This window comes from Aequorivita capsosiphonis DSM 23843 (genome assembly GCF_000429125.1).
Classification (GTDB): domain Bacteria; phylum Bacteroidota; class Bacteroidia; order Flavobacteriales; family Flavobacteriaceae; genus Aequorivita; species Aequorivita capsosiphonis.
The window spans coordinates 173,015-221,701 of sequence record NZ_AUBG01000012.1 but is presented as its reverse complement, the minus strand read 5'-3'; the positions used below and the strand labels follow the sequence as shown (position 1 = coordinate 221,701).

The 48,687-nt window shown below is 37.1% G+C and carries 49 protein-coding genes (1 of these 49 running past the window's edge); 27 read left to right on the top strand and 22 right to left on the bottom strand.

Annotated elements, in window-relative coordinates:
* Both G440_RS20975 and G440_RS0111370 read left to right on the top strand, forming a co-directional pair.
* Positions 1-562, top strand: a 562-nt coding sequence (locus tag G440_RS20975) for a type IX secretion system membrane protein PorP/SprF (RefSeq protein ID WP_157417946.1), incomplete at its 5' end; no start/stop codon positions are given.
* Positions 563-738: 176 nt separating this feature from the next.
* Positions 739-1,248 (top strand): gamma carbonic anhydrase family protein, encoded by a 510-nt coding sequence (locus tag G440_RS0111370; RefSeq protein WP_026451423.1) that lies wholly within the window; start codon positions 739-741, stop codon positions 1,246-1,248.
* A gap of 33 nt (positions 1,249-1,281) precedes the next feature.
* On the opposite strand, the gene murI is transcribed toward G440_RS0111370, so the two are convergent.
* From murI to G440_RS0111330, 8 genes are all read right to left on the bottom strand, one after another.
* Entirely contained in the window at positions 1,282-2,073 is a 792-nt protein-coding gene (gene murI, locus G440_RS0111365) for a glutamate racemase (protein WP_026451422.1), read from the bottom strand.
* A 90-nt stretch (positions 2,074-2,163) separates the two neighbouring features.
* Positions 2,164-2,673: an OmpH/Skp family outer membrane protein gene (locus G440_RS0111360; RefSeq protein WP_026451421.1), complete on the bottom strand. Its 510-nt coding sequence runs from the start codon at positions 2,671-2,673 to the stop codon at positions 2,164-2,166.
* Positions 2,674-2,747: 74 nt separating this feature from the next.
* Complete coding sequence (locus G440_RS0111355) at positions 2,748-3,590, bottom strand: OmpH/Skp family outer membrane protein (RefSeq protein ID WP_026451420.1); 843 nt, start codon at positions 3,588-3,590, stop codon at positions 2,748-2,750.
* A gap of 39 nt (positions 3,591-3,629) precedes the next feature.
* Positions 3,630-6,242, bottom strand: a complete 2,613-nt coding sequence (locus tag G440_RS0111350; protein WP_245574853.1) for a BamA/OMP85 family outer membrane protein — start codon at positions 6,240-6,242, stop codon at positions 3,630-3,632.
* Complete coding sequence (locus G440_RS0111345; protein ID WP_026451418.1) at positions 6,211-6,954, bottom strand: undecaprenyl pyrophosphate synthase; 744 nt, start codon at positions 6,952-6,954, stop codon at positions 6,211-6,213. Before G440_RS0111345 ends, G440_RS0111350 begins: the two co-directional genes overlap by 32 nt.
* Before the next feature lie 5 nt (positions 6,955-6,959).
* Positions 6,960-7,682: a type IX secretion system protein PorG gene (gene porG, locus G440_RS0111340; RefSeq protein ID WP_026451417.1), complete on the bottom strand. Its 723-nt coding sequence runs from the start codon at positions 7,680-7,682 to the stop codon at positions 6,960-6,962.
* 178 nt (positions 7,683-7,860) lie between these two features.
* The gene (locus tag G440_RS0111335; RefSeq protein WP_026451416.1) at positions 7,861-8,745 is read right to left on the bottom strand and encodes an NAD kinase; all 885 of its coding nucleotides are present in this window, start codon (positions 8,743-8,745) and stop codon (positions 7,861-7,863) included.
* 67 nt (positions 8,746-8,812) lie between these two features.
* Positions 8,813-9,469, bottom strand: coding sequence for a CBS domain-containing protein (locus tag G440_RS0111330; protein ID WP_026451415.1), 657 nt, complete (start codon positions 9,467-9,469; stop codon positions 8,813-8,815).
* 141 nt (positions 9,470-9,610) lie between these two features.
* Between G440_RS0111330 and G440_RS0111325 the strand changes: the two genes are divergently transcribed.
* The 10 genes from G440_RS0111325 (at position 9,611) to clpX (ending at position 18,993) form a co-directional block, all read left to right on the top strand.
* Complete coding sequence (locus tag G440_RS0111325) at positions 9,611-10,324, top strand: pyridoxine 5'-phosphate synthase (protein WP_026451414.1); 714 nt, start codon at positions 9,611-9,613, stop codon at positions 10,322-10,324.
* 57 nt (positions 10,325-10,381) lie between these two features.
* Complete coding sequence (locus G440_RS0111320) at positions 10,382-10,633, top strand: type II toxin-antitoxin system Phd/YefM family antitoxin (protein ID WP_026451413.1); 252 nt, start codon at positions 10,382-10,384, stop codon at positions 10,631-10,633.
* The gene (locus G440_RS0111315; protein ID WP_026451412.1) at positions 10,633-10,893 is read left to right on the top strand and encodes a Txe/YoeB family addiction module toxin; all 261 of its coding nucleotides are present in this window, start codon (positions 10,633-10,635) and stop codon (positions 10,891-10,893) included. The genes G440_RS0111320 and G440_RS0111315 overlap by 1 nt, the downstream gene beginning before the upstream one ends.
* 26 nt (positions 10,894-10,919) lie before the next feature.
* Positions 10,920-11,681 carry an alpha/beta fold hydrolase gene (locus G440_RS0111310; RefSeq protein ID WP_026451411.1) on the top strand — a complete coding sequence of 254 codons (762 nt, stop codon included), beginning with the start codon at positions 10,920-10,922 and terminating at the stop codon, positions 11,679-11,681.
* A gap of 103 nt (positions 11,682-11,784) precedes the next feature.
* On the top strand, positions 11,785-13,032 hold the full coding sequence (locus tag G440_RS0111305) for an OmpP1/FadL family transporter (protein ID WP_026451410.1): 1,248 nt from the start codon (positions 11,785-11,787) through the stop codon (positions 13,030-13,032).
* A gap of 19 nt (positions 13,033-13,051) precedes the next feature.
* Positions 13,052-14,584, top strand: a complete 1,533-nt coding sequence (locus G440_RS0111300; protein ID WP_026451409.1) for an SGNH/GDSL hydrolase family protein — start codon at positions 13,052-13,054, stop codon at positions 14,582-14,584.
* Positions 14,585-14,730: 146 nt separating this feature from the next.
* Positions 14,731-15,075 carry a phage holin family protein gene (locus tag G440_RS0111290; protein ID WP_026451408.1) on the top strand — a complete coding sequence of 115 codons (345 nt, stop codon included), beginning with the start codon at positions 14,731-14,733 and terminating at the stop codon, positions 15,073-15,075.
* Positions 15,076-15,440: 365 nt separating this feature from the next.
* Complete coding sequence (tig, locus tag G440_RS0111285; protein ID WP_026451407.1) at positions 15,441-16,781, top strand: trigger factor; 1,341 nt, start codon at positions 15,441-15,443, stop codon at positions 16,779-16,781.
* A 138-nt stretch (positions 16,782-16,919) separates the two neighbouring features.
* Positions 16,920-17,594: an ATP-dependent Clp endopeptidase proteolytic subunit ClpP gene (gene clpP, locus G440_RS0111280; RefSeq protein ID WP_026451406.1), complete on the top strand. Its 675-nt coding sequence runs from the start codon at positions 16,920-16,922 to the stop codon at positions 17,592-17,594.
* A 166-nt stretch (positions 17,595-17,760) separates the two neighbouring features.
* A complete protein-coding gene (gene clpX, locus G440_RS0111275; RefSeq protein ID WP_026451405.1) occupies positions 17,761-18,993 on the top strand; it encodes an ATP-dependent Clp protease ATP-binding subunit ClpX in 1,233 nt (410 codons plus the stop codon).
* 86 nt (positions 18,994-19,079) lie between these two features.
* Here clpX and G440_RS0111270 read toward each other — a convergent pair whose 3' ends face one another.
* Positions 19,080-20,033, bottom strand: a complete 954-nt coding sequence (locus G440_RS0111270) for a Fic family protein (protein ID WP_026451404.1) — start codon at positions 20,031-20,033, stop codon at positions 19,080-19,082.
* A 115-nt stretch (positions 20,034-20,148) separates the two neighbouring features.
* Complete coding sequence (locus G440_RS0111265) at positions 20,149-21,663, bottom strand: GH3 auxin-responsive promoter family protein (protein WP_026451403.1); 1,515 nt, start codon at positions 21,661-21,663, stop codon at positions 20,149-20,151.
* A gap of 145 nt (positions 21,664-21,808) precedes the next feature.
* Between G440_RS0111265 and G440_RS0111260 the strand changes: the two genes are divergently transcribed.
* A complete protein-coding gene (locus tag G440_RS0111260; RefSeq protein ID WP_026451402.1) occupies positions 21,809-22,603 on the top strand; it encodes a DUF2797 domain-containing protein in 795 nt (264 codons plus the stop codon).
* Positions 22,604-22,654: 51 nt separating this feature from the next.
* On the opposite strand, the gene G440_RS0111255 is transcribed toward G440_RS0111260, so the two are convergent.
* A complete protein-coding gene (locus G440_RS0111255) occupies positions 22,655-25,312 on the bottom strand; it encodes an AsmA family protein (protein ID WP_026451401.1) in 2,658 nt (885 codons plus the stop codon).
* Between the two features lie 139 nt (positions 25,313-25,451).
* Between G440_RS0111255 and folK the strand changes: the two genes are divergently transcribed.
* Positions 25,452-26,591, top strand: a complete 1,140-nt coding sequence (gene folK / locus G440_RS0111250; RefSeq protein ID WP_026451400.1) for a 2-amino-4-hydroxy-6-hydroxymethyldihydropteridine diphosphokinase — start codon at positions 25,452-25,454, stop codon at positions 26,589-26,591.
* A gap of 142 nt (positions 26,592-26,733) precedes the next feature.
* Here folK and G440_RS0111245 read toward each other — a convergent pair whose 3' ends face one another.
* Complete coding sequence (locus G440_RS0111245) at positions 26,734-27,270, bottom strand: lipocalin family protein (RefSeq protein WP_026451399.1); 537 nt, start codon at positions 27,268-27,270, stop codon at positions 26,734-26,736.
* A gap of 212 nt (positions 27,271-27,482) precedes the next feature.
* Between G440_RS0111245 and G440_RS0111240 the strand changes: the two genes are divergently transcribed.
* The 7 genes from G440_RS0111240 (at position 27,483) to G440_RS0111210 (ending at position 34,608) form a co-directional block, all read left to right on the top strand.
* Positions 27,483-28,424, top strand: a complete 942-nt coding sequence (locus G440_RS0111240; protein WP_026451398.1) for a pseudouridine synthase — start codon at positions 27,483-27,485, stop codon at positions 28,422-28,424.
* 304 nt (positions 28,425-28,728) lie between these two features.
* Positions 28,729-30,126 (top strand): arginine decarboxylase, encoded by a 1,398-nt coding sequence (locus G440_RS0111235; RefSeq protein WP_026451397.1) that lies wholly within the window; start codon positions 28,729-28,731, stop codon positions 30,124-30,126.
* Positions 30,116-31,069 (top strand): agmatinase, encoded by a 954-nt coding sequence (speB, locus tag G440_RS0111230; protein ID WP_026451396.1) that lies wholly within the window; start codon positions 30,116-30,118, stop codon positions 31,067-31,069. Before G440_RS0111235 ends, speB begins: the two co-directional genes overlap by 11 nt.
* Positions 31,059-32,036 carry a deoxyhypusine synthase family protein gene (locus G440_RS0111225; RefSeq protein ID WP_026451395.1) on the top strand — a complete coding sequence of 326 codons (978 nt, stop codon included), beginning with the start codon at positions 31,059-31,061 and terminating at the stop codon, positions 32,034-32,036. Before speB ends, G440_RS0111225 begins: the two co-directional genes overlap by 11 nt.
* A 46-nt stretch (positions 32,037-32,082) precedes the next feature.
* Positions 32,083-32,592 carry a type II RES/Xre toxin-antitoxin system antitoxin gene (gene parS, locus G440_RS0111220; protein WP_026451394.1) on the top strand — a complete coding sequence of 170 codons (510 nt, stop codon included), beginning with the start codon at positions 32,083-32,085 and terminating at the stop codon, positions 32,590-32,592.
* Positions 32,592-33,050 carry an RES family NAD+ phosphorylase gene (locus G440_RS0111215; RefSeq protein WP_026451393.1) on the top strand — a complete coding sequence of 153 codons (459 nt, stop codon included), beginning with the start codon at positions 32,592-32,594 and terminating at the stop codon, positions 33,048-33,050. Before parS ends, G440_RS0111215 begins: the two co-directional genes overlap by 1 nt.
* A 19-nt stretch (positions 33,051-33,069) precedes the next feature.
* Positions 33,070-34,608, top strand: a complete 1,539-nt coding sequence (locus tag G440_RS0111210; RefSeq protein WP_026451392.1) for a bifunctional GNAT family N-acetyltransferase/carbon-nitrogen hydrolase family protein — start codon at positions 33,070-33,072, stop codon at positions 34,606-34,608.
* A gap of 25 nt (positions 34,609-34,633) precedes the next feature.
* On the opposite strand, the gene G440_RS19860 is transcribed toward G440_RS0111210, so the two are convergent.
* Together G440_RS19860 and G440_RS0111200 are read right to left on the bottom strand one after the other, a co-directional pair.
* Entirely contained in the window at positions 34,634-36,097 is a 1,464-nt protein-coding gene (locus G440_RS19860) for an MptA/MptB family glycosyltransferase (protein WP_169718958.1), read from the bottom strand.
* Positions 36,085-37,209, bottom strand: coding sequence for a TolB family protein (locus G440_RS0111200; RefSeq protein WP_026451391.1), 1,125 nt, complete (start codon positions 37,207-37,209; stop codon positions 36,085-36,087). Before G440_RS0111200 ends, G440_RS19860 begins: the two co-directional genes overlap by 13 nt.
* Positions 37,210-37,240: 31 nt before the next feature.
* Between G440_RS0111200 and G440_RS0111195 the strand changes: the two genes are divergently transcribed.
* From G440_RS0111195 to G440_RS19855, 3 genes are read left to right on the top strand one after another with little or no spacing between them, the layout of a single operon-like run.
* A complete protein-coding gene (locus tag G440_RS0111195) occupies positions 37,241-38,476 on the top strand; it encodes a M20/M25/M40 family metallo-hydrolase (protein ID WP_026451390.1) in 1,236 nt (411 codons plus the stop codon).
* Between the two features lie 36 nt (positions 38,477-38,512).
* Positions 38,513-38,758: an addiction module protein gene (locus G440_RS0111190; protein WP_026451389.1), complete on the top strand. Its 246-nt coding sequence runs from the start codon at positions 38,513-38,515 to the stop codon at positions 38,756-38,758.
* Positions 38,748-38,939 (top strand): hypothetical protein, encoded by a 192-nt coding sequence (locus G440_RS19855; protein WP_051285309.1) that lies wholly within the window; start codon positions 38,748-38,750, stop codon positions 38,937-38,939. Before G440_RS0111190 ends, G440_RS19855 begins: the two co-directional genes overlap by 11 nt.
* A gap of 237 nt (positions 38,940-39,176) precedes the next feature.
* Here G440_RS19855 and groL read toward each other — a convergent pair whose 3' ends face one another.
* The gene (gene groL, locus G440_RS0111180; protein ID WP_026451388.1) at positions 39,177-40,814 is read right to left on the bottom strand and encodes a chaperonin GroEL; all 1,638 of its coding nucleotides are present in this window, start codon (positions 40,812-40,814) and stop codon (positions 39,177-39,179) included.
* Positions 40,815-40,957: 143 nt separating this feature from the next.
* Entirely contained in the window at positions 40,958-41,233 is a 276-nt protein-coding gene (locus tag G440_RS0111170; RefSeq protein WP_026451387.1) for a co-chaperone GroES, read from the bottom strand.
* 425 nt (positions 41,234-41,658) lie between these two features.
* On the opposite strand from G440_RS0111170, the gene G440_RS0111165 reads away from it, so the two are divergent.
* Entirely contained in the window at positions 41,659-42,222 is a 564-nt protein-coding gene (locus G440_RS0111165) for a Riean_0653 family protein (RefSeq protein WP_026451386.1), read from the top strand.
* A 38-nt stretch (positions 42,223-42,260) separates the two neighbouring features.
* Positions 42,261-42,422, top strand: a complete 162-nt coding sequence (locus G440_RS21230; RefSeq protein ID WP_157417943.1) for a hypothetical protein — start codon at positions 42,261-42,263, stop codon at positions 42,420-42,422.
* Between the two features lie 113 nt (positions 42,423-42,535).
* Here the strand turns inward: G440_RS21230 and secG are convergent, their stop codons facing one another.
* The 6 genes from secG to miaB all read right to left on the bottom strand — a co-directional run bounded on the left by secG (position 42,536) and on the right by miaB (position 48,242).
* Positions 42,536-42,883: a preprotein translocase subunit SecG gene (secG, locus tag G440_RS0111160; protein ID WP_026451385.1), complete on the bottom strand. Its 348-nt coding sequence runs from the start codon at positions 42,881-42,883 to the stop codon at positions 42,536-42,538.
* Entirely contained in the window at positions 42,880-43,878 is a 999-nt protein-coding gene (locus G440_RS0111155; protein WP_026451384.1) for a hypothetical protein, read from the bottom strand. Before G440_RS0111155 ends, secG begins: the two co-directional genes overlap by 4 nt.
* 111 nt (positions 43,879-43,989) lie before the next feature.
* Positions 43,990-44,502 (bottom strand): LptE family protein, encoded by a 513-nt coding sequence (locus tag G440_RS0111150; RefSeq protein WP_026451383.1) that lies wholly within the window; start codon positions 44,500-44,502, stop codon positions 43,990-43,992.
* 97 nt (positions 44,503-44,599) lie between these two features.
* Positions 44,600-45,901, bottom strand: a complete 1,302-nt coding sequence (locus tag G440_RS0111145) for a sigma-54 interaction domain-containing protein (RefSeq protein WP_026451382.1) — start codon at positions 45,899-45,901, stop codon at positions 44,600-44,602.
* A 35-nt stretch (positions 45,902-45,936) separates the two neighbouring features.
* Entirely contained in the window at positions 45,937-46,794 is an 858-nt protein-coding gene (locus tag G440_RS0111140) for a hypothetical protein (protein ID WP_026451381.1), read from the bottom strand.
* An 11-nt stretch (positions 46,795-46,805) separates the two neighbouring features.
* Entirely contained in the window at positions 46,806-48,242 is a 1,437-nt protein-coding gene (gene miaB, locus G440_RS0111135; RefSeq protein WP_026451380.1) for a tRNA (N6-isopentenyl adenosine(37)-C2)-methylthiotransferase MiaB, read from the bottom strand.
* A 352-nt stretch (positions 48,243-48,594) separates the two neighbouring features.
* Here miaB and topA point away from each other — a divergent pair, with 352 nt between their 5' ends.
* On the top strand, positions 48,595-48,687 hold the start of the coding sequence (gene topA / locus G440_RS0111125) for a type I DNA topoisomerase (RefSeq protein ID WP_026451379.1). Its footprint extends 2,442 nt past the window's final position; 93 of the gene's 2,535 nt are visible here — the first part of the coding sequence; the start codon lies at positions 48,595-48,597; its stop codon lies off the right edge, out of view.

Genomic DNA, 48,687 nt, shown 5'->3' with positions numbered 1-48,687 from the left:
GATCGCGGGGATCGTCCAGAGCACCTCTTATTTTAATGTGGATGCGGGGGTATCCTATAACTTTTTGGACTTCTCGGCCCATTTTACGGTAAAGAACATCATCTTCCAGAACCGTTCCATCTACACGGAGAAATATGAATCCAACAACCAGCGGAAGTACCTATTGTCGGCGGCCTATGCCATTGGCAGCTTTGATGCGGACTGGAGCTATGAGCCCTCCTTTCTTTTCCAGTGGAGCGAACGAATGGGGGAACAGGCGGTGGACATCAACTTTAAGGCCTATCGGAAAATGGACTTCGGAGAGCTCTGGGGCGGGCTTTCCTACCGAAGGAGCCTGGACGGCGCCGAATATCGCAGCGGGATGGAGACCAAGGGGCAGAAGCTTAATTACATTACCCCGGTGCTGGGCATCAACTACAAGAACTTTTTGTTTGCCTATACCTATTCCTACCAGAGCGGCAACGTAAGGTTCGATAACGGCGGCTACCACCAGATTACCCTGGGTTATGACTTTGGCGGAAGGGGGGAACCGTATCAATGTAACTGCCCTGGGATAAATTGATGTGTTTTTGAAAATAATATTAAAACCTGATGCAATTTAATGCTTCAGGTTTTTCGATTTAAAGACTATTTCTATACCAAATAAGCCTTTTGTTGGTATTTGTTCTTATCAAGAATCTAATGCACCTATTATTGATTAATTATTTATATTAATCTTCAAAATCTAAAAAGTAGAAAATGATAATTAAAAGTGTAAATGGCAAACAACCACAGATTCCTAAAGATTGTTTTATCGCTGAAAATGCTACCATTGTTGGTGACGTTGTTATGGGGAGTGAATGTAGTGTATGGTTCAATGCAGTAATTCGCGGGGATGTTCATTCTATAAAAATGGGAGATAAGGTGAATGTTCAGGATGGAGCGGTGATTCATGCAACTTATAAAACTTCTCCCACGACTATTGGCAATAATGTATCCATTGGGCATAACGCAATAGTTCACGGCTGCACGATTCACGATAATGTACTCATAGGAATGGGAAGTATCGTTATGGATGATTGTATCGTTGAAAGCAACACGATAATAGCAGCGGGGGCAGTGGTCTCAAAAAATACTAAAGTTGAAAGTGGTAGTATATATGCTGGGATTCCTGCAAAAAAAATAAAAGACATTAGTCCAGAACTTTCTAAAGATGAAATTGAACGTATTGCGAATAATTATGTGATGTATTCGGAATGGTTTAAATAAAAGGAAGTGATTATTGGGTAGTCAATAGTTTCATTAAAATTCAATTTTATTTACGGAAATACTTTCAGAATAATCCTTCAGAAGAAATCTTAAGGTATTCGTTTTTACATTGGTATAAAACTGAAGCCTTGGTTTTATGTTTTCTTCGCGTAGCAGGTTTAAACTTTGAAGAACAATTTTTGTCTGTCTTGCAACTGCTTCCCCAGAATCGATTATTTTTACATTTTTAGGAAGTATTTTTTGCAATTGAGGAATCAAATAAGGATAATGGCTACAGCCCAAAACCAAAAAATCAATATTTGCATCAATCATTGGTTTGGTATGTTTTTTCAGCAGAGAAATCATTTCGGGACTGTCGAGTTTTCCTGCTTCTATTAATGTTACCAGTCCTTCTCCTATAATCTCCACTACACTTATATCTTTTGTGAATGCCTGAGTTGTTCTACTAAAAAGCGCGCTACTGAGCGTTCCTTTTGTGGCTAAAATACCTATGCTCTTTGAGTTGGTTTGCAACGCGGCTGGTTTAATGGCTGGTTCGATACCAATTATTGGAATTTCATAATTTTCGCGTAAGGTTTCAATGGCATTTGTTGTGGCGGTATTGCAAGCAACTACAATAATCTTACAACCTTGTTCTAAAAGTTTCTCGGTGTTTTTAATACTAAGAGCGGTTATTTCGGCTTCAGATTTATTTCCGTACGGTGCATTTTTACTATCTGCAAGGTAGATGGAGTTTTCAAATGGTAAAAGTTTATGGATCTCTTGCCATATTGAAGAGCCACCAACTCCCGAATCAAAAACACCTATTGGACTATTTTTATCCATTTCGTAAATTTAACTAATAAGTTCAAATTATGGCAAAAAAAAACTGCCACTTAATTAAGTGACAGTTTTTAAAATAAGTTTTAAAAAGAATTACATTCCCAATTCTTTTTTAACATCAGCCATAAGGTCTTTTCCATCGGCAAGGATTACACCACTGCCTACAGTGGAATCCAATACGTATTGATATCCCTCGGCCTTGGCAACTTTTTGAATAGTACTTTGAGCTTTTTCAAGGATAGGCTTAAAGATGTCTGTTCTTTTTTTATCTAAGTCCTGAAGGGCTTGCTGTCTATAAGACTGAATATTGTTTTGCATTCCTTGAACTTCTTCTACTCTTTTTTGATTCTCTTCATCAGATTTTCCAGCCGCCTCGCCATCATATTGTTTCATTTTGGTGTCAAGTTCTTTGGCCATTGCCTTAATCTCTGTATCGTACGTTTTTTGCACTTTTTCTAACTGGCTTTGCGCTGCTTTGTATTCTGGCATAGCTTCAATTAATTCTTGTGCATTGATATGAGCAATCTTTGATTGGGCATTAACAAAACTTGTAGCTCCCACAAAAAGGACCATTGCAACTAATAACGTTTTCATTTTTTTCATTGTAAGTGTATTTAATTTAAGTGTTGTTTTAAAGGTGTAAAATTATTGATTATTAATTTAATTTATTCTTCAACCTATGGTGTGTTTTTTCGGTTTTGACGCGCATCTAGAATTGAGTCTTTTCTTTTTTCCCGCTCCTCAATTAAACGTTGACGACGTGCTTCAAATTCAGCTTTTTTCGCTGCTCTAATTGAATCACGTTCCTTTTTTCGCTGCGACATCATTTCTTCGCGCTCGTTCTTTTTAGTTTCAACTATCTCTTCACGTTCTTTTTTCTTGTCTAGAATGGCTTGTTCTCTTTCAGTAACTGCTCCTTCTTCTTCAAGTGATAGTTTTTCGCGTTGTTCTATTTCGCGTTTTTCTTTTTTATTTTCAGCTTGAACTCTTCTACCTGCGCGTTCAATACTTCTAAGAACCAAATCGCTTACGTCATTTCTTTTTGCTGCGAATAGCATCACGACATCTGCCGATTTATCAAATATGAAATCGTACTTTTTATTTTCGGCAACTTCCTGAACAATATTGAAAACCTGATCTTGGATAGGCTGAACTAACTGCCTTCTTTGAATCATCAAATCACCATTTGGACCAAAACGGTCTTGTTGATATTGAAGCATTTCGTCTTCTTTAATTTGAATTTCCTCTTCTCTTTCATCAATCAATTCCTTAGTTAATAGAACCCGTTCATTGGCAAGGTTCAATTTCATTTGATCGATTTCTTTCTGTCGTTTTTCAATGTCTTTTTTCCAACGTTGAACTTTTCCTTCCAACTGTGTGGAGGCTTCTTTGTATTCGGGAACACTTTCCAAGATATATTCCATATCAATATATCCAATTCGAACACCACGTTGTGCTTCTGCCATGAAGGTGAAGCAAAAAAGAGTAAGTGTGAGAAATAGTAATTTTTTTGTCTTCATATTATTTGGTTGTTGTTTAAGAAAATATCGTGCCAAGTTTTAAAATTGTTGTCCAATTATAAAACTTGTTTTCCATCCATGGGGTTCATTACCGCCCAAAACAGGATCAAATCCATATCCAAAATCGATACCTAATAACCCAAATGCTGGCATAAATATACGTAATCCTGCACCAGCGGAACGCTTAAGCTCAAAAGGATTGTAATCCTTAAATTTATTATAAGCTCCTCCACCCTCTACAAAACCAAGAACATATATGGATGCCATCTGCTTTAATGTTACAGGATATCTTACCTCTAACGAAAATTTATTGTAAATCGTACTTCCGTCTCCATCAGATAGTGATTGATTGGGGTAACCTCGTAATGCAATCACTTCCCTTCCATCTAAACTATAAGCTCCCATACCATCACCACCTAAAAAGAATCTTTCAAATGGAGGTACGCCACGATCATTGTTGTAGGCTCCTAAAAATCCTAGTTCAGTACTGGTTCTAAGAACGAGTTTATCAATTAGTCTTGTGTACCAAGTTCCTTTAAACTTAACCTTATAATACTCTAACCATTTGAAGCGCTCTTGATCAATTTCAGATATTCTTTTATTGGCATCTACATAATTAGGTGCATCGCTAGGAACTAATAGAAGATCTGCTCTTTCGTTCTTAAGTGATTTATAATCTACGTTATTCAATGCAGAAAAAGGGGGAGTTAACTTAGCAGTTAGACTAAATTCAGAACCTGATGTAGGGTAGATCGGGTTGGTTGCTGTATTGTTTCTACTAATACCTACGGTGTAGGCTAGGTTGTTTGAGTAACCGTCGCCAAATGTAAATAAACCTGTATTATAATTATTCAAGTTGTAATGCTGAAAGCTAATGGCATTGGACCATACGAAATAATCATCAGGCCATTTCACTTTTTTCGCTAAACCAACAGACCCACCTGTAATTGTAAAGCTTCTTGATTTGTCTGCACGTCTATTGTTGTAATCGTAAAAATTTTGAATAGTATGGGAGAACGAAGTAGATAGCTGTACTGGCTTTCTTCCCCCCAACCAAGGCTCGGTAAGTGATAGGCTATAGGTTTGGTAATATCCACTCGCTTGGGCACGTAGCGATAGCTTTTGACCGTCACCCATAGGAAGAGGTTTGTATGCCTTAAGGTTGAAAAGATTGCGAAGAGAAAAGTTGTTGAAGGAAAGACCAAGTGTTCCTACAAAACCTCCACCGCCATAACCTCCTTGAAGTTCTATTTGGCTTGAACCTTTTTCCACTACTGAATATTCAAGGTCTACAAGTCCCGCGTTTTCATCAACCTTTTTGAAGTTGGGTGAAAGTTGTTCTGGGTCAAAAAATCCTAGTTGTCCCAATTCACGAATGGTTCTTACTACATCACGCTTGCTGTATACCTGACCTGGACGCGTTCTTAATTCTCTGTAAACAACATGGTCGTTCGTGCGGTCATTTCCTACTACTGTAACATGATCAAAATGGAAAAGGTTACGCTCCATGATCCTAATTTCAAAATCGATGGTGTCATTTCTTACCGCCACTTCAACGGGGTTTATTCTTGCAGCAAGATAACCGTTGTTTTGGTAAAGATTGGTGATGTCTTCGGCATCCGGTGCAGAATCATCTTGAATACGTTCTTTGAGCATAACGCCGTTATAAACGTCTCCTTTAGTAATTCCGAGTACTTGACGCAATTGGCCATCGGTAAAAACACTATTTCCAATAAATTTAATTTCTCCGAAATAATATTTATCTCCTTCGGCAAGTGAAAGATCAAGCACTACGTTCTTTTTGTCGAGCACTTTTAGAGTATCACTAACGATTCTCGCGTCTCGGTAACCGCTGGCTTTATATTTTTTAAGAAGTGATTCTTTGTCTTCTTCAAAGCCTTCTTCGGTATATTTTGAGCGTTTCCAAACACGGAAGAAGTTTTTTTGTTTTGTTTTTTTCATAAAACGACGCAACTTGCTGTCGCTGAATTGTTCGTTTCCTTCAAAATTTATCTTTTTAACCTTTACCCGTTTTCCCTTTTCAACAGCAATTATCATGTTTTTTGAAACTTCAACACCGGTAGAATCTAGCTCTGGAGTAGTGGTAATGGTTGCTGTTGTATTATAAAAACCATTTTTCTTGTATTTGTTTTCAACATAGTTCTTTGTTGTCGTTACAAGATTTTCGGTGATTTTCTTACCTGCTTTAAGGTCATTATCCTTAATTATTTCCTTTATTTTTGATTTACGGACACCATCACCCATAATAGTTACCTCATTAAGTTTTGGTAACTCTACGATATAAAGTTCGAGATCTACATTGTCACCTTCAATATTGGTAACATAGAAAGCGATATCGCTAAATAAGTTTTGCTCCCAAAGTTTTTTGGTTACTTGGCTTAGTTTTTCACCTGGAATATAGATTCTGTCACCTTTTTTAAGGCCAGTAAATGCCACGACGGTCTGCTCGTTAAAGCTTTGCGCCCCAGTAACGGTTATTTCGTTTATGGTGTATTTTCGACCGCTGTCAAGTTCTTTTTGCTGAGCCTGTAGTGTAAAAACGGAAAGTATTGTAAATAATATAATACAATAAGATTTTCTGTAAATATGCAATAGGGAACTATTCTTTAATTTGTTCACTGGTTTTTCCAAATCTTCTTTCTCTGTTTTGATAATTTAATATTGCTTCAAAAAGATGGTCTTTAGTATAATCCGGCCAAAGTGTATCAGTAAAATACAGCTCGGCGTATGCTAATTGCCAAAGCAGAAAGTTGCTGATACGCTGTTCTCCACTGGTGCGGATCAATAAATCTACATCTGGTAAATTTTGCGTGTAAAGATGATTATTTATTACCGTTTCATCAATATCGTGCGGCGAAATTAGGTTATTTTTAACTTTAAGACTAATCTCTTTTATGGTTTTTGTTATTTCTTCCCTAGAACCATAACTTAGGGCTAGGGTGAGGGTCATTCTCTTGTTATTCTTCGTTTTAGCAATTACGTCAAGGAGTTCCTTATGTGCCTTTTTCGGCAAAGCATCGAGATTGCCAATAGCGTTGAGTTTGATGTCGTTCTTTGTTAAAGTCTTTATCTCTTTTTTTAAAGAGGATACCAAAAGTTTCATTAACAATTCAACTTCTAATTTAGGCCGATTCCAATTTTCTGTAGAGAAGGCGTAAAGCGTTAAAAATGGAATTCCGATTTCGGCACATCCTTCCACGATTTCCCGAACCGCTTTGCTTCCATTTTCATGACCGATAGACCTGAATAGACCTTTTTGCTTCGCCCAACGGCCGTTGCCGTCCATAATGATGGCTAGGTGTTGTGGAAGTTTAGTTTTATCAATAGTGTCTTTAGAAGTCATATTTTTTAAAAATCGCAATAACAAGGTAGTCTACCAAACGCGAAAGTAAGGGTTATTCCTGTAAAGACATACCAGTCGTTATTATTGATGTTACCAAATTGTCCAGTTGGATTCTTGTTCTTTCTTGTAGCGCGGTTGCTGCCGTCCAAATTGTCGGTAAAAGTATAGCGTGCGCCAATTTCAAAACCCATAAAGGCATTTGGGGTCAGTCGAGCTTTATAGCCAAGAACCATGGGTATGGCAAAGGTTATTTGGTTTTGAACGCTTTCTTTTGGTGTTGTGCCATCGCCCATACCGAGTCCGAAGCCTTTATCTAGCTGGCCGGAATCATCGTATATAAAGGTAGTTAGACCCGTGTATAGATAGGGTGTAGAGATGGCTCCACCGCTGTGCACATTATAATCCCAAAACGTATATTCTAAACCTATGGACACCTCCTTTATTGAATTTTCAAATGAATAGTCACGTTGTTGTCTGCGACTGTTATTACTTTTTGAATCGGATCCCTCTAATTTAGCATAAAGAAATGAAGCTCTGAAAGAGTGTCTTGGGCTGCGATTCCATTTCACGATTCCACCTAAGGCTAGTTCATTGGGGTTAATGTAGGAGGTATTACCTATGTCACCAATATAGTTGGCGCCTCCAATCATTACACCTACTTCATAGGTTTGTGATTGGACCGATAATACCGTTAAGAGTATTAAAAATGCAGTTGCGAAATACTTCATATACTTTAAAAGTTTGCAAATATAATAATAAACTTGGCTTGACAGAATTCTAAGCGCAATTGTCTCTGTTGATTAACAATTTTTGACGCATTTTATTGTCTGTTTATCGAGAATATGCAACTAGTTTATGACAAGTTAATTAAACTATTCAATATAAAAAATAGAAGTTGGTGCTTTGTCAGTTCCTCTTGTCTTCGCCCCACAAGAGTTTTTTGCGAAGGGTTTTTATAAAACTATCGTCATTTAGTTGAAGTAGCTTTATTGTGAAAGGAGCTTTTTTTATAATAATACTCGTCTCGTCTTCCAAGGTGGCGATTCTGGAGTCCATGGATGCCAAAAAGCTATTTTCACGTCCAGAAACTTTCAAAGTGATTATACTGGAATCGGGAATTACCAACGGACGAGCGTTTAAATTGTGCGGAGCGATTGGGGTAATTACAAAAGCATTGGTATGTGGTTCAATAACCGGGCCTCCGCAACTTAGGGAATAACCTGTAGATCCTGTGGGAGTTGCAACAATTAAACCGTCAGACCAGTAAGAAGTAAGATGTTTGTCGTTTACCAAGGTTTCCACTTTTATCATAGAAGTAGTATTACGTCTATTAACGGCAACCTCATTTAATGCGAAACTTAGCGATTGTATTTCATCACTCTTTGGAACGGTTTCTACCGTGAGCAAAGTCCTTTCAGAAATAGCATACTCACCTTCAAGAATTTGATTGAGACTTTCAGTCATTTCTTCTTTCTGAATTGTTGCTAAAAAACCAAGCCTTCCAGTATTAATACCAACAATTGGGATGCCAAGGTCTCTAACAAAGGTAACAGCTTTCAAAATAGTTCCGTCTCCACCAATACTAAAAAATAGATCGAAGCTTTTGTCCAATTTTGTAAAAGTGGAGCAATTCGAAAAGTTTTTCGTGATATCTTGATTTCGGTTTATAATTTCAAGAAAATTTTCTTCTATAAGCACTTCTGCAGCTCGCTTTTGAAGCGCATCCAATAACATCTGGATATAGATTTCCGCGTTTTCGTGATAAAATTGTCCGTAAATTCCTATTTTCATTTCACTAAAAGTTGATGCTATTGCTCTTTTTATTTTTTTATTTTACTGACCACTGACCACTGACCACTTAGATGTTAAGGTATTTGTCCAAGTATTCCGAGCGTTCCTTTAGGTCTTCTAAAAATTTGTCTTCTTCGTGATGGCTTATCACATTGTAGTTATATCTTCTAAAAGTTTGAACAATGCTGTTCATTGCGGTATGTCCAACTTTTACGGTGAGTTGCACGTTTTCATCCGTCATTTTTGAAATGAATACGCCAAAAATCCTTGTTCCATTAGATTCTACAATTTGGCAAACCTCGCTAAAAGAATAATCTTGAAGTCCTTTTTGGACTACAATGATTCCACCAGTTTCATTCAAAAAAGGCGTATTGTTGAAAAAACTCATAATATCACCCAATTCATAATATCCCAAATATTTATTTTCCCTTCCCAAAACGGGCATAATGTTAGTTTTGTTTAACGCAAAAGCTTCCAGAATATCCAACCAGTTGGTGTCTTCCAGCACGTGAAAAGGCTCTAAGGCATATTGAAAATCTGCTAAAGTTTTGTTGTTGTCAAAACAATAAGCGTCATTTTCGGAAACACAGCCTGCAAAATGTCCATCTTTTTCCACGGGTACGTGTGAATAGGTAAGCTGATTGAAAACAATTTGTACGTCTTTAATCTTTGTTGAAACGTCAAAAGGCTCAATATCGTTAATTATATAATTAAGGGTTTCCATCACAAATTATTTTTAACGCAAATTACTTAAAATAAAGGTTCGTTCACATCTTGAAGGTTTGTATTTTTGTTAAAAATCCTTTTACCTATCGGAGAGGTGGGGTTTTTAGCGAATCAACAAATCCCGAATTAAGAAGATAATATGACAAAACTAAGCGTAAACATAAATAAAATAGCCACGTTGCGAAACGCCCGTGGAGGGAATGTGCCTGATCTTTTAAAAGTCGCAAAGGATTTACAGAGATTTGGGGCACAAGGAATTACAATTCATCCTAGACCCGACGAACGCCATATTCGATATCAAGATGCGTATGATTTAAAATCTATTGTTTCCACAGAATACAATATCGAAGGAAACCCAATGGATAATTTCACGAAAATGGTTTTAGAGATAAAGCCCACGCAGGTTACTCTTGTTCCAGACGCGGTAAATGCGATTACCTCCAACGCAGGCTGGGATACCGTAAAACACAAAGATTATTTAAAGGAAGTTATTTCTGAATTTAAACGAAATGGAATACGCACTTCCATATTTGTAGATCCAACCTTAAAAATGATTGAAGGCGCTGCCGAAACCGGAACAGATAGAATTGAGCTATACACCGAAGAATTTGCCGACCAATATGAATTGGGAAACAAAGAAGCCATAAAGCCATATACTGCATGTGCGATTCTTGCCAACAAACTGAATATTGGAATCAATGCAGGCCATGATCTTTCACTAGAAAATATTAAGTTTTTTAAGGAAAACATCCCGAACCTTTTGGAGGTTAGCATTGGGCATGCACTTATTAGCGAAGCGCTTTATGATGGGTTGGAGAAAGTTGTTGTGGGATATTTAAGAAAGCTTGCATAATGTTTTTGCTTTATAACTTAAGTACGGAACTAAGTACTTTTTGACTATATTTGTTAAATGGAAACTATAAATTATACTGAATTTAGATCAAACCTAAAACATTGGTTTGATCGTGCCGTCAATGATCTCACAGATATTGTTATCAAACGAAAAGGCGGAAAAGACTTAGTTCTGATTTCATTGGATGAGTACAATTCATTAAAGGAAACGGCCTATCTTTTAACAGGAAAGAATAGAGATGTTTTGTTAAACTCCATTAAAGAACTAGAAGCAGGTGACGGTATTCAAAAAGATTTAATTGAAAAATAATGAAACTCACTTGGGCCAAAGTTGCTTGGGAAGATTATCTATATTGGCAAAAAGCGGATAAAAAAATTGTGAAACGCATTAATGAATTAATTAAAAGCGCAATGCGAACCCCATTTGAAGGTATTGGAAAACCTGAAGCTCTGAAAGGCGATTTACAAGGATATTGGTCAAGACGTATAACCCACGAACATCGGTTAGTTTATAAATATGAAAGTGAATCTTTGCTGATTGCAGCTTGCCGATATCATTATGGAAAATAACTTTTTCCCAAAAACTCCCCTATAATATGATACTTCACTCCCAAATATTCGGCAATGGCCAAGCTTTCATAATCCTTCACGGTTTCCTCGGTATGAGCGACAACTGGAAAACCCTCGGCAACCGATGGGCTGAAGATGGCTATGAAGTACACCTTTTAGACCAGCGCAATCACGGCCGGAGTTTTCACAGTGATGTATTTTCGTATGAAATAATGGCTGAAGATGTAAAAAATTATTGTGACGAACACGAATTAAAAGATATTGTTCTGCTGGGTCATTCTATGGGTGGAAAAGTCGCGATGCAATTTGCCGTAACTTATCCCAATATGGTCTCAAAGCTTATCATTGCGGATATTGGGCCGAAGGCTTATCCGCCACACCATCAGGATATTCTAAAAGCGCTTTCAGCAATGGATTTCGCAAAAATTAAATCTCGAGGCGAAGCGCAAGCTATACTTTCAGAATATATAAAAGATAAAGGCACTCGATTATTTCTTCTTAAAAATCTTTACCGTAAAAATAAAAGTGAATACGGTCTTCGTATAAACTTACCTATTCTTTCGGAAAAAATTGAAGAAGTAGGGCGAGCACTACAAGAAGATGCTGTTTTTGATGGAGCTACGCTTTTTCTTGGAGGCGAAAAAAGTGGGTATATGGAACCTATGGATGAACTTTTGATAAAAAAACATTTCCCAAAAGCTAAAATCCGAACCATCTCAAAGGCGGGACATTGGCTTCACGCAGAAAATCCCGAAGAATTTTATGATAATGTTATGAATTTTTTATAATATTGTAATACTATTTATTATGCATGCATAATAAATAGTATTATAGTATCAGATTCCTTCAACAATTTAAATCTAAGAAATTAACTCAAATAAATAAAAAATTATGAAGAAAGTATTAGTACTTGCCGTATTTGCACTTGCGAGCGCGGTTACTTATGCAGGAGGTTACCGCGTAAGTTTGCAGGGTAATAAAGCACTGGCCATGGGCCATACGGGTGTTGCGGTTGTAAATAGTGAATCGGTATTTTTTAATCCAGCCGCAATGGTTTTTTCGGAAGATAAATTTAGTGTCTCTGCTGGTGTTCACGGTGTTTTTGCTAGCATCGCATACCAAGATCCAATGACCGGTGCAAACGACCGAACCAAAAGTCTTTTAGGGACACCTTTCTATCTATATGCCGCTTATCAAGCAACAGACTGGTTGTCCGTTGGTTTAGGGATATATACTCCTTACGGTAGTACGGTAGAGTATGAAAAAGACTGGGTAGGTTCTCACTTGGTAAATAAAATTGAACTGCAGGCAATATATGTTCAGCCAACAGTTTCCTTTAAGGTAAGCGATAAGTTGAGTTTTGGTGGTGGACCTATTTACGTAAATGGTTCTGTAAACTTTAACAGAAACCTAAATCGAACTCTTACAGATCTTGATGGAAATCGTTCGAATGTAACTATTGACGCTAGTGGCGTAACTGGCTGGGGTTGGGTAGCGAGCACCATGTTTAATTTTACAGATAAGTTTCGAATGGGTGCTACGTACCGTTCGGAAATGGTTTTAGAAGCAGAAGATGGAGATGCGACTTTTGAAAACATTCCAAACTCACCATTAACTCCTTTTGAGAATACAAGTATTGATGCTTCAATGCCATTGCCTGCGGAAATGACCGTTGGTTTGTCCTACGATTTCTGCGAGAAATGGTTGTTTGCTTTTGATTTCAACCGTACTTTTTGGGATGCATACAAATCATTAGATATAGATTTTGCCAATCCAGCAATTCCAGATTCCAAAAACCCTCGTAATTACAAGAACTCATCTACATATCGTTTTGGATTACAATATGACGCTACAAAAATGTTTACCTTAAGAGCAGGTTATTACTTTGATGAATCGCCAGTTAGAGAAGGCTATTTTGCGCCTGAAACCCCTCGAAATGACAGTAATAACTTTACGGCAGGCTTAACAATGAACATAGGTAAGCACTTACAAATAGATGCTTCTTTCCTTTATTCACACTTTAAAGAAATTAATGCTTCTTATAACTATTATTATGAAGACGGGATTGCGGTTCCATTTAAGGGAACTTATAAAACCAATGCATTAATTCCTGGATTGGGGCTTACTTATAAACTATAATTGAAAAAAAATCAGAAAGATGAAAAATATACTAAAATATACATTCGCGGTTATAGCTTTAGGCTTCGTAAGCTGCGAACCTGAATTTGACAGCCCTGTAACCGAAAGCGGGTTTTACAGTAGCGGCACGGCAGACCTTTCAAAATATGTTGCTGTTGGAAACTCTTTAACTGCAGGATATGCAAGTGGTGCACTTTATATTACAGGACAGGAAAATAGCTATCCTAACATTATGGCACAACAATTTGGTTTTGCCGGTGGTGGTGAGTTTACACAACCTTTGATGAACGATAATATTGGTGGATTGCTTTTAGGCGGTAACCAAATTACTGAAAACAGATTTGTTCTTGCTGTTGGTCCCGATGGAAACCCAGGACCCGTGAGATTGGTAGGAACTCCTACAACAGACATCACCAATAAATTGACAGGCCCATTTAATAATATGGGCGTTCCAGGAGCGAAGAGCTTTCATTTAGTAGCTCCAGGTTATGGTAATGTTGCCGGAGTAGCTACGGGTACTGCGAACCCTTACTTTGCAAGATTTGCTAGTAATGAAAGTACAACTGTTATTGTGGATGCCTCTAACCAAGGTGCTTCATTTTTCAGTCTTTGGATTGGAAACAATGATATTTTAAGTTATGCTACCTCTGGTGGTTCTGGAGTTGATCAAACGGGAAATTTAGATCCTTCAACTTATGGCGAAAACGACATTACAGATCCAAATGTTTTCGCATCGGTTTATAGTACACAAGTAGAAATTTTAGCCGGTCAAGGTGCCAAAGGTGTTTTGGTAAATATTCCTGAAGTAACTTCAATACCTTACTTTACAACAGTGCCTACCAAAGCAATACCATTGGATGCTGCAACTGCTGGAGCACTTAATGCTCAGTTTGCTGCATATAACACGCAAATATTGCCAGGCTTAGCCGGTATGGGTGTAATATCTCCAGAAGAAGCTGCATTTCGTATGCTTAACTTTACTGCAGGTCAAAACTTTCCAATTACCGCTGATAAAGATTTAACAGATCTTACTGATATTTTACAAGGACCTCCATTTAGTCTTCCTGCTTCTACGGCAGCTTTATTAGGGAAGCTACGACAAGTGAAGGCTGATGATCTAATTGTATTGACGGCTTCTTCTGAATTGGGTTCTACTCCAGATCCTAACAATCCGCAAGGAGTTGTGGGGGTTAGTATTCCATTAGGCGATGAATTTGTATTGTCTAAAACTGAACAGGCACGTATAACTACTGCAAGTATGGCATATAATGCAACAATCCAAGGATTAGCGGCAGCAAAAGGTCTTGCCTATGTTGATGCGAAGTCAGAATTGGCAAAATTGTCTAACGGCGGAATTCCTTTTGATGCTGGTATCTTAACTTCACAGTTTGTAACCGGGGGGGCTTTCTCTTTAGACGGAGTGCACCCAACACCAAGAGGATATGCATATACCGCAAATATGATTATTCAGGCTATAAATAACACGTATGACGCAACAATCCCAAAGGTGAACATCGGTAACTATGGTACGATTACACTAACAAACAATTAATATTTAGAAATTAAGTGTGTTTAAAAGCCGTTCCCGTTTGGGGACGGTTTTTTTTATCTTTATCTTTAAATTTGTAGCTTTTTGAATTGACAACTAATTTATTTTTAGCACCCATCTCAACTCTCACATTTAACATCTAAAAAAAAATGAAACTAATAATAAAATTATTGCTCACCGCTTTAGCCGTTGTTGTTTTATCCGAAATTCTATCTGGCGTCGCGGTTGAAAGTTATGGTTCGGCGGTTATCGTTGCGATTGTAATTGCATTGTTAAGATTGATCGTAAAGCCCATTTTGATAATTTTAACCTTACCGGTAACGATACTTACTTTCGGACTTTTTCTACTTATAATCAACGCAATTATAATTTTAATGGCAGGGTACTTTGTAGGTGGTTTTGAAGTTGCAAGCATCTGGTGGGCACTTCTTTTTAGCTTATTGCTATCTCTTTTTCAGTCCGTACTATTTTCACTTTTACCGGAAGAAAAATAAGACCTAAAGTCTGTTACATTGTGAAATTAAAAAAATGCGGATAACCTGTCTGTTTATAACCAATGATGGGATTTGTAAATTTTATGCTATTCGTGGCAAATTTTAGTCAAGACACTGATGGCAAGCGTGTTTTGCAGGAGAAGTTGCTTAGCTTGCACATTATTTAGCAACTGCTTGCACCTCTAACTTTATGGCTTTTGGAGCCAATTGTTGTCTTCATTAATGCCTTTTAAAGCCTTTAGCAACTTCGTGATTTGGAGAAGAAGGAAGTGATCATAAGTCTTTTAATCATAACACCTTGTGAATGTTTTTTGGATTAGGCAAAAAATACGTATTTTTGCATCCCGAAATTCAGAAACGAAAACATGAACATTACAAAAAAAGACATTGATAAATTGAACGCTGTTCTTACAGTGGAAATATCAAAAGACGATTATTCTGGTAACGTAGAAAAAGTACTGAATAATTATAGGAAAACCGCTAATATCCCAGGTTTTAGGAAAGGACATATCCCAATGGGAATGGTCAAAAAACAATACGGAAAGTCAGTTTTAGTGGAAGAAGTAAATAAAGTTTTACAAGAAGCACTTCAAAAATATCTTACCGAAGAGAAATTAAATGTTCTTGGAAATCCACTTCCGAAGAATGAATCAGAAATCAATTGGGATGCTGATGATTATTCTTTTGAATTTGATCTAGGTCTTGCTCCCGATTTCGATGTAGACGTAAAAGGAAAAGAAATTACACAATATAAAATTGTTGCGGACGATGAAATGCTTAACAACCAAGTTAAGACCATTCGCAAGCAATACGGGAAATTGACTTCTAAAGATAAAGTTGAGAAAGGTGATGAAATCACTGGAACTTTTACTTCTTCTAATTTGCCCGCCGATATGGAAGGAAAGGAAATCGAAAAGAAAACCACTTTTACTACCGAAGAAATTAAAGGGAAAAAGCAACTTGATAGCTTGCTTGGCGCAAAAGTTGGCGATACTGTTACTTTAAAAACAAAAGGTATGTTCGCTGATGATCACGACAATCAAAAGCATTTTGGTGTTGAACACGAGGATGCACACGGTTTGGATATCGAGGTTTCTTTAAAAATAGAGGAAGTGAACCAGCGTGAAATGGCTGAACTCGACCAAGAGCTTTACGACAAGCTTTTTGGGGAAGCTGCCGTTACTTCCGAAGAAGAATTAAAAGCGAAAATTAAAGAAGATGCAGAAGGGCAATTTGCACAACAAAGTGATCAAAAATTGCTTAATGATGTGGTTGAATCTTTAATCGAAAACACGAAATTTGATCTTCCAAAGGAGTTTTTACAACGTTGGATTGCAATGAGTGGTGAAAAAAGACTTTCAGAAGAAGATGCAAAAGCGGAATATGAAAGAAGTGAAAAGGGACTTCGCTACCAGTTGATAGAAGGAAAGCTTCGCACCGAAAATAACCTACAAGTTACTTTTGATGAGTTGAAAGACTATTCAAAAAACATGATAAAAGGGCAAATGGCCCAATTTGGACAAACAGATCCTTCTGAAGAGGAATTGGAGTCGATTGCAGCACGTATTCTTTCTAATAGAGAAGAAGTGGAGCGCCTAAATGAACAATTAAATACGGCTAAACTTCTTAATTATTTTAAGGAAAATGCTAAATTGAAGACTAAGGAGATTACTTATGATAAATTCATTAAGGATGCCTACGCTTAATTAAGCGCGGAAATAGTTATCTTTAGGCGTTGAATTATTTTGATTTAACGCCTTTTTCATTCCCCTGAAAAGTGGAGCTAAATAAAAATTTTCGAAGTGAATCTTCGAGCCTATTAAAAAAGAAAATTAAAGATATTTATGGACTACAGTAACGAATTTAGAAAATTTGCTATAAAAGATCAAGGTGTAAATGATATGTATTATGATAAAATCATAAGCAGCATGAATCCCACAAACTTGACACCCAACATTATTGAAGAACGCCAAATGAATGCCGTGGCGATGGATGTGTTTTCACGTTTGATGATGGATCGAATTATATTCCTCGGTACCGGAATCAATGATCAAGTTGCAAACATTGTACAGGCTCAATTATTATTTTTGGCAAGTACCGATGCGGCACGCGATATTCAAATTTATATCAATTCTCCTGGAGGAAGTGTATATGCAGGTCTTGGGATTTACGATACCATGCAATTCATTAAACCGGACGTTGCCACTATCTGTACCGGAATGGCCGCTTCCATGGCAGCTGTACTTTTATGTGCAGGTGAAAAGGGAAAACGCAGTGGTTTAACGCACTCGCGTGTTATGATCCACCAACCTTTGGGTGGTGCTCAAGGTCAAGCAAGCGATATTGAAATAACTGCCCGTGAAATAATCACTTTAAAAGAAGAGCTTTATAAAATAATTTCAAAGCATACTGGGCAAACCTATGAAAAGGTTTATGAGGACAGCGATCGCGATTATTGGATGAAAGCAGATCGCGCCGTGGAATACGGAATGATTGATGAAATATTGACACGAAATTAAATAATACTAACTGTTAGTTCAGAAATTTATATGGAACAAAGGACAGTAATACCTAAGAGGTAAGACAAATAAATTTGCCATTTGAAAATAATTGCTTTATCAAATAGCATGAGTCCTACGTCCATTTTGCTAATAATTTAAATTGATTTTTTTGAAAAAGAATAATATGTCGAAAGAAGATTTAGAATGTTCCTTTTGCGGCCGCAAAAAGTCGGAGACCAATCTGCTAATTGCAGGCTTGGACGCCCACATTTGTGACCGTTGCATTGAACAGGCTCACGGAATTGTAGTCGAGGAAGCCCTACATGCCGACAATAGTGAAATATCCAAAGATTTAATGCTGAAGAAGCCTAAGCTTATTAAAGCATTTTTGGATGAATATGTAATTGGTCAGGAGTTTACCAAAAAGGTTATGTCAGTTGCAGTTTACAATCACTATAAAAGATTGCTACAGCCAAAGAGTGATGACGATATTGAAATACAAAAGAGTAATATCATAATCGTTGGTCAAACGGGAACAGGAAAAACCTTAATTGCAAAAACCATTGCAAAAATGTTGAATGTGCCATTGGCCATTGTAGATGCTACCGTTTTAACTGAAGCTGGTTATGTAGGGGAAGACGTTGAAAGTATTTTAACGCGTTTGCTTCAAGCTGCAGATTATAACTTAGAAAAAGCAGAAAACGGAATTGTTTTTATTGATGAAATTGATAAAATTGCCCGTAAAAGCGATAATCCCTCCATAACGCGAGATGTTAGTGGAGAAGGGGTTCAGCAGGCTTTATTAAAGCTTTTGGAAGGAACAACAGTTAACGTACCGCCAAAAGGAGGAAGAAAACATCCCGATCAAAAATTTATTGAAGTAAATACTGAAAACATCCTTTTTATTGCAGGGGGTGCCTTTGATGGTATTGAACGTCATATTGCAAAACGTTTAAATATGCAAGCAGTTGGCTTTACAGCCTCTTTAAAGGAAAACCAGATGGAAAAGGACAATATGCTTCGATATATTATCCCGAAGGATTTAAAAGATTTCGGGTTGATTCCTGAAATTATCGGACGTCTTCCTGTTTTGACCTATATGAATCCGCTGGACAAAGAAACATTGCGAGCAATTCTTACGCAACCGAAAAACGCCATTATAAAACAGTATAAAAAACTGTTTGAAATGGACGGAATAGATTTCGAAATTACAGAAGAAGCACTGGACTTTGTTGTAGAACAGGCCATTGATTACAAGCTTGGTGCAAGAGGCCTCCGTTCCCTATGCGAAGCGGTGCTGACTGATGCAATGTATGAAATGCCAGGTACTGATGAAAAAACAGTGGAAGTAACCAAAGACTATGCTGAGGAAAAACTAAACAAGTCTACCCTTAAAAAGTTAAAAGCAGTTTCTTAAGGAAATATGAATTATATTAGAAAGCCTTGGGGATTCCCCGAGGCTTTCTCTTTTTAAATTGTAATCTAAATTGCTGTAAAACCAAGTTATTGTTTTCGCTTGCGGGCTTTAACGTATTCTTCCACAGCTTCTTTTGTAGTAAACCAATTTCTACCTTCTTTATGGGCATCAATTTTACCTTGACGCGCCAACAAGCTTATGTATTCCTGGCTATATGGTAAATCTGCTTCTTTTACAAGGTTTGAGATTTCAGTGTATTCTGCATCATTTCCAGGTATTGCTGAAAGATAAATATTAAGAGTTCGTTCCAGCGCTTGTGACATTAATAGAGTCAATTTTTGATAATTTCCCTTATTGGCACTATTCAGACTTGCGTAATATTTTGCGCGATCATTTTTTAAAATAATTGCGGGAGGGAAGCCTTCTTTCATTAATAAAAGATTCATTACCAAACGTACCGTACGTCCATTACCATCAAAAAAAGGATGTATCCAAACAAATTTATGATGGAATACGGTAGCCAGTACAATAATGTTTAAGCCCAAAGGGTTTTCATTTACAAAGGCGACGAGCTCATCTACCAATGAAGATACCTTCATTGCATTTGGCGGTGTGAAGTTCGCGCCAGCGATCCTAACGCCTGCGTTTCGCAACCTTCCTGCAAACTCATCTTCAATATTTCGCAAAACAAGTGCGTGCAAAGAAAGGATGTCTTTGCCGGAAATTGAACGGTCTTTAGATACCAACTCATAAAGATACTTCAAAGCTGTTTGGTGATTCACAGCTTCAAAATGCTCTCTAAGTGACTTTCCTGAGATCGTGACACCTTCTTGCAGAATCATCTGGGTCTCGCGTAAACTTAAAGTATTGCCTTCTATACTGTTGCTATTATACGTCCATTCAATAGCTAATGTTTCCTTGATTTTTGTCAAAGCTACACCAGATAAAGGCCTATGTTTTTGAAGCGCATCCCTTTTTTCAAATAACCTATCAAAGCTAGGTTGAAGTTGTTCTCTATATGTCAAGTCTATTTTCCACATACCACAAAGATACAATTTTATCGGATAGATTAGTAATCTAGCTTACCCGATATTAAAAATATCAATTATAAGTCTATTTTCAATAGTCTTACACTGATAAACTTATGAGATTCCTTTACTTGTTGAGTTCCAAAAGCTCTTCTAAAAAATGTCTTGTGTTTGAAAGTCGAGGTACCTTATGTTGTCCACCGAGTTTATTTTTCTCTTTTAGCCAATCATAAAAGAGTCGTTCCCTAGCATGATGGATTTTTGGAACATTTAATGTGATATTGTTAAAACGTTTCGCTTCGTAATCGCTATTCACTTCTTGTAAAGCTGTGTCTAAAAGTTGGGTGAAAACCTGTAGATCCTGCGGTGGAGATTTAAATTCAATAATCCATTCGTGTGCTCCTTTTTCCCGCCCGTTCATAAAAACGGGTGCGGCAGTGTAATCTACTATTTCAGCATTGGTGAGTTGTGATGCTTTTCGTAATGCAATTTCCGCATTTTCGATAATTAATTCCTCTCCAAAAACGTTGATGTGGTGTTTTGTTCGGCCTGTAACTTTTATTCGGTAAGGACTGGTAGAGGTAAACCGAACGGTATCTCCAATTTTATAACGCCAAAGACCAGCATTGGTGGTGATGATTACTGCATAGTTTTTTCCTTCTTCCACCTCACTAAGTGGAATAACTTTTTCTTCAAGAGTGCCATAACCATCCATCGGAATAAATTCATAAAAAATGCCATAATCAAGCATCAGCATTAATTCTTTACTGTCGTTTCTGTCTTGGATTGCGAAGAACCCTTCCGAAGCATTATAAATTTCGTAATATCTAAAATCACTTTTCGGCAATAACTTGTTGTATTGATCAATATATGGGTCAAAGTTTACGCCGCCGTGAAAATATACTTCCAAATTTGGCCAAACTTCAAATAGGTTTCCTTTTCCGGTTGTTTCCATAACATTATTCAACAACACCAACATCCAAGAAGGCACGCCAGCGAGACTCGTAACATTTTCCTTAATAGTCTCATTTACGATTGCTTGCATTTTGGTTTCCCAATCGCCCATAAGCGAAACCTCATTGCTGGGTGTGCTGCTAAATTCAGCCCAAAAAGGCATGTTATCAATCAAGATTGCAGATAAGTCGCCGAATACGGTACCGTTTTCTTCGTATAACTTTTTACTTCCGCCGAGCCGTAAACTTTTACCAAGAAATAATTCAGCATTTGGATTATTGTTAAGATACATACACAGCAAATCCTTACTGGCCGCATAGTGACAATCTTCTAAGGAATCATTGGTAACGGGAATAAACTTACTTTTTGCATTGGTGGTACCGCTAGATTTTGCAAACCATTTTATGGGTGTTGGCCAAAAGATATTGCTTTCCCCTCTTCGAGCGCGTTCAATCATCGGCTCGTTTTCCTCGTAAGTAGTTATGGGGATGCGCTCGGCAAATTCACGATATGTTTTAATTCCTCCAAAATCATATTGACGGCCAATTTCAGTGTTTTTCGCCTTTTGAATTAGATGGAAAAGAAGTTCCTCCTGGACTTCAATAGGGTATTTCAAAAAAAGGTCTATCTGATGAAAACGTTTTTTTAAAAACCACGAAGCAATGGAATTTACAATGGGGATTGGCATAATTTTCTACTATCTTTATGCTATAAAAATAGACAATTTTATAATTACGACCTGCTTCGCAATGGCAGGTTTTAAATATTTTGTAACGAGATGACTTGAAGGGGGTTTCTTTGGAAACTTCTTCAGCATAAATAATTTTGAATTAATGAATTACGAGGGTGTACTAAAAAAAATGCAAACTGAAAACGGATCGCCAATTCAATATTATCTGGTTTTCGAAAATGATTTTTTAAATATGAATCAGTTGCTTGGGAAGAAGGTGAGCATCAATTTTTTGAGATATCAGTGTTTAAATTGTGGTCTTCAGAAAAAAATTTACCGTCAGGGCTTTTGTTATGATTGTTTTTTTGAAATCCCTCAAGCTGCAGATTGGATCATAAATCCGGAGCTTAGTAAAGCGCATTTAGGTATAGAAGATCGCAATCTTGCCTACGAAGAAAGTGTACAGTTAAAGCCACATATCGTTTACTTAGCCAATAGCAGTAGCGTGAAAGTGGGCGTTACACGTAAAACGCAAGTTCCCACTCGCTGGATTGACCAAGGAGCCCACGAGGCCATTGAAATTGTAGAGGTGCCCAACAGATATCTCGCCGGAATTACTGAGGTTGCATTAAAAGATCACGTGAGCGACAAAACCAATTGGCGCACGATGTTGAAAAATGATGTAACCGATGAGAATTTAGTGGAATGGCGAAACAAACTAAAACAATATATTCCTGCGGAGGCAGCCGAGTATTATCTCGAAAACAACTCTGAAACTAATTTAGAATTTCCAGTTTTAAAATATCCCGAAAAACCAAAATCCCTTAACCTCACAAAAAATCCCTTTTATGAAGGTGTTTTAAAAGGCATAAAAGGACAATACTTAATATTTGAAGATGACACCGTATTTAATATCAGAAGTAATGAAGGATTTGTTGTGCGCATTACTGTAAATTAAATAAGTGCTAATTCCCCCTTTTGGGCTTGGCTTGCCTGCCGGAGGAAGGGGCTAGGGGGCTTTTATAGAATCAGTTTTCTTTTTCTTACCGCCCAAAAGACCACCTAGTACGTCCTTTATTTTCTGAGTATTTTGTTGTTGCGTGGTTTGCTGTTTTGTCGAGTCCTGCTGTTGATTATTCGTGTTTGTTTTGGTAGAATCTTTTTTTGTTCCTCCACCGAGCAAGCCACCTAAAATATCGGTTCCTTGGTTTATTAGTTTATCCTTTTGCTTTGCCAAAATTTCTTTCGTAAGCTCGTTGATAGCCGTTTCGGTATTTAATGAAATTTTTGGGTTCGTAAAAGTTCCTTTTAGTCCAATTGGTAAGGCAACGCTCATTTCATCAACTTCCTTAGGGTCTAATTTTTGAAGTAATTTCGTAACGTCACTACCCAAATATTTTGCAGGTACATCCATGGTTAAGTTATAGTCTATCGATTTATCTAAACCGTGTGTTCCAGAAACCGCGACATCAATTCCCTTAATATCAAAATTAAAAGGTTTTACTTCAATCTTTCCATTATTAAAAGCGAAATTGGTAGTCACATCTCGCAGACTTAATTTATCCAAATTCAAGAACGCAACTTTATCGCCAAGAGCCGATAGCAAAGGCGCTTGTTTTCGATCGACTTCCGCGGTAATTATTTGCGCTATAGCCGTTCCAGCAAGACTAGACATTTTTGGAGAAAGATCATTTGTCAATTGTCCATTAAACTCGAATTTGGTATTTAGGCTTCCTTGCAATGCTTTGGCAATTGGCACCAAAAACTGAAACATGTCTAGTTCCTTGAACGATTCTTCAATATCAATTTTGCTTAAATCCAAATTCATGGCAAAAGTGGGGGTTTCGTTTTTAGTTGAAACATTTCCCGAAAGCGCGATTTTTCCTCCAAAAACATCAGAAGTAAAATTGCTGATACTAATGGTTTCATTTTCGATTTTTGCTATTCCTTTGGCATTTTTTAATTCGATATTGTCATAAATAATCTTATTTGCATTAAAATCTAAGGTTGCATCCAGGAAATCAGGAATTTTAATTGCTTCAGAAGTTGCCGTTTTTTGTGAAGCTTTCCCTTTTTTATCGGCATCTGTTTCCGATGTAGTGGTTTCTGTAGCCATAAAGTCGTTTACATTAAATGTATTTGACTTTACATCAAACCTTCCTTTTAACTGTTGTTTACTCATCAAAAAAGGAATTAGATTTTTGATGTTTCCTGAAGCTTTAATATCTGTTTCCCCAGTTGTGGCGTTCAATTGCTTTAATGTGAAAACTCCAGGTTGTAGTGCTAAACTTGCGTCGGAAATTTTTAAATCATTTTTAAAGCCAGCATCATAATTAAAGTTGGTCAAGCTAGCTGTTCCTCGAGCGTCTATTTTTTGATATTGTTCTTTTTCAACAGAATCCATATCGAACTTGGCGGTAATATCTGCTTTAAAAATTCCGCTGAGGTTTTGGTCCATTTCAACCGGCAATACTTTTTCAATGTTCGCCAGGTTCAACGTGCCTTGCATTTCCATGTCCACAAATGGGTTTTCGGTCATGTTTTTAATGCTCGCGTTCATCCGGAAGGGTTCACCGTCTATAGTAAACGTTAGTTTTGGAATATTTAAATAAGTATCTTTTAGAAGTCCCGTTTCATTTTTTAGCTGCGCGTCAATCGTAATATTATCAACGGTTTTTGGTAAATCTGGATATTTAAATGAGGCGTTATCACTCGCCACTTTTATATCCATCATAGGTATATGGGTGCTGTCCACAATTCCTTTTAGCATTCCGTTTACGGTGAAATTTCCTGTGGTTTTTACATCGCTTATTTGTTTCACATAAGCTTCAGGAATAACCGCGAGGAAGTTTTTAAAGTCGGAAGATGGTGTTTTAAAAGTTATGTCAACTTCGTTGTTGTCTTCGTTCAACTTTACAAAGCCATCAAAAGTTAAAGGAAGTTCGTTTATTTTTGCTTCGTTTTCTAGAAAAGTATATTTCTGGTTCTTTAAATCGATTTTAAAAATGGCATCTAGGGAAATTCGGTTTTTTGTTAAATACTCGCTTCCATCCATTTTAAAAGAAGCAAGCGCTTCTGTATGCGTATCCAGATTGCTTATTTCTTCTGAAAGATCGCCACTTCCTTGATGTTGCACTTCTGTTAGCGATAAATAGATTTTTGCTGCTTCATCTGAATAATTGATACGTGAATTTTCGATTTCGTATTTTTTCAATTCAAATGTAAATCCGCCATTAGAATCTTCTCCTTCAGTAATTGCAGGCGCATCTTTTTTAATTGCGATATCATAATTGGCGTTTTCTAGAGAATCGATCTTAATATTGATATAGGCTCCGTTTAATTTTACCGCATCAATTTTAATATCTTCAGACTTAAAAAGTTGCATAATACCCATATCCAGCTTTAAGTTTTTTCCGCTGGCCAGTGTATCCCCTTCAAATGGAGCTTTGTTTATAACACTAAAATTATTCAACCTAAGTGAGGCATCTGGAAAACTGCTAAAAAGACTCAAATCCAAGTCCTCCCAAGTAACGGTGGCGTTTAGATTTTCGTTGATGGTACGCTTAAGCATTTTTTCGAGACTACCCTTGAAAAGAAAAGGAGATGCAATTAGCAACAGAATGATAATTCCAAGGATGATTCCAACAATTTTAAGTGCTTTTTTCATAAACAATTTAAAAATTTAATTTTTATAATTCCCTTAAAAACAATTTCTTAAAAACTGGTTTTGGGTAAAATTTATATCAGCGGGCAAATTTACTTGGAAGTCTTCTTCTTTTCCTTAATTTCGTCTTAAATGTTAACAATTGGATCCGCTTCAACCGCATTATAACGTATATTTTTCTCTTGGCAGCAATATGGGGAATCGCTTTGAAAACCTTCAGAATGCGATTAACCTCCTATTTGAGGAAGTTGGAAGTATTTTAAAGATTTCTGCACTCTATGAAACTCCAGCAGTGGGTTTTCAAGGAGATCCATTCTTGAATTGTGCTGTTTGGCTTCAAACGGATCTAAAGCCTTCAAAAACATTAAAGATTATTTTGGAGATAGAGAAGAAGTTAGGTAGGAAGCGGAATAATTCAAAAAACTACACTTCCCGTCCAATAGATATTGACATTATATTTATTGATAATTTGATTATAGCGTCAGAAAAACTCACCGTTCCGCATCCTGAAATGGAAAAACGGAAATTTGTTTTGCAGCCTTTATTAGATTTGAATTCGGAATTAATACATCCGCTGTCCAAGAAAAATATTTTAGAGTTACTCGCCGAAACTAATGATCAAAGCGTACTTCACAAGCAATCTAAATGGTTAAGTAACCCCATGAAGGATTATACTATTTCGCAATTCAACTATATTGCGATTGAAGGAAATATTGGTGCAGGTAAAACCAGTTTAGTTACGAAGATTGCAAATGATTTTAATGCAAAACTCATTTTGGAGCGATTTAAAGACAATCCATTTCTTCCAAAATTTTATGAAGATGCCGCGCGTTATGCTTTCCCATTGGAAATGTCTTTTTTAGCAGATCGTTATCAGCAATTGGTGGATGACATTACGCAATTCGATCTTTTTAAAGAATCGGTTATTGCAGATTATGATGTAAATAAATCCTTGATTTTTGCCGGTATCACGTTGCCAGAAGAAGAATTCGCGCTTTATAAAAAACTTTTTCAGGTAATGCACAAAGAAGTGCCAAAGCCTGATTTGTATATTTATTTATACCAGAATACGGATCGGTTATTAGAAAATATAAAAAAACGTGGCCGTAAATATGAGCAAAGTATTCAAGCTAGCTATCTACAAAAGTTAAACACGGGTTATTTGGAATTTATTAAAAATCAACATTCTGAAAATATGAAGATTATTGATGTTTCAGAAATGGATTTTATAAAGAATAGAGCCGATTATCTAAGGGTATTAAAGGAAATTTTGGGAAGCTAAGCTAAGGTAGGTTCTGAAGCCTATCTTCTTCATTTAATTTTCGAAATCCTAGACATTTTCAGGGGTTTCTTGATGATTTAAACTTTTATAAAAAAATACAGCGAGATAATTCCCGCTGTATTTTAGTAATTGATTTTAGAAACTAAACGCGTTTGAGTTTCATCTTAACGATGATGTCCATGCTTTCTAACATTGGGTTTGATCCACTGTCAAGCGCCATGTCTTTAACATTAGCACTCAATTCTAAATTATCTCCATTAAGGCTGTCAATATGATAGGTAACATCTGTTCCGTTTGCATTGTGAACAATAAAATCACTACCATTAACTTCCCAAGTGCCCTCACCAAATACATCGGACATTTCAACAGATTGGGTTTGCGGTATTCCCATAACGACCATTTCCATTTCCAATGAAATGTTTCCGGTGATAGAAGAAAAAGTATTGTCGTCTTTAAGAATAATTCTGTTGTCCTCGTCTATATTTACAAAGCTTCCTGAGTATTCTACAGTAACATCCATTCCTCCAATATCTAAAACAACAGAGCCAGGCTCAATAAACCCCTCTTGGATACTCCAGTTGCCAACAAGGTCAAGTGATTCGCCTCCGTCGTCGTCGCTGGAACAGGAAACTTGCCCGATAATAAATAAACCTAGTAAAAGAAATTTAATAATTTTCATCGTAATAAAATTTAAAATTAATTTAGTTGAGCGGCCAAAACTATAAAAAATATATTGAAGTAATTGGCTGATTGAGAGCAGATGTCTTAGTTAGTTGTGTTAATATTTAGTTTGAGAGGTTCATTTTTTAACCCTCTAATTCTATTTTCACATTAGCCAATTCACATATCGAATACTATGGGTACATTTCTTATATTTGCAAAAATTTAATTATGAGCAGACAAGACAATCAAAGTAGGGGGAAAGCTTCAGGTCGTGGTGGAAACAACCAGCGCAACCGAAGTAGTGCACGAGGAAATGCTCCTTTAAAATCTGAAACTTCACCAAAGAAAGCAGGAAGGCCACAAGACCCAAAAGAGCCAACAGCAAAACCCAAGTTGAAATTTGACAAAACTGGAAAGGAAATTGGCCGTAGGGATGTGCCTGCTAAAGTTGTAAAGAAGAGCAATCCGGCTGACGGAATTCGCCTGAATAAATACATATCCAATAGCGGCGTGTGCTCAAGGCGCGAGGCTGATACTTTTATAGCTACTGGTTTGGTAAGCGTTAACGGAAAAATCATTAATGAAATGGGCTATAAAGTTCAGCTCAGCGATGATGTTCGTTTTGACGGTCGCCGTTTAAATCCAGAACCCAACACCTATGTTTTGTTGAATAAACCAAAGGGGTTTGCTACCACAGATAGTAACGCAAAGGGAATGACCGTTATGGATTTGGTTGCCAATGCCACTACTGCCAAGATTAAGCCATTTGGCCGTTTAGGTAGAAATGCGACAGGTCTTTTGCTTTTTACAAATGATGATGAATTCGTTCAGAAATTCAGTAAAAAAGGGATTCCAAGACTTTTTCATATAGAATTGGACAAGAATCTAAAAGCAGAACATCTTAAAAAAATCAAGGAAGGCATTACAATCGAGGGTAAAGAAATAGCTGTAGAGGAAATAAGTTACGTAGATAATGCGCCAAAAAGTGAAGTAGGTCTAAAGATAAAACATACGGGAAATAGCGTGATCAGAACTATTTTTGAAGATTTAGGCTATGATGTTATGCGTGTAGACTGCGTTACACTAGGGCCACTGACCAAGAAGGATTTACCTCGTGGCCGCTGGAGAACGCTCACTGAAAAGGAACTGAGCATGTTTAGTATGCTTTAAGCTTAATGAAAATAGAATCGATACATAAAATATTGATTTTTTTTCGTTCATTTGTATAATAAATAGTAATGACTCATATTTTTAAAATGGTTGGTTTTTGAAATTTTCAAGAACATAAGCTTTAAATGAACAACACATTTTTACTTCCAATTACTGCGATTCAGCAGGTTCAAGGCAAAAGTTTCATATTAAATGAATTGCCTATTCATATTTAATCTTCAAGTTAATTTTTTGTTATACCCCGTATTTATCGGGGAATTATCGACAGAGATTTTTAATTTACACTTTCAACGAAAATATAAGAATGAACACCAAATACATAGATTTAATTAATCAAACCTATTATTTCCCACAGGAGGAATTTCGCTTAGGTGAGAAGGGCCTTGAGTTTCATGGAGTAGATACTATGGAACTAGTAGAGAAATATGGTGCGCCATTAAAATTCACATATCTTCCAAAGATTTCTGAAAACATCAATTTGGCTAAAAAATGGTTTGCTGAAGCTATTAAAAAAAATGGATACAAGGGAACTTACAATTATTGTTATTGTACTAAAAGTTCGCATTTCAAACATGTTTTAGATGAGGCTTTAAAGAATGATATTCATATTGAAACATCATCTGCTTTTGATATTGATATCGTTGAAAACCTTAAGCTAACAGGGAAAATTACAGATAAAACTTATGTTATTTGCAATGGTTTTAAGCGGGAGCAATACATCGAAAATATTGCGCGACTAATCAATAACGGGCATGAGAATTGTATTCCTATTATTGATAATTACGAAGAAATCGATTTGCTTTCAGATAGTATCGAAAATCATTTTAATGTAGGAATCCGGATTGCTTCCGAAGAAGAACCGAAATTTGAGTTTTACACTTCTCGATTGGGAATTGGATATAAAAACATAATCCCTTTTTACGAAGATCAAATTAAAAATAATGATAAAGTGGATATTAAGATGCTTCACTTCTTTATCAATACCGGAATCCGTGATACCGCATATTATTGGAATGAATTGGTAAAGTGTTTAAAGGTTTATGTTCGTCTTAAAAAAGTCTGTCCTTCGTTGGATAGCCTAAATATTGGAGGTGGGTTTCCTATTAAAAACTCTATGCACTTTGAGTATGATTATCAATATATGGTTGATGAAATTCTTAACCAGATAAGTATTACTTGTGCCGAGGCAGATGTTCCTGTACCAAATATTTTTACTGAATTCGGAAGTTTTACCGTTGGAGAAAGCGGTGGTGCTATCTATGAAATCCTCTATCAGAAACAACAAAACGATAGGGAAAAGTGGAATATGATAAATTCTTCTTTTATTACCACTCTGCCCGACACTTGGGCCATTAGTAAGAAGTTTATTATGTTACCAATAAATCGTTGGAATGATGAATATGAACGTGTGCTTTTAGGCGGGCTGACCTGCGATAGCGATGATTATTACAACTCTGAACAGAATATGGCAGCCATTTATCTGCCAAAATTTAGAAAGGAAAAGCCTTTGTATATTGGTTTCTTTAATACTGGAGCATATCAAGAGAGTATTGGTGGTTTTGGTGGCCTTCAACACTGTTTGATTCCACAGCCAAAACATATTTTAATAGATAGAGACGAAAACAATAATATTACAACCAAACTTTTTTCAGAACAACAAACAAGCGAGCAATTGCTAAATATTCTAGGTTATGAGCACTAAAACGTACGCAGGCATCCCGCAGAAATATGCGGCCCTGGAAACATCAAAAATTGTATTGATCCCAGTTCCTTATGATGGAACCAGCACTTGGCAAAAAGGTGCAGACAAAGGTCCAGAGGCTTTTTTAGACGCTTCGGAAAACATGGAGCTATACGACATTGAAACGCAGACTGAGGTTTATAAACAAGGCGTGTATCTAGCAGATGCAGTTACGGAAAACTCTTCGCCAGAAGCAATGGTCGATGAAGTGCACAAAACCACCAAAGATTACATAAAACGCAATAAATTTGTCACCTTATTTGGCGGAGAGCACAGTATTTCTATTGGTTCCATTCGCGCATTCAACGAGTGTTTTGACAATCTTACGGTGCTTCATATAGACGCACACGCGGATCTGCGAAAAGAATATGAAGGAACAAAATGCAATCACGCTTGTGCTGTTTATGAAGCCAGTCAAACCACGAATTTAGTTCAAGTTGGTATTAGAAGCATGGATATTGCTGAAACGCGGGTGATGGATGAGGAAAAAGTATTTTTTGCTCACGATATGGCGAAAGACGAATATTGGATAGATAAAGTAATTGAAGCTTTAGGTGAAAACGTATTTATTACTTTCGACCTTGATGCTTTTGATCCATCAATTCTTCCTTCTACAGGAACTCCTGAACCAGGTGGATTGTTTTGGTATGAAACGCTTGATTTCTTAAAAGAGGTTTTTGCAGAAAGAAACGTTGTGGGCTTTGATATAGTAGAGCTTTGTCCAAATGAAGATGAAAAAGCCTCAGACTTTGTTGCGGCAAAACTATATTATAAAATGTTGACCTATAAATTCGCTGGCACAGAAGAAGGAGCCGAATACGAAAATAATTTTAATCTCTCGGCTTCACCCGAGACAGGCAAAAAACCAAATTCAAAATTTAATACAGACGAAGATGAGTACTAACAAAGGAGCGATCTCCCAATTTATTGAAAAATATTATTTACACTTCAATTCAGCTGCATTGGTAGATGCTGCTAAAGGCTACGAAGCGCAACTTGCAAAAGGTTCAAAGATGCTCGTATCCTTGGGTGGTGCTATGAGTACTGCAGAATTGGGTAAGATTTTTGCCGAAATGATCCGTCAAGATAAAGTACAAATTATCTCTTGTACCGGTGCAAATCTTGAGGAAGATATTATGAATCTTGTAGCACATAGCCATTACAAACGCATTCCTCATTATCGTGATTTAACGCCACAAGATGAATGGGATTTGCTTGAGAAAGGTTTGAACCGAGTTACGGATACGTGTATTCCAGAAGAAGAAGCCTTTAGAAGAATTCAAAAGCACATCGTGAAAATATGGAAGGAAGCTGAAGCTGCAGGCGAGCGCTATCTTCCACACGAATATATGTACAAACTCCTTTTAAGCGGAGTAATGGAAGAACATTACGAAATAGATCTAAAGGATTCTTGGATGTATGCAGCTGCCGAAAAAAACCTGCCTATTATTTGTCCAGGATGGGAAGACAGCACTATGGGAAATATTTTTGCTAGTTATGTTTTAAAAGGAGAATTGAAAGCCTCTACGATGAAAAGCGGCATTGAGTATATGACTTTCCTTGCAGATTGGTACACAGATAATTCCCAAAATGGAATTGGATTTTTCCAAATCGGTGGTGGAATTTCTGGAGATTTCCCAATTTGTGTAGTGCCAATGCTTTATCAAGATATGGAGCGTCCCGACACACCTTTCTGGAGCTATTTCTGTCAAATCAGTGATTCAACCACTAGTTTTGGTAGTTATTCTGGAGCGGTTCCTAATGAAAAAATAACTTGGGGTAAATTAGATATAGATACTCCAAAGTTTATAATCGAGAGTGATGCAACTATTGTAGCGCCATTGATTTTCGCCTATTTACTTGATATGTAGAAAATTGCGTTAAAATGTTTTTTTGATAAAGACAAATGTCTTAACTTTGAAGACAAATATACTTGTTATGAGTTATGATGAACAACATATTGCAATTAATGAAGTAAATGAACCTTTAAGTGTGTACGTAAAGAACATTGGTAATATATCAAGAAAGATTTCTTTTGCAGATTTCTTTCTTGATAAAATGCTGATAGTTCAAGCAATTAGAAAAGGGCTTCCTTATAAAATTTTCAATCAAATAAAGCTGTTTACTCCGTTTACTGATGCAGATTGGGCTGAGTATTTAGATCTTTCCTCTAAAACCTTGCAAAGGTATCGGGATGATGAAGATTTTTTCTTTAAGCCCATTCATTCCGAAAAAATCATTGAACTCGCTGAGGTAACCAATTTTGGAATTGAAGTTTTTGGTTCTTCCGAAAAATTCTACAGATGGTTAAACACACCTTCTTATGCTTTAAATGGCTTGAAACCTGGAGACCTTGTCAAAGATTCTTACGGAAAGGAAATGGTAATGGCAGAGCTTAACAAAATTGAACACGGTATTTTTGCATAATGAGAGTTTTTAGGCTATCCAGAAAGAAATATGCCGAAGACTTAAGCGGAAAGGGCGCGGCCAAGTTTGTAAACCGATGGAATTCTAAAGGAATAGAGATGCTTTATACTGCCGAGAGTAGAGCCTTGGCAATGGCTGAAGTAATCGTGCATTTAAGCCTCGCAATGTTACCTGATGATTATATGATGATTGAAATAGAGATTCCTGAAACTATTAACATTCAGGTTTTGGATCTTAAATATTTGGATACAGGCTGGAATGTCAACCTACCTCGATCTAACACACAAATTATTGGGGATGGTTTTATTCATTCAAAAAAATATTGCGTTTTCAAAGTGCCTTCTGCAGTGGTAAAGGGAGATTTCAATTATCTGCTGAACCCCAACCACAAGGATATTAAGAGTATTAAGATTATTGAAGTTACCGACTTTCCTTTTGACGAACGAATTTTTAAATAGAAACTGAACTCCAAACTATATGGAACCAAAGAAAATTGAAAATATTGAGCTTAAATTCTTGAATTTAAAAGACTATGAGGCTTTAAAAAAGGCAACAATTCAGTCTTATGGCGGAATGCCAAATAGCTATTGGAAAATGAACGAGATTGGAAATCTCATTGATATTTTTCCTGAAGGCCAAGTACTAATTATGGCCGACGGAGAAATTGCTGGTTGTGCGCTTTCTATTATAGTCGATTTTGATGAGTTGGGAGAAAAGCATACCTATAAAAATGTTACGGATGATCCAACTTTCAAAATCCATGATCCTGAAGGCGATGTGCTTTATGGAATAGACGTCTTTATTCGTCCAGATTTTCGAGGCCTTCGTCTTGGAAGAAGATTGTACGATTACAGAAAAGAACTTTGTGAAAATTTAAACTTGAAGAGTATCGTTTTTGGGGGAAGAATGCCAAATTATCATTTACATGCCGAAAAACTTTCTCCTAAGCAATACATTGAAAAGGTGAAGCGTAAGCAAATTGATGATCCCGTGCTAAACTTTCAAGTTTCTAATGATTTTCACCCTGTACGCGTGTTGAAGGGATATCTGGAAGGAGATAAAGCTTCGGGGGAATTTGCTGTTTTGATGGAATGGGATAATATTTATTATACCAAACCTGAGAAAAAACCGAAACCTTCCGCTATTAAAAGTGTGGTTCGTCTTGGTTTAATCCAATGGCAGATGCGAAGTTATGCCAGCATGGAAGATTTAATGCACCAAGCAGAATATTTTATTGATAGTGTTGCCGGTTATCGTTGTGATTTTGCAATGTTTCCAGAATTCTTCAATGCTCCGTTGATGGCGGCATACAACCATATGAGCGAACCTGATGCAATTCGTGAATTGGCCCAACACACGAAGGAAATTACAGAACGGATGTCGCAACTTTCCATTTCCTATAACATTAATATTATTACGGGAAGTATGCCTGAAATTGTGCGTGGGAAACTATACAACGTAGGTTATTTATGTCGTCGCGATGGAAGTGTAGAACGTTTCGAAAAAATACATGTTACCCCTGATGAGGAACGTGTTTGGGGAATGCAGAATGGGAACGTTCTGAAAACCTTTGATACCGATTGTGGAAAAATTGGTGTTCTTATCTGTTATGATGTTGAGTTTCCTGAACTTTCCCGATTGCTTTCGGATGAAGGAATGGATATTCTTTTTGTTCCTTTCCTTACAGACACACAAAATGGATATTCTAGAGTTCGATTATGTGCTCAAGCTAGAGCCGTTGAAAACGAATGTTACGTTGCCATTGCAGGAAGTGTAGGAAACCTTCCAAAAGTTCACAATATGGACATACAATACGCGCAAAGCGCTGTATTCACACCTTGCGACTTCTCTTTCCCAAATAATGGAATTAAAGCGGAGGCCACACCTAACACCGAAATGATTTTGGTTGCCGACGTGGATCTTGACCTACTTCGTGAATTGCACACTTTCGGCGCCGTTAGGAATTTGAAAGATAGAAGAAAGGATTTTTATAGACTTGAACGGGTAAAAAAATAGGTTTCCAAAAAGTTTAAGCTGATTGTTACTCCTCATTTTGGGGAGTCAACTTTTTGTCCTTCAGAAAAAAGTTAGAGGGATATAATTCCCAAATTGCAAATCCGATCACCACAATATACTCCAAAGCCACCAACCAAAGGTTTTCATCAAACCCATCTTTTCCATAGGCTGAATAACTTAGTATTACCATAAAACTCCAAACGATTGGAAACTTATATTTTGTAAATACCGAAAGCAAAAGTGGCGTGGCTATATACCAAGGGTGAACTGTAGTTGACAAAAGGAAGTAAAAGAAAACCGCAATAAGCATTGCAGTTATTAACTGTTGTTGTGTTTTATTTTTTCTGATGAAAGCGATTCCCAGAACAAAGAACAGAACCAAAATAGGTAGAATCTTGCCAACTGTTTTAATCAAATTCCATCCGACTACCTGAAACCCGATCCATCTAATTACATAATAAATACTTGCATTAAATTCGAAATCCTGAAACCATAGTGCAATGGTCGATGAAAAATTCTGAATAAATTCCGAAGAAAAAAAGGGTACAAAAGTAATTATTATAGTTGCTCCCGTAATAAAATAGAATCCTAGTATTTTTTTTTTAGACATCTCATAGGTTTCTAAAACCTGTAAAGTCTTGTTTTTATTTGTGAAATATTTAAAAAACAACGGTAAAAACAACAACGGAAGCAATTTTACCGAAACCGATACACCAAATAAAACTGCAGCCCATAACCATTTTCCTTTAAATAGTAAATACAGCGCCCAAATAAAGAAAAAAAGCATGACGCTTTCAAAATGGAGATTTCCAGTAAGTTCTATGATGATAAAAGGATTCAGAAAATACCAGAAGATGTTTCTAATTGGAAGGTTTAGCTGTTTTAATATTTTCTTTCCGAAGTAAAGAATTCCAATATCTGCAAGAATCATTATTGTGTGAAGTATAATCACTGAACCTAAAATACTTTTCCCTCCAAAAAACGCAGCAATGGCAAAGAAGAACTGATTTACAGGTGGATAATTGCTAAAATGGCTTGCATTTAGCGAACCCATACCTTGATATAGTTCATTCGCCTGCGGAATTATTATTCCGAGTGAAGTTGATAACTCCTTAAAGTATAAGTCTGGAGTAAAGAGATACGGACTTATTCCTTGGGCTACCAAGCGTCCATCCCATAGAAAACGATAAAAATCTTGTGAAAGATTTGGAATAGCTAGAATGAAAAGTAATCGAAAGACAATTCCTAAACTGGCTAGAAACCAGAAATTGAGTTTGAAATTTTGAATGCAGAGATAAGCTATGATGAAAAGTGCGCCGAAGAGTGATATCAACTTTGCGAAATCACTTCGCTCCAAATCGTATGCAAAGCTGAGGTAGAATGCGATAGAAGTTATCGCAAAAAGTAAGGGGATTTTATATAGCTTAATGAAATTCAACAGCTTAATTTGAAAGATTCCTGCCTTCCCAGGAATTATTAATCTTGCCATTCTGCAATAAACAAATTGGTGTCGTGTCCGCCACCATTATTTCTGTTGCTTGAAAAAGCCAGATGTTTTCCATCGTTTGAGAATACTGGAAAGGCATCAAAGGTTCGGCCGTGCGTTACGCGTTCAAGGTTCTTTCCATCGAGATCAATTAAATAAAGGTTGAATGGAAATCCTCTTTCTGCTTCAAAATTACTTGAAAACAATATTTTTTCTCCGGAAGGATGAAAGAATGGCGCCCAATTGGCATTGCCCAGATGCGTCAATTGTCTAAGTTCGCTGCCATCGGCATTGCAGATGTATAGTTCCATTTCTGTAGGTTGCACTAAACCTTGGGATAATAAATCTTTGTATTCTTGAATTTCGGCTTCGGTTTTTGGACGGGAGGATCTAAAAATAAGCTTGCTCCCGTCAGGTGAGAAAAATGCGCCGCCATCATAACCTAATTCATTCGTGATTTGTTTCACGTTTTTGCCATCAATATCCATAGTGTAAAGTTCCAGATCACCACTTCGCATAGATGTGAAAACAATTTTATCTCCTTTGGGCGAAACGGTGGCTTCGGCGTCGTAACCGGGTTCATCAGTAAGTTGCGCAGTTATATTTCCTTTAAGATCTGCCACAAAGATGTCATAGCTTTCATAAATAGGCCACACGTATTTTCCTTCTTTTTTTAAAGGTGTTTCTGGGCAGTTTTCGTCTTTAAGATGTGTGCTTCCATAAACAATATGCTCTCCGTCCGGCAAAAAATAACTACAGGTAGTGCGTCCTTTTCCAGTGCTTATCATTGGTGGTTGGCTATCCCTAAAAGTTTCATCAGCATCCATCAAAAACATCTGGTCACAGTTTACGCTCCAGTCTTTGTTGTTGCTTTGGAAGACAAGCTGGCTGTCGTCAAAACTCCAATAAGCCTCCGCATTATCGCCGCCAAAAGTTACTTGGCGAATATTTTTAAAGTGTTTTTCTTCTGGATAAATTAAAGTATCGTTTGTTTCAGGATCAAGAACTAAAGCTGAAGTTTTTTCAGTTAGGTCTCCGAGCGAAGTCGAGGAGTTCACTTCGTTTTTACAGCCTACAAAAAAGGAAACCATGATTATCGCATATAAGATTTTCATTTTTAATGTATTTTTACGTAAAAGTAATGATATGCGTGCAATTTTATTGATATTTCTAGCAATGCTTGTTCTTTCCTGCAAGGAAACAAAAGTGCAAGTTGTAAGTATAAGTATGAAAGACGACGTTTCTGTTTTGGCTAACGACAGTTTAAAAGGTAGAAAAACAGGTTCAGTCTATGAGAAAAAAGCAGCTTCCTATATAGCAGAAAGATTTAAAAGCATTGGACTTCAACCGAAAGGAACCGATGGTTACTTTCAAAAATTTACATTTAAAGCAAGTAAAAACCCACATCGAGAAGCCGAATTCACTTCAGAGAAAAGCGATAGCACCGAAACTGCGGAAAACCTAATTGCTTATTTAGATAATAAGGCCGAAAATACCGTGGTTATCGGCGCGCACTACGACCATTTGGGAATGGGTGGCGAAGGTTCGCTATATCGGGAAGGGCCAGCAATTCACAATGGAGCGGATGACAATGCGAGTGGAGTGGCAATGATGCTTCATCTGGCTGATTCCTTGCGAAAAGATGGATCGCCGAGAAATAATAATTATCTTTTTATCGCTTTTTCTGGAGAGGAAGAGGGATTGTTGGGTTCCAATTACTTCGTAAAAAACCCAACTATCGATACTAAAAAGTTGACATATATGATCAATATGGATATGGTGGGAAGACTTAACGCTGAAAATACTTTGGCGGTTTATGGCTTGGGAACTTCGCCTATATTTAAGCAAACAGTCAATGCTAATGCTGGGGATTTAAACATTATTGAAAACGAAAGTGGAGTTGGGCCAAGCGATCATACTTCATTTTACCTAGCTGATATTCCGGTGCTTCATTTTTTTACCGGACAGCATGAAGATTACCATAAACCAAGTGACGATACTGAAAAAGTGAATTTTGAAGGGATGGAAATGGTTTCAAATTATATTTTCAGCATAATTAAAGATTTGGATAGTCAGAAAAAGCTTCCTTTCAGAAAAACAAAAAATGAAAGTGAAGTGGTTCCTGATTTTAAAGTTACCCTGGGTGTTGTACCCGATTATCTTTTCAATGGCAAAGGAATGCGGATTGATGGTGTGAGTGAAGATAGACCTGCCCAAAAAGCAGGCCTTCAAAAAGGAGATGTAGTTGTTAAAATGGGTGAGTATCCTGTAACTGATATGATGAGCTACATGGAGAGTCTTTCAAAATTTGAAAAGGGGAAAACTGAAATAGTAACTATTCAAAGAGATGGGGAATTGAAGGAAGTTGAGGTTACATTTTAATATTTTTGAATTATATTTGAGTAAAACAGACAAGCGATGGAAACTACAAAATTGAGGGAAAAACTAAAAGCTCAATTCTCAGAAATTATTGAGGATGATAAAAATCTCGAGTACTTGGAACGCATCTTTGAAAATCTGAATACAGAAGCAAGCTCTTCACAAGTTCCTGAATGGCATTGGAAAGAGGTAGAGGCACGAAGACGGAGACATTTGTCGGGCGAATCAAAATCATATTCTTGGGAGGAAGTTAAAAGCGATATTAGAGAAAAATATGGCTCTTGAATTGATAATTAAAGAAGAAGCGGATTTTGAAATCAAAGAAGCTGTGGATTATTATGAATCCAAGAAAGAAAATTTAGGTATTGAATTCTTTATTTATCTCGATGATTATTTTGAAACTTTAAAAACCGAGATTCCAACCTTTGAATTAAAAAAAAACCTTCCTTTAGAGAGCTTCCCTTAAAAAGATTTCCGTATGTCATTATATATGAGGTAAGTCAGGAAGCGGTAATTGTTTATTCTGTTTTCAACACCAACCAGGATCCGTTGCGGAAGCGAAAGTGAGTTTTGCCCGATCGAGCGATAAAGCAAGTGATTTTGAAGTTGTTTCAATTATAAAAAAACCCAAAGGTCTCGAAGACCTTTGGGTTTTTACTAATTTACTGCGTACAGACAAGGCATGCCTTGTCTCAACGATATACTACATCATTCCTGGCATTCCACCACCCATACCACCTGGCATTCCGCCACCGGCACTGTCTTCTTTGATGTCAACCAAAGCACATTCAGTGGTAAGGATCATTCCAGCAACTGACGCCGCATTTTCAAGTGCAATACGAGTTACTTTTTTAGGATCGATGATTCCAGCTTTTAGCATATCAACATAGGTTTCTGTTTTAGCATCGTAACCGAAGTTTTTCTTGCCTTCCAAAACCTTATTAATAACTACAGAGCCTTCGCCACCTGCGTTTTCAACAATAGTACGAAGTGGAGACTCAATGGCGCGAGCCACAATTTGAACTCCTGTTGTTTCATCTAAAGTTTCAGTAGTAAGCTTTTTAAGTACTGCAATAGCACGAACAAAAGCTACACCACCACCAGCAACGATTCCTTCTTCTACAGCCGCACGGGTTGCGTGAAGGGCATCGTCCACACGGTCTTTCTTCTCTTTCATTTCAATTTCAGAAGCTGCACCTACGTAAAGAACGGCAACACCGCCAGCCAATTTAGCTAAACGCTCTTGCAATTTTTCTTTGTCGTAATCGCTAGTTGTAGTTTCAATCTGAGCTTTGATTTGGTTTACGCGAGCTTTGATGTTATCACTTTCTCCTGCACCGTTTACGATAGTTGTATTGTCCTTATCGATTGTAACGGTTTCCGCAGAACCCAACATATCAATAGTTGTGTTTTCCAAGGTAAAGCCACGCTCTTCAGAAATTACGGTTCCACCTGTCAAGATTGCAATGTCTTCCAGCATTGCTTTTCTTCTGTCACCAAAACCAGGAGCTTTTACAGCAGCAATTTTTAATGATCCACGAAGTTTATTAACTACCAAAGTAGCCAATGCCTCGCCGTCAACATCTTCGGCAATGATTAAAAGAGATTTTCCTGCTTGGGCCACTGGCTCAAGTACTGGAAGCAAATCTTTCATTGAAGAGATTTTCTTATCGTAAAGCAAAATCATTGGGTTTTCCAATTCAGTTTGCATTTTTTCAGAGTCGGTTACGAAGTAAGGAGAAAGGTATCCACGGTCAAACTGCATTCCCTCAACAACATCAACATAAGTTTCAGTTCCTTTTGATTCTTCAACGGTTATTACACCTTCTTTTCCAACTTTTCCGAAAGCCTTAGCAATTAACTCCCCAATCAGTTCGTCGTTGTTTGATGAAATGGAAGCAACTTGCTTTATCATTTCAGAAGAGTTTCCAACTGTTGTAGTTTGCTTTTCAAGGTCTGCTACAATTGCTGCAACAGCTTTGTCTATACCTTTTTTCAGCTCCATTGGATTTGCACCGGCTGCAACGTTTTTAAGGCCTTCTTTTACAATTGCTTGAGCAAGAACGGTAGCGGTAGTTGTTCCATCACCAGCAAGATCGTTGGTTTTTGAAGCAACTTCTTTTACCATCTGAGCACCCATGTTTTCCAGCGCATCTTCAAGTTCAATTTCTTTTGCAACGGTCACCCCATCTTTAGTTACTTGAGGTGCACCAAATGATTTACTTATAATAACGTTACGACCTCTTGGCCCCAATGTTACTTTTACTGCGTTTGCCAATGCATCAACGCCACGTTTAATTGCATCGCGGGCTTCTACATCAAATTTTATATCTTTTGCCATAAATTTTTATTTTGTGACTCCCTTTTGAACCTGGGAATCTTCAGGTTAATATTTATAAATTTTAAACTTTTTGACTATTGAAGAAATTCCAAAAAACAAATTCCAAATTCCAACTTTGGAATGTGGTGTTTGGGGTTTGGAATTTAAATGATGGCGAGAATATCATCTTCGCGCATAATGAGGTAGTCTTTCCCGTCAAGCTTTAATTCGCTACCGGAGTACTTTCCGTAAAGAACGGTGTCACCAACTTTTACGGTCATTTTGTAGTCTTCCTTTCCTTTACCAACAGCCATTACTTTACCTTGCTGTGGTTTTTCTTTTGCGGAATCTGGAATATAAAGACCAGATGCAGTCTTAGTTTCTGCTTCTTCTGGCTGCACCAATACACGGTCTGCAAGCGGTTGAATTTTTAATGCCATAGTAAAATTTTATTTTTGTAATTCCCGCGCAGGCGGGAATCTATTGTTAAACTTATGTTCAAATGTTCGGATTGCTAATGGGCAGAAATTGTGCCACTGCCTATAAACTGACAGTTTATAAAATAAAAATGCCAGCTTGTCAGAAACAACCTAATATTTATGGAAATAATACTTTTTGAATTACGAAAAAACTACATGATCTAGTAGCTTCCGAACTACATCCAACAGAGCCGATATAATTTCAGTAAGGGTTTTAAATATTTTTCCTTAAGAATGGATGCTAAGGCTGGGGTATTTTTACGATAAATAAAACCGAAAACACGACCGTTGTCGCTCCAAAGCAATTGGGTATGCTTTAAACTATACTTTTTAGTCTTTTTTTACTACATTTATAATCCAATAGTTAACCCATAAATTGCCCCAATATGAAAAACAACTTTTCTAAACTAATTATGCTGCCAAAATACATCCTGCTCATTTTTCTGGCCACCACTATTTCCTGTTGGCAAAATGACGATGATGACCCACCCACAGAACCCGTGGACCAACTGCCTCCTGCTACCCAAACGGGAGCTGGTACTTTTGGCTGTTTGCTGGATGGGGAGGTGTATTTACCAGGTAATATACCTAATAAGATGGATTGTGTTTATCAATATGTAAATAGTGGTTATTATCTTTCTTTACAAGGTAGCAAAAGAGATTCTAATAATAATATAATAAGAATTTCTCTTAATACAAAAAGAAAGGAGATACAACAAAATGAAACCTATAATCTCTTGGAAAATATAGATGAAAATGCATATGGTTCTTATTTTTATAACCTTAATTTTTCTTATACAAGCCTTGTCCACTCCGGAGAGTTAACAATAACCAAACTTGATTTTGACAATCATATCGTGTCTGGTACTTTTTGGTTTGATGTGAAAGATAGTGCGGGCGTTGTACACGAAATACGTGATGGTCGTTTTGATATGAGATTTACAGAATGAAACAATAATTAAATTATATTAACCCTAAATCTTTATCTATGGACCTACAATTAAAAAAGACGGTAGCTTTACTGTTACTATGTCTTGGCTCGTTTTTCTACCTAACGGCCCAAACCGTCAACACTACTTTTGCCACGCAGATCAATACCACCCTAAGCGGGCTGGACAAAAGCAAGGTGGCAGACAGCAATTTTCTTTAAATATTATAATATGAGTAAATCATAAAATAAAATCATCTTCAGGATATTGTACATGAAAAAAGCACCATTCTTCAATAAGAGGAATGGTGCTTCAAATATTTTATAAAAGAATGTTATTCTTGATTATCCGTTGTTGGTTGTGCTGGAGTATCTGTAGTTGTAGGAACCGCAGGAATGGTATTCTGAATTGCATTTTCGTCAAATGTTTTAGAACGCATCGTGCTATTTCCCATAACAAAAACATTGGAAAACATAATCAACACTAACATAATGGTTGCAAGGGTCCAAGTACTTTTATCTAAAAAGTCACTCGTTTTCTGCACGCCACCAATCTGTGCACCACCACCACCGCCAAACGACGAAGAAAGTCCACCGCCTTTTGGGTTTTGAACCATTATCACTACGACCAACAAAAAGGCCACTATCATTATTAAAACTAAAAATATTGTAAACGTACTCATGATTGTTCTGAATTAATCAATTTTTCTATTGCTCGAATTTGGTCTGCAAAGAAACCACTTTTTTCGGGATTTTTCAAAATTAATATTTTATATGCTTGAATTGCCTTCTTATAGTTCTTTTGTTGTAAATAAACTTTAGCCAAAGTCTCCGTCATCAGCGACTCTGAGCTTTGTGCGAAAGCTGCGGCTATATTTGTGGAATCATCCTTTTTAACAGTCTTCACGGGTGATTCTGTAGGAATTATTTTAGGTCGCTCTTGGATAAACCTGTCAATAAGTTTCGATTTCCGCTCTTTTTCCTCCTTCGCTGAAGCTTCCTCCTTCGCTGAAGCTTCGGTGGACAAGTCCTTCTCCGCTAACGTTTCGGAGGACAGGTCCTGCTTCGAGTTCTCTTGGGATAAATTTGCTTCTTCTGTATTTTCGAAATCCAATGCTGCTGTGTCTTCTATACGCGCAATGGGTTTGGCTTTTGTCAACTTTAACCATTCAGAAAATGAATGGGTGTCGCTTTTTGTGAACTCCAAAGGTTTATCTACTTGTAGAAGTTCCGCTGGTTCCTCCTCTTTCTTTTCAACTAGATCAGTAATAGATTGAATTTTTCTTTGGAAAAGCCCTGGATTCAAGATATCCTCGGCCTTTTTCATTTCGGCTTGATCATTTGCTGCACTAACTTGTTCAGAAATATCTTCGGAAACTACATTTATTTCATTCACAGATGAATCGTGCTGGAGTATATTTTGCGAAATTTCGTTTTGTATAAATCGGTCTGAAGTGATGTATTCAAAAAGAATATCCCGGTCTGTTGTATGCGCGGCGGCTAGCTTTAAGGCGTCATTATATAAAAAACTATTCTCATTCTTCAAGCCTTTTAGTTGCAATGCCCTCGCGCTCTGGAAATAAGGATATTTTTGAATGATAGATTCCAACGTCGATAAGTCCCCAGAAGTTATTTTCTGTGGATTTGCTAAAAGATATGTGTAGTTTTCAATGTTCAATGTTTGATTTTCAATGTTTTGTAATTTACCCCAGCCCCTAAAGGGGAGTCTGCAATTCGCTCTCTTTGGGCTGGGATCTTTTTCTCTTTAAGCTAGGTTAATTAAAAAATGCTACCAATTCGCAAGCGATTTGTTAAAAATATCCTGTGTTATTCGCTCAAACACAATATCCACTGCAGCGTCCAGTTTTGATCCGGTTAGCTGGGTTTGTCCGTCGTAGTCATAGTAAAAGCTAAAGGGTTGCTCAAAATCCTTCAGTGGGTCTTTGGTGTTAAAAAATCGAACTGCTACCGATATGGTGAGCCTGTTTTGCGCCGCGGTACTGTTAGAAGTTGCCGTGATTGGTGAAATATAAAATTGTGTTATTTCACCTTCATACACCAAATCGCCTCCGCTGTTAACAAGGTCTAAACTTGTTTGATTAAGGAGTAAATCCTGTAATTTCTGTGTGAGATCGCGTCCGATTCCTGGTTCTACAATGGGTGCATTATTTTGAAAATATTTTACCTGCACCGTTTTGGTGGTGCTGTAATTTATATCCGCTCCCGTAAATGAATAGGGCCCGCAACTCTGAAAAGAAAATGCGAGGCTTATAAAAAATAAAATTGAAACTATTTTTGACATCTAAAACTATATGTTTTTTTTTGACTATTGACTATTGACTATTGACTATTGACTATTGACTTTTGACTACTGACTACTGACTACTGACTACCGACTACTAAAGGTCATACTGTTTAATCTTTCTATAAAGCGTTCGTTCAGAAATGCCTAATTCATCGGCAGCATCCTTACGCTTTCCGCTGTATTTCTCCAAGGATTTTTTGATTAGCTCCAATTCTTTTTGCTGAAGCGAAAGATTTTCTTCTTCCTCAATATCCTCTGCATATTCATATTTGTCTTTTCTTTTGGGTTCCTGAACGGAGCCGTAGGATTCCGAAGAGTGTTCGGGAATGCTAAAAACTTCTACGTCGTTATCGTCACCGTTGTTCTCTTCTTCAATTATGGAAGCCAGTTCTTCTTCCGCTTCAGTTTCTTCAGAATATATTTTATCTATCAGTGAGGATTGCTCTTCTTTCACCTTGGCTGCATTGCCCGTCTTCATTAATTCCAAAGTTAGTTTTTTAAGATCGTTTACATCCCGTTTCATGTCGAAAAGCACTTTATAAAGAATTTCGCGTTCACTACTGAAATCGCTTTCGGCTTTCTTTTGATTTACAATTGCCGGAAGGTTACTGCCCATGTCTGGCAGATAATGTTTTAAAGTTTCATACGTAATTTCACGAGTCTGCTCCAAAACCGAAATCTGCTCTGCTACATTGCGCAACTGACGGATGTTTCCGCTCCATCGATATTTAAGTAATAAATCTATGGCGCGGTCATCTAAACGGATGGTTGGCATTTTGTATTTCTGCGCGAAATCTGCCGCAAATTTCCTGAAAAGTAGGTGTATGTCTTCCTTTCTTTCGCGCAGCGGAGGAAGATTTATTTCCACTGTACTCAACCTGTAATAAAGATCTTCGCGGAATTTTCCTTTTTCAATAGCATCCACCATTTTCACATTGGTGGCAGCCACAATGCGTACATCGGTTTTTTGGGTTTGGGAGGATCCTACTTTTAAGAATTCTCCATTTTCCAGGACGCGAAGTAAGCGTACTTGCGTTGGCAGTGGTAGTTCTCCAACTTCATCAAGGAAGATGGTTCCGCCATCAGCCACTTCAAAATACCCGTTTCGGGCTGCTGTGGCCCCTGTAAACGAACCTTTTTCGTGACCGAATAATTCACTGTCGATAGTTCCTTCAGGAATTGCCCCACAGTTTACAGCTATATATTTTGCATGTTTTCTGTGTGAAAGCGAATGGATAATTTTTGGGATACTTTCCTTTCCCACGCCGCTTTCACCTGTAACCAGTACCGAAATATCAGTAGGAGCTACCTGTATTGCTTTTTCCACGGCCCGGTTTAGTTTTGGGTCGTTACCTATAATTCCGAAACGTTGTTTTGTTGCTTGTATGTTTTCCATAAGCCACCTAACCCCCAAAGGGGGAATTTGTGTGATTAATAATATTCAAATGTCCTTTCTATGATTGAACCATTAACTCTAATTGTAGTTGAGCTAATAGGATAATTATTGTTGTTAAATTGAAAAGTAGTTTCCTCCGTGCCCACTGGAAAATTATTTTGACTTTCAATAAATTTAGTGACATTATTTACGGAGTATGATGTGTCAAATGTGAAATCGATATCATATAAATAATGTTCGGTAAGCATATACTGCATAGGCTTACTAATGAAAAACTGAAACAAAGGGTTTGTGGTAGTGTTAGTTTCAAAAGTGTATGATGTTCCGCTTGGCTGGCTTATTTCAGTTACTTGATTGTCTGAATTGTAGCTTATGAAATGTATCGTTAAACCAGATGGACTTGACTGATGTCTTGTTTCAGTAATTCTACCGTTTATGTCAAATAAAATTGAACCAACTTTTTCAGTTATCGTTTCTTCAAAATCTACTCTATTGTTACTATAAACGAAGCTCGTAATATAAGGATCGTGAGCTCCATCTCCAAAATCTATTAGCTTTATTAGCCTGTTGCTACTATCATATTCATAAGTACGGTAGTCTCTAATAAATTCATCATTTGCGGAATAAAATTTAAGACTCTTTAAATTTTGTTGATTGTCGTACTCATACCGCGTGTAGAACCTGTCATCCTCGTTGTCTCCAACATTCATACCTAGTTCCTTTATAATAGTCCCATCTTCATTATAATATCTTATAGATACACGGTCATTGCTTATTTCCGTTAATTTGGAAATATGTAAATCTTCATCGCCAGATTGCTCTTCACTGGGCGAATCATCAGACGAACAACTAATTAATACTAAGGTGAAAAGGAAAAGAAATATTTTTTTCATATTAAATTGTTTTATGAATATCCCACCGCTTCACCAATCAAGGTAGCAGTAGTACAATCGTTTATCTTCACTAGTACAAAATCTCCTGCTTTATAGTCTTCCTTCGGGAAAACCACAACATTGTTGTGTTCTGTTCTCCCGCTCCATTCATCTTTATCTTTTTTCGATTCTTTTTCAATTAAAACTTTTACGGTTTTTCCTAAAAAGGAGGCTGTACGAATGGCGCTATGTTTTTGTTGTTGGTTTACAATCTCGGTCAATCTTCTGCTTTTTGTTTCTTCGGGAACATCGTCCTCCAGCTTTCTGGCAGCCGAAGTTCCTGGTCTTTCGGAATATTTGTACATATAGCCAAAACTGTATTTTACGTATTCCATCAGGCTCAAGGTTTCTTGATGATCTTCTTCTGTTTCTGTAGGAAAACCGATTATCATATCCTGCGAAATGGAACAATCAGGAATGATATCCCAAATCCTGTCAATCAACTTCATATACTCCTCACGAGTATGCTGACGATTCATTTCCTTTAAAATTCGCGTGCTTCCGCTTTGAACGGGAAGGTGAATATGGTTGCAAACATTTTCGTATTTGGCTACAACATGCAAAACATCTTCCCCCATATCTTGTGGGTTGCTAGTTGAAAAACGAATGCGCATTTGCGGTTGAGCTTCTGCCACCATAGCGAGCAACTGTGAAAAATCGGTTGCCGTTGCCTGTTGCATTGCCGAAGCATTTTTAAAATCTTTTTTCAAGCCGCCACCATACCATAAATAGCTGTCCACGTTTTGACCCAGCAACGTGATTTCTTTATAGCCTTTTTCGCCTAAATCGTTCACTTCGTTTAAAATACTATGTGGATCGCGACTGCGTTCACGGCCACGCGTAAAAGGAACTACGCAAAAGGTACACATATTATCACAACCACGAGTGATGCTTACATAAGCTGTGATTCCGTTACCTCCCAATCGCACTGGCGAAATATCGCCATAGGTTTCTTCCTTAGATAGAATGACGTTTACGGCATCGCGGCCTTCTTCCACTTCTTTTAAAAGATTTGGAATGTCTTTATAGGCATCTGGACCCACCACCAAATCAACAATTTTTTCTTCTTCTAGAAATTTTTCCTTTAAACGTTCCGCCATACAGCCCAAAACACCCACTTTCATTTTAGGATTGATTCGTTTTACAGCGTTAAATTTTTCCAGACGCTTGCGAATGGTTTGTTCGGCTTTGTCACGAATGGAGCAGGTGTTCACTAAAACCAAATCTGCTTCTTCCATGATATTGGTGGTATTGTAACCATCGTCGGCAAGAATGGAAGCCACAATTTCACTGTCGCTAAAATTCATAGCACAGCCGTAACTTTCTAAATATAATTTTTTGGAATTGCTTTCACGCGCTTCTAAAGTTAGCGTGTTTCCTTGTGTATTTTCGTCTAGTACCTTTTTCATAAAAAATCAATCTTCAATGTAAATCTGAAACTTCAGCCATGGAACTGGCAAAGATACAATTAATTGCTAACGGTGACAAAGTGGCAGATTTGTTTTTGGATAATTTAATTGTGGGTGAAAGTTTGCCACGAATGCTCGAATGATTTTTTTTACTTAAATAGGTTTCGTATCTGTCTCATGACTGATAGGTTCGGGTGGGAGGGGTTTTAAAAATCGTGTAAAATATGAAGCTGTTTCCTATATTTATTAGTGTATTCGCGGTGAAAAACCGCAAAAGCAAATTCAAATTTCACAAGCTTAATCTTTCGTATTAAAAATTTCACATACTTTTGCAATCTTAATAAGATAGGATATGGCAAAGAATTTAGTGATAGTTGAGTCCCCCGCAAAAGCGAAAACCATTGAAAAATTTCTTGGAAAAGATTTTAAGGTGTCCTCCAGTTTT

Bases quoted from the DNA above. Each gene is read 5' to 3' on its own strand.
- G440_RS0111370 (WP_026451423.1), top strand. From the start codon at position 739: ATGATAATTAAAAGTGTAAATGGCAAACAACCACAGATTCCTAAAGAT.
- murI (WP_026451422.1), bottom strand. From the start codon at position 2,073: ATGGATAAAAATAGTCCAATAGGTGTTTTTGATTCGGGAGTTGGTGGC.
- G440_RS0111360 (WP_026451421.1), bottom strand. From the start codon at position 2,673: ATGAAAAAAATGAAAACGTTATTAGTTGCAATGGTCCTTTTTGTGGGA.
- G440_RS0111355 (WP_026451420.1), bottom strand. From the start codon at position 3,590: ATGAAGACAAAAAAATTACTATTTCTCACACTTACTCTTTTTTGCTTC.
- G440_RS0111345 (WP_026451418.1), bottom strand. From the start codon at position 6,954: ATGACTTCTAAAGACACTATTGATAAAACTAAACTTCCACAACACCTA.
- porG (WP_026451417.1), bottom strand. From the start codon at position 7,682: ATGAAGTATTTCGCAACTGCATTTTTAATACTCTTAACGGTATTATCG.
- G440_RS0111335 (WP_026451416.1), bottom strand. From the start codon at position 8,745: ATGAAAATAGGAATTTACGGACAATTTTATCACGAAAACGCGGAAATC.
- G440_RS0111330 (WP_026451415.1), bottom strand. From the start codon at position 9,469: ATGGAAACCCTTAATTATATAATTAACGATATTGAGCCTTTTGACGTT.
- G440_RS0111325 (WP_026451414.1), top strand. From the start codon at position 9,611: ATGACAAAACTAAGCGTAAACATAAATAAAATAGCCACGTTGCGAAAC.
- G440_RS0111320 (WP_026451413.1), top strand. From the start codon at position 10,382: ATGGAAACTATAAATTATACTGAATTTAGATCAAACCTAAAACATTGG.
- G440_RS0111315 (WP_026451412.1), top strand. From the start codon at position 10,633: ATGAAACTCACTTGGGCCAAAGTTGCTTGGGAAGATTATCTATATTGG.
- G440_RS0111310 (WP_026451411.1), top strand. From the start codon at position 10,920: ATGATACTTCACTCCCAAATATTCGGCAATGGCCAAGCTTTCATAATC.
- G440_RS0111305 (WP_026451410.1), top strand. From the start codon at position 11,785: ATGAAGAAAGTATTAGTACTTGCCGTATTTGCACTTGCGAGCGCGGTT.
- G440_RS0111300 (WP_026451409.1), top strand. From the start codon at position 13,052: ATGAAAAATATACTAAAATATACATTCGCGGTTATAGCTTTAGGCTTC.
- G440_RS0111290 (WP_026451408.1), top strand. From the start codon at position 14,731: ATGAAACTAATAATAAAATTATTGCTCACCGCTTTAGCCGTTGTTGTT.
- tig (WP_026451407.1), top strand. From the start codon at position 15,441: ATGAACATTACAAAAAAAGACATTGATAAATTGAACGCTGTTCTTACA.
- clpP (WP_026451406.1), top strand. From the start codon at position 16,920: ATGGACTACAGTAACGAATTTAGAAAATTTGCTATAAAAGATCAAGGT.
- clpX (WP_026451405.1), top strand. From the start codon at position 17,761: ATGTCGAAAGAAGATTTAGAATGTTCCTTTTGCGGCCGCAAAAAGTCG.
- G440_RS0111270 (WP_026451404.1), bottom strand. From the start codon at position 20,033: ATGTGGAAAATAGACTTGACATATAGAGAACAACTTCAACCTAGCTTT.
- G440_RS0111265 (WP_026451403.1), bottom strand. From the start codon at position 21,663: ATGCCAATCCCCATTGTAAATTCCATTGCTTCGTGGTTTTTAAAAAAA.
- G440_RS0111260 (WP_026451402.1), top strand. From the start codon at position 21,809: ATGAATTACGAGGGTGTACTAAAAAAAATGCAAACTGAAAACGGATCG.
- G440_RS0111255 (WP_026451401.1), bottom strand. From the start codon at position 25,312: ATGAAAAAAGCACTTAAAATTGTTGGAATCATCCTTGGAATTATCATT.
- G440_RS0111245 (WP_026451399.1), bottom strand. From the start codon at position 27,270: ATGAAAATTATTAAATTTCTTTTACTAGGTTTATTTATTATCGGGCAA.
- G440_RS0111240 (WP_026451398.1), top strand. From the start codon at position 27,483: ATGAGCAGACAAGACAATCAAAGTAGGGGGAAAGCTTCAGGTCGTGGT.
- G440_RS0111235 (WP_026451397.1), top strand. From the start codon at position 28,729: ATGAACACCAAATACATAGATTTAATTAATCAAACCTATTATTTCCCA.
- speB (WP_026451396.1), top strand. From the start codon at position 30,116: ATGAGCACTAAAACGTACGCAGGCATCCCGCAGAAATATGCGGCCCTG.
- G440_RS0111225 (WP_026451395.1), top strand. From the start codon at position 31,059: ATGAGTACTAACAAAGGAGCGATCTCCCAATTTATTGAAAAATATTAT.
- G440_RS0111215 (WP_026451393.1), top strand. From the start codon at position 32,592: ATGAGAGTTTTTAGGCTATCCAGAAAGAAATATGCCGAAGACTTAAGC.
- G440_RS0111210 (WP_026451392.1), top strand. From the start codon at position 33,070: ATGGAACCAAAGAAAATTGAAAATATTGAGCTTAAATTCTTGAATTTA.
- G440_RS19860 (WP_169718958.1), bottom strand. From the start codon at position 36,097: ATGGCAAGATTAATAATTCCTGGGAAGGCAGGAATCTTTCAAATTAAG.
- G440_RS0111200 (WP_026451391.1), bottom strand. From the start codon at position 37,209: ATGAAAATCTTATATGCGATAATCATGGTTTCCTTTTTTGTAGGCTGT.
- G440_RS0111195 (WP_026451390.1), top strand. From the start codon at position 37,241: ATGCGTGCAATTTTATTGATATTTCTAGCAATGCTTGTTCTTTCCTGC.
- G440_RS0111190 (WP_026451389.1), top strand. From the start codon at position 38,513: ATGGAAACTACAAAATTGAGGGAAAAACTAAAAGCTCAATTCTCAGAA.
- G440_RS19855 (WP_051285309.1), top strand. From the start codon at position 38,748: ATGGCTCTTGAATTGATAATTAAAGAAGAAGCGGATTTTGAAATCAAA.
- groL (WP_026451388.1), bottom strand. From the start codon at position 40,814: ATGGCAAAAGATATAAAATTTGATGTAGAAGCCCGCGATGCAATTAAA.
- G440_RS0111170 (WP_026451387.1), bottom strand. From the start codon at position 41,233: ATGGCATTAAAAATTCAACCGCTTGCAGACCGTGTATTGGTGCAGCCA.
- G440_RS0111165 (WP_026451386.1), top strand. From the start codon at position 41,659: ATGAAAAACAACTTTTCTAAACTAATTATGCTGCCAAAATACATCCTG.
- G440_RS21230 (WP_157417943.1), top strand. From the start codon at position 42,261: ATGGACCTACAATTAAAAAAGACGGTAGCTTTACTGTTACTATGTCTT.
- secG (WP_026451385.1), bottom strand. From the start codon at position 42,883: ATGAGTACGTTTACAATATTTTTAGTTTTAATAATGATAGTGGCCTTT.
- G440_RS0111150 (WP_026451383.1), bottom strand. From the start codon at position 44,502: ATGTCAAAAATAGTTTCAATTTTATTTTTTATAAGCCTCGCATTTTCT.
- G440_RS0111145 (WP_026451382.1), bottom strand. From the start codon at position 45,901: ATGGAAAACATACAAGCAACAAAACAACGTTTCGGAATTATAGGTAAC.
- G440_RS0111140 (WP_026451381.1), bottom strand. From the start codon at position 46,794: ATGAAAAAAATATTTCTTTTCCTTTTCACCTTAGTATTAATTAGTTGT.
- miaB (WP_026451380.1), bottom strand. From the start codon at position 48,242: ATGAAAAAGGTACTAGACGAAAATACACAAGGAAACACGCTAACTTTA.